The 57671-nt window shown below is 35.4% G+C and carries 41 protein-coding genes and 1 riboswitch (2 of these 42 only partly in view); of the genes, 35 read left to right on the top strand and 6 right to left on the bottom strand.

Annotated elements, in window-relative coordinates:
* The 7 genes from thrA to KHA98_RS02590 form a co-directional block, all read left to right on the top strand.
* Positions 1–1099: the final stretch of a bifunctional aspartate kinase/homoserine dehydrogenase I gene (gene thrA / locus KHA98_RS02620; protein ID WP_213254962.1), read on the top strand. It extends 1316 nt beyond the left edge of the window; the window shows 1099 of its 2415 coding nt (coding positions 1317–2415); its start codon lies beyond the left edge, outside the window; it ends in the stop codon at positions 1097–1099.
* A gap of 71 nt (positions 1100–1170) precedes the next feature.
* Entirely contained in the window at positions 1171–1728 is a 558-nt protein-coding gene (locus KHA98_RS02615) for a hypothetical protein (protein WP_213254960.1), read from the top strand.
* 16 nt (positions 1729–1744) lie between these two features.
* Positions 1745–2170 carry an OsmC family protein gene (locus tag KHA98_RS02610; RefSeq protein ID WP_213254958.1) on the top strand — a complete coding sequence of 142 codons (426 nt, stop codon included), beginning with the start codon at positions 1745–1747 and terminating at the stop codon, positions 2168–2170.
* Between the two features lie 115 nt (positions 2171–2285).
* Positions 2286–3458, top strand: coding sequence for a trans-sulfuration enzyme family protein (locus KHA98_RS02605; protein ID WP_213254956.1), 1173 nt, complete (start codon positions 2286–2288; stop codon positions 3456–3458).
* Between the two features lie 95 nt (positions 3459–3553).
* Entirely contained in the window at positions 3554–4066 is a 513-nt protein-coding gene (locus KHA98_RS02600) for an alpha/beta hydrolase family protein (RefSeq protein WP_213254954.1), read from the top strand.
* A gap of 67 nt (positions 4067–4133) precedes the next feature.
* Positions 4134–4637: an RDD family protein gene (locus KHA98_RS02595; RefSeq protein ID WP_213254952.1), complete on the top strand. Its 504-nt coding sequence runs from the start codon at positions 4134–4136 to the stop codon at positions 4635–4637.
* Positions 4638–4781: 144 nt separating this feature from the next.
* Positions 4782–5192 (top strand): RrF2 family transcriptional regulator, encoded by a 411-nt coding sequence (locus tag KHA98_RS02590; RefSeq protein ID WP_125722103.1) that lies wholly within the window; start codon positions 4782–4784, stop codon positions 5190–5192.
* 101 nt (positions 5193–5293) lie between these two features.
* Here KHA98_RS02590 and KHA98_RS02585 read toward each other — a convergent pair whose 3' ends face one another.
* Positions 5294–6076: a sulfite exporter TauE/SafE family protein gene (locus tag KHA98_RS02585; RefSeq protein WP_213254950.1), complete on the bottom strand. Its 783-nt coding sequence runs from the start codon at positions 6074–6076 to the stop codon at positions 5294–5296.
* A gap of 307 nt (positions 6077–6383) precedes the next feature.
* Here KHA98_RS02585 and KHA98_RS02580 point away from each other — a divergent pair, with 307 nt between their 5' ends.
* The 20 genes from KHA98_RS02580 to KHA98_RS02485 all read left to right on the top strand — a co-directional run bounded on the left by KHA98_RS02580 (position 6384) and on the right by KHA98_RS02485 (position 31427).
* A complete protein-coding gene (locus tag KHA98_RS02580) occupies positions 6384–7286 on the top strand; it encodes a sulfite exporter TauE/SafE family protein (RefSeq protein WP_213254948.1) in 903 nt (300 codons plus the stop codon).
* 27 nt (positions 7287–7313) lie between these two features.
* Complete coding sequence (locus KHA98_RS02575; protein WP_213254946.1) at positions 7314–8024, top strand: phosphoadenylyl-sulfate reductase; 711 nt, start codon at positions 7314–7316, stop codon at positions 8022–8024.
* A 271-nt stretch (positions 8025–8295) separates the two neighbouring features.
* Positions 8296–9195 carry a sulfate adenylyltransferase subunit CysD gene (gene cysD / locus KHA98_RS02570; RefSeq protein WP_012023580.1) on the top strand — a complete coding sequence of 300 codons (900 nt, stop codon included), beginning with the start codon at positions 8296–8298 and terminating at the stop codon, positions 9193–9195.
* Between the two features lie 142 nt (positions 9196–9337).
* On the top strand, positions 9338–10582 hold the full coding sequence (locus KHA98_RS02565; RefSeq protein WP_213255388.1) for a sulfate adenylyltransferase subunit 1: 1245 nt from the start codon (positions 9338–9340) through the stop codon (positions 10580–10582).
* A 165-nt stretch (positions 10583–10747) separates the two neighbouring features.
* Positions 10748–12838 (top strand): HEPN domain-containing protein, encoded by a 2091-nt coding sequence (locus KHA98_RS02560; protein ID WP_213254944.1) that lies wholly within the window; start codon positions 10748–10750, stop codon positions 12836–12838.
* Positions 12831–13640, top strand: a complete 810-nt coding sequence (gene cobA, locus KHA98_RS02555; RefSeq protein ID WP_213254942.1) for a uroporphyrinogen-III C-methyltransferase — start codon at positions 12831–12833, stop codon at positions 13638–13640. Before KHA98_RS02560 ends, cobA begins: the two co-directional genes overlap by 8 nt.
* A gap of 249 nt (positions 13641–13889) precedes the next feature.
* Positions 13890–14471 (top strand): precorrin-2 dehydrogenase/sirohydrochlorin ferrochelatase family protein, encoded by a 582-nt coding sequence (locus KHA98_RS02550; RefSeq protein WP_213254940.1) that lies wholly within the window; start codon positions 13890–13892, stop codon positions 14469–14471.
* A gap of 259 nt (positions 14472–14730) precedes the next feature.
* Positions 14731–15783 (top strand): NAD(P)/FAD-dependent oxidoreductase, encoded by a 1053-nt coding sequence (locus KHA98_RS02545; protein ID WP_068845756.1) that lies wholly within the window; start codon positions 14731–14733, stop codon positions 15781–15783.
* A gap of 122 nt (positions 15784–15905) precedes the next feature.
* On the top strand, positions 15906–16103 hold the full coding sequence (locus tag KHA98_RS02540) for a hypothetical protein (RefSeq protein ID WP_213254938.1): 198 nt from the start codon (positions 15906–15908) through the stop codon (positions 16101–16103).
* Between the two features lie 76 nt (positions 16104–16179).
* Positions 16180–16297, top strand: a riboswitch (SAM riboswitch).
* A 258-nt stretch (positions 16298–16555) separates the two neighbouring features.
* The gene (locus tag KHA98_RS02535) at positions 16556–17554 is read left to right on the top strand and encodes a homocysteine S-methyltransferase family protein (RefSeq protein WP_213254936.1); all 999 of its coding nucleotides are present in this window, start codon (positions 16556–16558) and stop codon (positions 17552–17554) included.
* A 6-nt stretch (positions 17555–17560) separates the two neighbouring features.
* Positions 17561–17995, top strand: coding sequence for a hypothetical protein (locus KHA98_RS02530; protein WP_213254934.1), 435 nt, complete (start codon positions 17561–17563; stop codon positions 17993–17995).
* 221 nt (positions 17996–18216) lie between these two features.
* On the top strand, positions 18217–18477 hold the full coding sequence (locus KHA98_RS02525; protein WP_213254932.1) for a hypothetical protein: 261 nt from the start codon (positions 18217–18219) through the stop codon (positions 18475–18477).
* A gap of 188 nt (positions 18478–18665) precedes the next feature.
* Positions 18666–21341: a methionine synthase gene (gene metH / locus KHA98_RS02520; RefSeq protein WP_213254930.1), complete on the top strand. Its 2676-nt coding sequence runs from the start codon at positions 18666–18668 to the stop codon at positions 21339–21341.
* A 159-nt stretch (positions 21342–21500) separates the two neighbouring features.
* The gene (gene metF / locus KHA98_RS02515; protein WP_213254928.1) at positions 21501–22457 is read left to right on the top strand and encodes a methylenetetrahydrofolate reductase [NAD(P)H]; all 957 of its coding nucleotides are present in this window, start codon (positions 21501–21503) and stop codon (positions 22455–22457) included.
* A 264-nt stretch (positions 22458–22721) separates the two neighbouring features.
* The gene (locus KHA98_RS02510) at positions 22722–23375 is read left to right on the top strand and encodes a class I SAM-dependent methyltransferase (protein ID WP_213254926.1); all 654 of its coding nucleotides are present in this window, start codon (positions 22722–22724) and stop codon (positions 23373–23375) included.
* Positions 23376–23524: 149 nt separating this feature from the next.
* Positions 23525–24748 (top strand): dicarboxylate/amino acid:cation symporter, encoded by a 1224-nt coding sequence (locus tag KHA98_RS02505; RefSeq protein WP_213254924.1) that lies wholly within the window; start codon positions 23525–23527, stop codon positions 24746–24748.
* Positions 24749–24831: 83 nt separating this feature from the next.
* On the top strand, positions 24832–26241 hold the full coding sequence (locus KHA98_RS02500; RefSeq protein WP_213254922.1) for a pyridoxal phosphate-dependent decarboxylase family protein: 1410 nt from the start codon (positions 24832–24834) through the stop codon (positions 26239–26241).
* A gap of 291 nt (positions 26242–26532) precedes the next feature.
* Positions 26533–28878, top strand: coding sequence for a TonB-dependent receptor (locus KHA98_RS02495; RefSeq protein ID WP_246522119.1), 2346 nt, complete (start codon positions 26533–26535; stop codon positions 28876–28878).
* Positions 28879–28910: 32 nt separating this feature from the next.
* A complete protein-coding gene (locus KHA98_RS02490; RefSeq protein ID WP_213254920.1) occupies positions 28911–30155 on the top strand; it encodes a DUF4374 domain-containing protein in 1245 nt (414 codons plus the stop codon).
* 105 nt (positions 30156–30260) lie between these two features.
* Positions 30261–31427, top strand: a complete 1167-nt coding sequence (locus KHA98_RS02485; protein WP_213254918.1) for a PepSY-associated TM helix domain-containing protein — start codon at positions 30261–30263, stop codon at positions 31425–31427.
* 278 nt (positions 31428–31705) lie between these two features.
* On the opposite strand, the gene KHA98_RS02480 is transcribed toward KHA98_RS02485, so the two are convergent.
* Positions 31706–33829, bottom strand: a complete 2124-nt coding sequence (locus KHA98_RS02480; protein WP_213254916.1) for a TonB-dependent receptor domain-containing protein — start codon at positions 33827–33829, stop codon at positions 31706–31708.
* 385 nt (positions 33830–34214) lie between these two features.
* Complete coding sequence (gene gldA, locus KHA98_RS02475; protein ID WP_213254914.1) at positions 34215–35111, bottom strand: gliding motility-associated ABC transporter ATP-binding subunit GldA; 897 nt, start codon at positions 35109–35111, stop codon at positions 34215–34217.
* 145 nt (positions 35112–35256) lie between these two features.
* Between gldA and KHA98_RS02470 the strand changes: the two genes are divergently transcribed.
* From KHA98_RS02470 to KHA98_RS02445, 6 genes are all read left to right on the top strand, one after another.
* A complete protein-coding gene (locus KHA98_RS02470) occupies positions 35257–35835 on the top strand; it encodes an outer membrane beta-barrel protein (protein WP_213254912.1) in 579 nt (192 codons plus the stop codon).
* Between the two features lie 179 nt (positions 35836–36014).
* A complete protein-coding gene (locus tag KHA98_RS02465; RefSeq protein WP_213254910.1) occupies positions 36015–36605 on the top strand; it encodes an outer membrane beta-barrel protein in 591 nt (196 codons plus the stop codon).
* 331 nt (positions 36606–36936) lie between these two features.
* Positions 36937–39936, top strand: a complete 3000-nt coding sequence (locus tag KHA98_RS02460; RefSeq protein ID WP_213254908.1) for a T9SS type A sorting domain-containing protein — start codon at positions 36937–36939, stop codon at positions 39934–39936.
* 63 nt (positions 39937–39999) lie between these two features.
* Positions 40000–49956 (top strand): SpvB/TcaC N-terminal domain-containing protein, encoded by a 9957-nt coding sequence (locus KHA98_RS02455; protein WP_213254906.1) that lies wholly within the window; start codon positions 40000–40002, stop codon positions 49954–49956.
* 18 nt (positions 49957–49974) lie between these two features.
* Entirely contained in the window at positions 49975–50211 is a 237-nt protein-coding gene (locus KHA98_RS02450; RefSeq protein WP_213254904.1) for a DUF7336 domain-containing protein, read from the top strand.
* Positions 50212–50391: 180 nt separating this feature from the next.
* A complete protein-coding gene (locus tag KHA98_RS02445) occupies positions 50392–51051 on the top strand; it encodes an IS1 family transposase (protein WP_213254902.1) in 660 nt (219 codons plus the stop codon).
* Positions 51052–51154: 103 nt separating this feature from the next.
* Here KHA98_RS02445 and metE read toward each other — a convergent pair whose 3' ends face one another.
* Positions 51155–53476, bottom strand: a complete 2322-nt coding sequence (metE, locus tag KHA98_RS02440) for a 5-methyltetrahydropteroyltriglutamate--homocysteine S-methyltransferase (RefSeq protein ID WP_213254901.1) — start codon at positions 53474–53476, stop codon at positions 51155–51157.
* 157 nt (positions 53477–53633) lie between these two features.
* On the opposite strand from metE, the gene KHA98_RS02435 reads away from it, so the two are divergent.
* The gene (locus KHA98_RS02435) at positions 53634–54095 is read left to right on the top strand and encodes an Lrp/AsnC family transcriptional regulator (RefSeq protein ID WP_031454329.1); all 462 of its coding nucleotides are present in this window, start codon (positions 53634–53636) and stop codon (positions 54093–54095) included.
* Positions 54096–54195: 100 nt separating this feature from the next.
* The gene (locus KHA98_RS02430; protein ID WP_213254900.1) at positions 54196–55542 is read left to right on the top strand and encodes a deoxyguanosinetriphosphate triphosphohydrolase; all 1347 of its coding nucleotides are present in this window, start codon (positions 54196–54198) and stop codon (positions 55540–55542) included.
* 13 nt (positions 55543–55555) lie between these two features.
* Here the strand turns inward: KHA98_RS02430 and KHA98_RS02425 are convergent, their stop codons facing one another.
* Together KHA98_RS02425 and KHA98_RS02420 are read right to left on the bottom strand one after the other, a co-directional pair.
* Positions 55556–56557, bottom strand: a complete 1002-nt coding sequence (locus KHA98_RS02425) for a DUF3078 domain-containing protein (protein ID WP_213254899.1) — start codon at positions 56555–56557, stop codon at positions 55556–55558.
* A 34-nt stretch (positions 56558–56591) separates the two neighbouring features.
* A protein-coding gene (locus tag KHA98_RS02420) for a 1-deoxy-D-xylulose-5-phosphate synthase (RefSeq protein WP_213254898.1) crosses the window boundary here: on the bottom strand, positions 56592–57671 show its 3' portion. It continues 708 nt past the right edge of the window; 1080 of the gene's 1788 nt are visible here — the last part of the coding sequence; its start codon lies off the right edge, out of view; the stop codon is at positions 56592–56594.

The following is a 57671-nucleotide window of genomic DNA, read 5'->3' as shown; positions in this document are numbered from 1 at the left end:
CGGAGAGATTTTTGGAGTTTCTAAAAAAATCAATATTGCTATTTTCGGTCACGGATTAGTTGGCGGAACTTTGATCAATCAGATTTTAGAATCGGCTGCAGCAATTGAAAAGCGCAAAGATGTCAAGCTGAATGTTTTTGCAATTGCGAATTCTAAAAAACTGCTTTTAAATAAAAATGGCGTAACTTCAAATTGGAAAAGTGACATCGAAACTAAAGGAGAAGCGTATACTTTAAATGATATTATCGCTTATGCAAATGAGTATCATTTAGAAAACTTAATTGCAATTGATAATACAGCAAGTGCAACTTTTGTAGAAAACTATGTTCCGCTTGTAGAAAGCAGTTTTGATTTGATTTCGTCAAACAAAGTAGCTAATACATTAAGTTATGGTTTTTATAAAGAACTAAGAAAAGCTTTGGCTGAAAACCAGAAGAATTATTTATACGAAACCAATGTTGGTGCAGGTTTACCATTAATTGATACCATAAAATTATTACATCTTTCTGGTGAAAATATCACAAAAATTAAAGGAGTTTTCTCTGGAACATTAAGTTATTTATTCAATAATTTCTCTGCAAAAGAGGCTCCGTTTAGTGAAATTCTGCAAGAAGCAATTGATAACGGATATACAGAACCAGATCCGCGTGAGGATTTATGCGGAAATGATGTGGGAAGAAAATTATTGATTTTGGCAAGAGAATTAGATTTGCAAAACGAGTTTGAAGAAATCTCAATTCAGAATTTAATTCCGGAACATTTACGTGAAGGAAATGTCGCTGATTTCTTAACCAAATTAAAAGAATTCGACCCGATTTATGAGAAAATAAAAGCAGATCAGAAGCCAAATCACGTATTAAGATACATTGGTGAATTGTCTGGAGATTTGCAAAATGATAAAGGAAATCTTGAAGTGAAATTAGTTTCTGTTCCATCAGACACAGCACTTGGTGGATTAAAAGGTTCTGATTCGTTCTTCGAAATTTACACAGAATCTTACGGAGATCGTCCAATCGTAATTCAGGGAGCCGGTGCAGGTTCTGCTGTAACAGCGAGAGGAGTTTTCGGAGATATTTTGAGATTATCAGATAAAGGATAAAAGCAATTTATCAGTAAAATGAGAAGAGAGAAAAATCTTAACTTTACATTTTTAATAATTAAATATAAAGTATGAAAAAGATTTTCATTTTGTTATTGTTTTCAAATATTTTGACTGCTCAAATTTCGAATGTTATTCGAAATAAAGACAGTTACACACAGGAAGTTTTTCCTTATAAAGGAGTTCGGGCAATTCAAATAGACGAAGTCAGTTCAGTTGGAAATGAAGACAATGTATTTATTTTTTCAAAAATTGAAAAGAATGCAATTCCTGACAAAATGTATTTTCAAAGGTTTACAAAAGTCAATGATAAATGGGTTGTAAAATCTATTTTAGAAGTAAATCATAACGGAATTATTTCGGCGTGGGGAAGCAGAAAAGCTTTTTGGGATTGGAATAAAGACAAAAGCATTGATGGCCTTTTTATTTATGGGCTTTATGACGCAGCTTTTAAACAAGAGTCGGTTCATCTGATTTTTTCTCAAAAGGATCAATTTTATACTATAGAAGCAAATGTTTCAGATGATTTTAAAACGGATAAATTCTCTGATAATTTTAAAACATTAGATGCAGAATCTAAAAAGCAGGTTTTAGAATATTGGAATAAATTAGATAAAAAAGACAAATAACTAGGAGTATAATACCATGAAAGTAACTTTAAACAGAGTAAATGACGCATTTCATTTCAAAGTAAAAAATGAACGCGGACACATAGTTGACGTTGACAGCAGAGCCGAATTTGGCGGAAGCGATTTAGGTGCAAGTCCAATGGAATTAGTTTTAATGGGCGTTGCAGGATGCAGTGCAATTGATATGATTTCGATTTTGAAAAAACAACGTCAGGAAATCACTTCTTTTAATGCTGAGGTTGAAGGAACTCGTGTTCAAATCGAGGAAGCAAAACCTTTTAAAGAAATCGATGTGGTTTTTTATTTAGAAGGAGATATCAACCCGGAAAAAGCAAAAAAAGCAGCACAACTTTCTTTCGAGAAATATTGTTCAGTTGCCAAAACAGTTGAGCCAACAGCAACAATTAAATACAAAGTTGTCCTGAACAACGAAGCTTTATAATAATTAGAAAATTAGTCAATTAGAGAATTAGATAATTTCTCTAAACCGTTTGAATTTTAAGTTCAGTAACAACCTGAAACTTTAAACTTTAAACAAAAAAACAAAAAACAACACAATGAGTACAGAAGAATTTGGTTTTGAAACACAAGCCATCAGAACACAATTAGAAAGATCTCAGTATTTAGAGCATTCGGTGCCATTATACTTATCGTCAAGCTTTGTATTTGAAGATGCTGAAGATATGAGAGCTTCTTTTACAGAAGAAAAAGAAAGAAATATTTATAGCCGTTTCAGCAATCCAAACACTACAGAATTTGTAGATAAAATTTGCAAGATGGAAGGTGCTGAATCAGGATATGCCTTTGCAACCGGAATGGCTGCGGTATATTCTACGTTTGCTGCTTTATTAAATTCTGGAGATCATATTGTTTCTGCAAGCAGTGTTTTTGGTTCTACTCATGCTTTGTTTATGACTTATTTTCCAAAATGGAATATCGAAACTTCTTATTTTGAGATTGGCAAGCCGGAAACTATTGAAAGTTTTATTAAACCAAACACCAAAATATTATACGCTGAGTCTCCAACAAATCCAGGAGTTGATGTAATCGATTTGGAATTGCTAGGCGATATCGCTAAAAAACACAATCTGATTTTAATAATCGATAACTGTTTTGCAACGCCATATTTACAGCAGCCAATTAAATTTGGAGCACATTTGGTAATACATTCTGCAACTAAATTAATCGACGGACAAGGTCGTGTTTTAGGCGGAGTAACAGTTGGAAATGCTGATTTGATCAGACAGATTTATTTATTTTCAAGAAATACAGGACCGGCTTTATCACCGTTTAATGCCTGGGTTTTATCTAAAAGTTTAGAAACATTGGCAGTTCGTGTAGACAGACACTGTGAAAATGCTTTAAAAGTGGCTGAATTTTTAGAAAGCCATCCAAATGTAAACAGCGTAAAATATCCGTTCCTGAAATCGCATCCACAATATGAGATTGCAAAAAAGCAAATGAAAGCAGGTGGAAACATCATCGCATTTGAAATAAAAGGCGGAATCGAAGCGGGAAGAAAATTCCTGAACGCGATAAAACTTTGTTCGTTATCGGCAAATATTGGTGACACAAGATCGATTGTTACACATCCGGCATCAACAACGCATAGTAAATTATCTGAAGCAGATCAATTAGCGGTAGGAATCACACAAGGTTTGGTTCGTGTTTCTGTTGGTTTAGAGACAGTAGAAGATGTAATTGCCGATTTGAAGCAAGCGCTTTCTTAAACACAAAATATAATAAATTCAAGGGCTATTTTTTAATAGCCCTTTTTTTGTATTTTTAAGTTTGCATTTTTAATACATTTTAGTTTTTATAAAATATGATAAAACCAAGATTGTTACTATTGTCAGACTTATTTGGAGGTAATCCGGAATGGATTAAATATTATAGTAGGATTCTGGACTCTAAATTTGATATTCACTATTATGATGTTTTAAAATTAGCTAAAATGGATTCTTTAAAGGATGAAGCCAATATTCATAAGCATTTTTTAAATGGAGGAATTGATCAGGCAATAGCAAGTTTATTAAATAATGAAAAAGAAGAAGTAGTCGTTTTAGGCTTTAGCATTGGAGGAACAATCGCATGGAAAGCGGCGCTAAAAGGATTAAAAGTAGCTCAGCTTGTTGCAGTTTCTTCTACAAGATTGCGTTTTGAAACCGAAACTCCTGATTGTAAAGTTGAACTTTATTTTGGAGAGAAAGATCTAAATAAGCCAAATCCGCAGTGGTTTTCAGACCAAAAAATCTCAGCTCAAATTTTTGACAATCAGGAACATCAATTATATCAGGAAAACCAAAATACATTGCTTATTTGTAGCAGTTTTTTGTAATTCTTTCATCAAAAAGTATATTTTTGTTTAGAACTAAAAAATAATACTAACCAACCAAAATTATTACATGAGTAATTCTACCTACACTTTAGATGAGAAATTATTGGTGTCCCGTGGCGCCCGCTTTTTAAACTACGTTATCGATCAGGTTTTTTTAATGATTCTTTTATTTGCCTTATTATTCATTTCCAGTTTAATTTCCGGATTGTTAGGATCTACTTCTCTAAGCATGTGGATTAACGGATTGGGAGATTTTGGCTGGAATATAATCTACATTACGGCATTAATTGTCTATTATATTACAATGGAGGGATTTTTAGGAAGAACAGTCGCAAAATATATTACAGGTTCGATAGTTGTAGATGAAAATGGTGAAATACCAAGCTTTGGAACTATTACCAAAAGAACTTTATGTCGTTGTATTCCGTTTGATGTCTTAACTTATTTAGGAGGATCAAGAGGATGGCATGATTCTATTTCTGATACTTATGTAGTAAATAAAAAAGCTTTGGATGAAGAAGTAAAAAGCTTTCATGAATTTAATTTGATAGGCGTAAAAGAGTCAAATTAATTAAACTATACTAAATTGGTAGAATATAACTTCCAATCTGTTATAATCTCATTTAAAAAGTTTATTTTTGTTGCAGAAAAATAAGAGACTGTTCTTTAAATGGGTACACCAAAGAAATTACAGTCGACAATCTAAAATATAAAAATGCTTTCAAAGAAAACAAAATACGGAATTAAAGCTCTAACTTACTTAGCCAGACGTGAAAATAACGAACCTGTACAAATAGCTGAAATTGCGAAGAGCGAACACATTTCGATTAAGTTTTTAGAAAGTATCCTGTTGCTTCTTAGAAATTCAGGTTTTTTAGGAGCTAAAAAAGGAAAAGGCGGAGGTTATTATCTGATTAAAGATCCAAAGGATATCAGTATGGCAAAAGTCTATCGTATTTTAGAAGGTCCAATTGCTTTATTGCCTTGCGCAAGCCATAATTTCTACGAAAGATGTGATGACTGCGATGATGAAACTACTTGTGCTGCACGACGTTTAATGACCGAAGTTCGTGATAATACACTTAAAATATTAGAAAGTAATTCTTTAGCAGATATAGCATTCTAAAAAAAAAATTCAACCATATAAGTCATATAAGTTTATTTTAGTCAAGCTTTATGCAAAGTCTAAAATAAACTTATATGACTTATATGGTTGAAAAATTTATATTAAAATATCAATTTATATCCCGCTAAGAAAAGCATTACTGCAATAGCGTTTCTAAGAAACTGATCTGGAATTTTACCGCTTAGCATACTTCCCATAAAAATTCCAGGAAGCGATCCCATTAATAATTGTCCTAATAGTCCTAAATCTAAATTTCCCATAGAAGCATGTCCAATTCCAGCAACTAAAGTAAGCGGAACAGCATGTGCAATTTCGGTTCCAACTAGACGCGGTGTTGGTAAAAGCGGATAAAGGAAAAACAAAGTTACCGTTCCGAGTGCTCCAGCTCCAATTGAAGTTAGTGTTACTGTTGCACCCAATAGAACTCCGATTCCAATGGTTAATATGTTTTGTGTTGTACTTTCGTTGTGAAATTTATCTCCAGCATGTTTTTGAGAAAAAACCAGAAGTTTCTGTTTGAAGATAATAGCTACTGAAGTAAATAGCAAAGCCCAGCCTAAACTGTATTTAATGACACGATTTATGGTTTCAATATCCGTTTTAATGCTGTTTAAAATCCATAAAGTCAATAAAGCTGCAGGAACACTTCCTAAAGTTAGCCAGCCTGTAATTTTCCAATTGATGTTTCCTTTTTTGTTGTGTACAAATACACCTCCGGCTTTGGTAAATGCAGCATAAAGCAGATCGGTTCCTACTGCGGTTGTTGGAGGAATTCCAAAATATAATAAAATAGGAGTCATAAGTGAGCCTCCGCCGACACCAGTTAACCCAACAATAAAACCAACTACTAAACCTGCTATTACAAGACCAATCTGAAAATCCATGAAAAAATATTTGCCGCTAAAATACAACAATTTTATAATTATCCTATAGATTTGGTAGAGATTAAATGTGTATTTTTGCAAATCACAAAATTAAATCACGCTGTTAAAATCTGATGAAGTAGTGTGTAATTTGTTAAATTAATTATTAATCGTTTATTAAAACTCTTTTGTCTTGGTTTATAGTGTAATAGCTTCTGTAAAAAACTAAATATATTGTTTTGATATTTCAAAATATATAGTACATTTGCAAAGTAATCTACTAAGCCGATAGGATAAAGGATTTTTAAGAGTAAAAAAATCTTAAAATATGGAAAATGAACTTAAATTAAACAACGCTGCGATCAAGCCTAATACTTTATCAAAGGGGAGTTTATGGGTTGTGATACCTGTTGTTTTATTAGTGGGTTTGCTAGTTACATTAATTTATAATCATCACGCAGATTTTACGTGGAACGGATTTGTAAATGGTTTCAATGAAGAGTTCTTAGTGTTTTTTGCCATTGGCGTTTTTGCTCAATTAGTTGACGGGACTTTAGGAATGGGTTACGGAGCGACTTCTACATCATTTTTATTGGCTTACGGAGTGCCACCAGTGGTAAGCAGTACGGCAGTTCACGTTTCTGAAATGTTTACGACAGGCGCATCGGCACTTTCGCATCATCGTTTTGGAAACATCAATAAAAAGTTGGTAAAACATTTATTGATTCCAGGGGTTTTAGGTTCGATTACAGGGGCTTATTTGTTGGCCGATGTTATAAATGGAGATGTTATCAAGCCATTCATTGCTATTTATATGATTATTTTGGCGGTTATCATTATCAGAAAAGCATTAAAAAAGAATATTGAAAAAAAGAAAACTAAAAAATTAGGCATCTTAGCAACATTTGGTGGTTTTATGGATTCTGTTGGAGGTGGAGGCTGGGGCCCGATTGTAACTTCGACTTTATTAGGAAGAGGAAGAAATCCAAAGTATACAATTGGTTCAGTAAATGCAGCCGAGTTTGCAATTTCATTTGCAAGTGGTATAACGTTCATGCTTTTTGGAGGAATCCACGGATGGCAGGTAATCATTGGGTTGATTTTAGGAGGAGTTATTTCAGCGCCGTTGGCAGCTTATTTAGTAAATAAAATCAAAAGAAAACCAATGATGGTGGCAGTTGGAATTCTAATTATATTGTTGAGTTTAAAAACATTATCTAAATTATTGTAAAGATAGTTTTAGAAAGGAAAATAGATTATGAGTGCGATTATTGTACAAGAATTATTAGACAAAACAAAAGATTTTTCGCTTGACGAAACCTTAGTTTTTTTAGCAAATGAATTTCCGGGAAAAGTAATTTTTTCAACTTCATTCGGTCAGGAAGATCAGGTAATTACTGATTTTATTGCAAAAAGTAACACCGATATTAAAGTGTTTACTTTAGACACAGGAAGATTATTTCAGGAAACTTACGATGTTTTTCATAAAACATTAAAAAAATACAAAAGACCAATTGAAGTTTTTTTTCCGGAAGCGACAGCAGTGGAAAATTTACTTAAAACAAAAGGACCGAACAGCTTTTACGATTCGGTTGAAAACAGAAAAGAATGTTGTTTTATCCGAAAAGTAGTTCCGTTAAGAAAAGCTTTGGCAGGAAATTCAGTCTGGATTACGGGTTTAAGAGCAGAACAATCGGAAAATAGAAATGATCTTCAGCTTTTTGAATATGACGGAGGTTTCGAAATCATCAAATTCAATCCATTACTAAAATGGACTTTAGAAGAAGTTGAAACGTATCTTTCTGAAAACAATGTTCCTCAAAATGCTTTACACAAACAAGGTTTCGTAAGTATAGGATGTGCGCCTTGTACAAGAGCAATTTTCCCAGGTGAAGATATCAGAGCCGGAAGATGGTGGTGGGAATCAAGCCATAAAGAGTGCGGACTTCATAGCGCTAAGAAAGAGTAGAGTTTTTTAGAAGAAAGAAGCAAGAGGCAAGACTTCTGTAGAGAATAGAGAATAGAAAAAAGAATATAGCATATAGATTTTTAGTTCCGGAGGAACAATCCATATTGTAGCGTCGGGTTTCAACCCGATGGAGAAGCAGAATTGATACAGATTAACCGTCGGGTTTTAACCCGATGAAGAAGAATAAAATTAAGAGAATAACAAAGTTGAAGATTTAGGTTAACTCACAATCAAAAAACCTGAAACTTAAAACTTGAAACAAAAAAACACAATGAGTTCAGTATTAAAAACAAACGCTTTAGAGAGTGAAGCGATATACATTTTCAGAGAAGTAATTTCACAGTTTGACAAACCGGTTTTACTTTTCTCAGGAGGAAAAGATTCTATTACATTGGTGCGTTTAGCGCAAAAAGCATTTTTCCCTGCTAAAATTCCGTTTCCTCTATTGCACGTAGATACGGGACACAATTTCCCTGAAACAATTGCTTTCAGAGATAAATTGGTAGAAGAATTAGGTTTAGAGTTGATCGTTCGTAATGTTCAGGATGCTATTGATGAAGGAAAAGTGGTTGAAGAAACTGGAAAATATTCAAGTAGAAACAGTTTGCAAACAACAACACTTTTGGATGCAATTGAAGAATTCAAGTTTGATGCTTGTATTGGTGGCGCGCGTCGTGATGAAGAAAAAGCAAGAGCTAAAGAACGTATTTTCTCTGTGCGTGATGATTTCGGACAATGGGACGAAAAAAATCAGAGACCAGAGTTGTTTGATATTTTGAATGGAAAAATCGAAAACGGACAAAACGTTCGTGTTTTCCCAATTTCAAACTGGACAGAATTAGATGTTTGGAGTTATATCGAAAAAGAAAATATCGAAATTCCATCAATCTATTTTTCACATAAAAGAAAAGTTTTTTTGAGAGACGGTTTAATCTGGTCACATTCTCCTTTTGTGTATCAGGAAGAAGACGAACAAATCGAAGAAAGAATTGTTCGCTTCAGAACCGTTGGAGATATGAGTTGTACAGCCGCTGTTGAATCTTACGCAGCAACAATCGAAGAAGTAGTTGGCGAAATCAGATCATCAACGATTTCTGAAAGAGGAGCCAGAATCGATGACAAACGTTCTGAAGCTGCAATGGAGAAAAGAAAACAACAAGGATATTTTTAATTGGATAATTAATAATTGACAATTGATAATTAAAAAGTAGAATCAAAAAAACATACAGATTTAAATTTTAGTGAAAGCGTTTCAACAACTTGAAACATTAAACTTGAAACAAAAAATTAAACCTGAAACAAAATATTACAGAATGGACGTTTTAAAAATAGCAACAGCAGGAAGTGTAGATGACGGAAAAAGTACTTTGATCGGAAGGTTATTGTACGATACAAAATCATTGACTACAGATAAAATTGAAGCAATCGAGAAAAGCAGTAAACAAAAAGGATATGATTATTTAGATTTCTCTTTGGCGACTGACGGATTAGTAGCAGAAAGAGAGCAAGGAATCACGATTGACGTTGCGCATATTTATTTTTCGACTGCAAAGAAAAGTTACATTATTGCCGATACGCCAGGTCACGTAGAATATACCAGAAACATGGTTACAGGAGCTTCAACTTCTCAGGTTTCTATCATTTTGATTGATGCTAGAAAAGGCGTTATTGAGCAAACGTATCGTCACTTTTTCATCAATAATTTATTGAGAGTAAAAGAAGTAATCGTTGCGATTAATAAAATGGATTTAGTTGATTACTCAGAAGAAGTTTTCAATAAAATCAAAGCCGATTTTCAGGCATTAAATGCAAAAAGTACTTTCAAAGAACAAAACGTAAGTTATATTCCGTTAAGTGCAATCAACGGTGGAAACGTGGTTGATAAATCAGAGAATATGCTTTGGTATGACGGACAAACGGTTTTAGAACATTTAGAAGGATTACATTCTCATGATGTTTACGAAGCAGGAAAAGCACGTTTTCCAGTTCAGACGGTTATTCGTCCAAAAACTGAAGAATACCACGATTTCAGAGGTTACGCAGGGAAATTATACGGAAACTCTATTAAAGTTGGAGATGCTGTAACAGTGCTTCCATCTTTAACAGAATCTAAAATTTCAAAAATTCACTTTTTCGATAAAACATTTGATGAAGCTACAGCAGGTTCTTCAATTACAATCGAATTAGAAAATGATATCAATGTAACGAGAGGGGATATGATTGTAAAATCAGACGAACTTCCAAGAATTGAAAAAGATATTACCACAACGGTTTGCTGGATGGACAGCAAAAAATTGGTTCCAGGAACTAAATATTTAGTACAGCACAATACGAACAGGGTTTTAGCAAAAGTAGAAAGCATTAAAAACACGATTGCAACTGATTATTCAGGAACAACAGAAGCTTCACAATTAGTGATAAACGAAATCGGAGAAGTAAGCATAAAATTAAGCAAGCCTTTATATTTTGACGCTTACAACGACAACAAATCAAACGGAGCTTTTATCTTAATTGATACAGCAACGAACACAACAGCAGGAGTAGGATTTATAAGGTAAAACCTGCTGTAAGCTTTAAGCAATAGGCTTTAAGCTTTTTGCAAAATGTATAAACAAGCTACGCAAGAAAGCCTAAAGCCTATTGCTTATAGCCTAAAGCATTAAAAAAAAACACAAAGTTAAAAAGCTTAAAGCGTACAGCCTAAAGCCTAAAGCGTAAAAGAAATGGAAAGTTTTAGAACAGAAATAGAAAATCCGGTAGTTCAGAAGGAGATTATCGAATTAGAAAAAAAGATTCACTTATTCCGTGGAGGAAAAATTGATGATGAGCGTTTTCGTAGCCTTCGTTTAGCGCGTGGAATCTACGGTCAGCGTCAGGAAGGCGTTCAGATGATCCGTATCAAATTGCCATATGGTAAAGTAACCAGCGAGCAATTGAGAAGAATTACGGAAGTTTCAGATAAATATTCTACTGGACGTTTGCATATTACAACACGTCAGGATATTCAGATTCACTATGTGAGTTTAGACAGAACACCAGAACTTTGGTCAGAATTGGCTAAAGACGATATTACTCTGCGTGAAGCTTGTGGAAACACGGTTAGAAATATTACAGGAAGTGAATTAGCTGGAGTTGACGTAAACGAACCATTTGATGTTTCGTCTTACGCGCACGGTTTGTTTCAATATTTGTTAAGAAACCCAATCTGTCAGGAAATGGGACGTAAATTTAAAATTTCGTTCTCTTCTTCAGATGAAGATACAGCGTTGAGTTATTTACACGATTTAGGATTTATTCCGAAAATTAAAGACGGACAAAAAGGATTTAAAGTCGTTTTTGGAGGAGGTTTAGGATCTCAGCCAGCACACGCCGAATTACTTTCTGAGTTTATTCCGGTGAACGAAATCATTCCAACCGCAGAAGGAATTATCAGAATTTTTGACCGTTACGGTGAACGTGCAAAAAGAATGAAAGCGCGTATGAAATTCTTAATCAAAGAAATGGGAAGAGATGTTTTTCTTGATTTAGTTGAAAAAGAGAAAAAAGCAATTGCTTTTGAAACCTACGAAATTGATACAACTGCTTTTGATGGTCCAATTCCAGAACCAGTTTTAGAAGTGCCACAAGTTACAATCGAAGATACAAAAGCTTTTGAAGCTTGGAAAAAATCAAACGTAATTGCACAAAAACAAGCAGGATATTATGCTATTGGAATCAAAGTTTTATTAGGAGATTTTTATACAGATAAAGCAAGATTATTAGCCGATTTAATTAAAAATTACGCAGCAAACGAATTACGTTTTTCATTGCGTCAAAATATTGTAATACGTCACGTAAAAGAGGAAAATCTTCCTTTCTTTTATCAGGAATTAACCAAATTGGACTTTGTTCATTTAGGATATAATTCTACCGTAGATATTACGGCATGTCCAGGAACCGATACTTGCAACTTGGGGATTGCAAGCAGTACTGGTATTGCCGAAGAATTAGAAAGAGTTATAAGTGCAGAATATCCTCAATATTTAAACAACCGCGAAATTGAGATTAAAATTTCAGGATGTATGAATGCGTGCGGACAACATAATATGTCTGCAATCGGATTCCAGGGAATGTCTATCAACTCAGGAAAATTAGTAGCTCCGGCATTACAAGTTTTATTGGGTGGAGGAAGATTAGGAAACGGAGAAGGACGTTTTGCTGATAAAGTAATCAAAATTCCAAGCCGTAGAGGCCCAGAAGCTTTGCGCACCATCTTAAATGATTTTGACGCTAATGCGAATGGAGAAAAATTCCTAAACTATTATGATTTAAAAGGAGAAAAATACTTCTACGAAATCTTAAAACCATTATCTGATGTAACCAATTTAACAGAAGCAGATTTTGTAGATTGGGGTAACGCAGATAACTATGTAAAAGCAGTTGGAGTTGGAGAATGTGCCGGAGTTGTGATCGATTTAGTTGCTACTTTATTATTAGAAGCAAAAGACAAATTGACTTTCGCACAAGAATCTTTCGACGAAGGAAAAGTAGCAGATGCAATTTACCACGCTTACGCTGGATTTGTAAATGGAGCAAAAGCCTTGTTATTGGCAGAAAACCAAAAAACAAACCACCACGCAGGAATCGTTGATTTGTTTGACACTGTTTTTATCGATACAAATAAAATCGAATTGAATTCAACTTTTAAAGACTTGGTTTACCAAATCAATAAAAATGAACCATCTGAAGCTTTCGCTAAAGATTACATTGCACAAGCCATTGTTTTCTTTGATAAAATCGAAACATTTAGAGCACAAGAATTAGCTAATGCTTAATATAAAACCAAAAATAACTTTAGTCGGTGCAGGTCCGGGCGATCCAGATTTACTTACGCTAAAAGCTGTAAAAGCACTGGCTGAAGCAAATGTGGTTTTATACGACGCCTTAGCCAATGAAGAAATTCTGGATCACGCATCAAAAAATGCTATTAAGATTTTTGTTGGAAAAAGAATCGGAAACCATGCTTACACACAAGATCAAATCAATCAATTGATTGTAGATAATGCGTTGACGTATGGAAATGTAGTTCGATTAAAAGGCGGAGACCCATTTATTTTTGGAAGAGGAAGTGAAGAAATAGAATTTGCAGAAAGTTTCGGAATCGAAACGATTGTTATTCCAGGAATTTCATCTGTAGTTGCCGTTCCCGCAAGTCAGGGAATTTCGATTACAAAAAGAGGTGTTTCAGAAAGCTTTTGGGCTATTACAGGCACAACATCAGATAGAAAATTATCTTCAGATGTGGCTTTGGCAGCGCAATCTTCTGCAACAGTTGTAATCTTGATGGGAATGCACAAACTGCCTCAGATCATCGATTTGTTTCAAAAAGAAAACAAAGGAAATCTGCCCGTTGCCATCATTCAAAACGGAACAACAGTAGAAGAAAAAACAGGCGTAGGAACAGTCGATTCGATTTTAGAAATCGTAAAACAAAAAGAATTAGGTTCTCCAGCCATTATCGTTTTAGGCGAAGTGGTTCGCGAAAGCCATAAATTAAAAGGATTTTACGAAGAATTTTGTCAAAAAAAGGAGTTGGATAAAATGTTTCGACAAAACCAATTCGTTGCTAAAAAATAATCGATTTGATGATAAAGTTCCGAAGGAACGATTCATATTGTAGCGTCGGGTTTCAACCCAATGTACGCATAGAATTGAATAACGTAGGGTTTTCAACCTAATGTAAGCATAGAATTTAATAACATCTGGTTTCAACCCGATGTTGTCAAAGAATTCGCAAAATAAATTTCGTCATAAATGAAACATAGCCCAAGGTTTCAACCTAGGGAAACGTGAGATTCATTAATTTTGATGAAACAAAAGATTAAAATGGAACAAAACGAATTATATCCCATATTTCTAAAGCTTCACAATTTAAACGTATTAATTGTAGGTGGTGGAAATGTAGGTCTGGAAAAGCTTTCTTTCTTGTTTAAGTCAAGTCCGAATGCAAATGTTGAGGTTGTGGCACCGAATTTTCATTTAGAAATTCAGGTTTTAGCAGAGAATCACCCTTCGATTACATTAACAAAATCGAAGTTCAAAAAGAAAATGCTCAAAAAGCGCCACATGGTTATTGCGTGTACCGATAATCTTGAAGTCAATAAAAGAGTATACGATTTAGCCAGAAAGCGTTATTTGATTTGCAACATCGCCGATACGCCCGATTTATGTGATTATTATTTGGGCGGAATCGTAACAAAAGGGAATGTAAAAATTGCCATTTCAACCAACGGAAAATCACCGACGACGGCAAAAAGGCTTCGCGAGTTTTTCGAAGAAGTTATTCCGGAAGATATCAATCAAATGGTTGAAAATCTAAATGAATATCGAAAAAGTTTAAAAGGTAATTTCGAAGAAAAAGTGAAAAGGATGAATGAGATTACCTCTTCATTAAAAAATAAAGAATAAAAGTTCCGAAGGAACGATTCATATTGTAGCGTCGGGTTTCAACCCGATGACGACAAAGACAAACGTTTCGAAGATCAAGTTCCGAAGGAACGACCTGTTTGTAGCCTCGGGTTTCAACCCGATGATTCGGAAAGGTAAATTGCATTAAAAAATAAAGAGTAAAAAAGTTTCGGAAAGAAATAAATGATAAAAATCATTGATAGTACAAGGATTTATTCGTTTCTTTGCGTTATTAAGAATGATTATAAACAACAACATAATGATTAAAACAGATATACTTATAATTGGAGCAGGGCCAACAGGTTTATTTGCCGTATTCGAGGCAGGATTGTTAAAATTAAAATGCCACATTTTAGATGCCTTACCACAAGCAGGAGGGCAGCTTTCAGAGTTATATCCAAAGAAACCAATTTATGATATTCCTGGATTTCCAGAAGTATTAGCTGGAGATTTGATTGATGGTTTACAAGAGCAAATCAAACAATTTGAGCCAGGTTTTACTTTAGGCGAACGTGCAGAAACAATTGAAAAACAAGAAGACGGAAGTTTTATTGTAACTTCAAATAAAGGAACTAAATTCCACGCGCCAGTTATCGCAATCGCTGGAGGTTTAGGAAGTTTTGAGCCTCGTAAACCACTTATCGAAGATATCGAGTTTTATGAAGATAAAGGAGTAAAATACTTTATCAAGAATCCAGAAAAATTCAGAGATAAAAGAGTTGTAATTGCAGGAGGAGGAGATTCAGCTTTAGACTGGTCAATTTTCTTAGCAAATGTAGCTTCAGAAGTAACTTTGATTCACCGTAGAAACGAATTTAGAGGCGCTCTTGATTCTGTAGAAAAAGTACAAGAATTAAAAACAGCTGGAAAAATCAAATTAATTACTCCGGCAGAAGTAATCGGAATCAACGGTGCTGAACATGTTGAGTCATTAGATATCGAAGAAAACGGAGCACACCGTAAAATCGAGTGTGACTATTTCATTCCACTTTTCGGATTAACACCAAAATTAGGTCCAATTGGAGACTGGGGATTAGAAATAGAGAAAAACGCCATTAAAGTAAACAATGCATTAGATTATCAGACTAACATTCCTGGAATCTTCGCAATTGGAGACGTAAATACATACCCTGGAAAATTAAAGTTAATCCTTTGTGGTTTCCACGAAGCAACTTTAATGTGTCAGGCTGCATACCAAATCATCAATCCAGGTAAAAAATACGTATTGAAATATACAACAGTTTCTGGAGTAGACGGTTTCGACGGAACTCGTAAAGAAGCGCCTAAGGCGGTTGTTAAAGCGATTGTTTAATCTGAGGTGCTGAGGTTCTAAGGGACTAAGGCGCTGAGGTTTTTAAATATTGTAAAGCTCAAACTTTTATAGTTTGAGCTTTTTTATTTTGTATATTTAAGAGAATTATAATTTGATTATTTATGGATTTAGAAAAAGATAATGGTTTTAATTTAAATCAAAAAGATTGGTTTGAAAATTTATCAAAAGAAGAAAGGGAAGAAATCGAAACTGGACTTCAACAGACAGAGGAAAATGAATTTGTAGAACATGAAGAAGTGATGAAAAGATTCTCAAAATATAAAACCCAAAAAGAAAAACTTAGTCCCTCAGAACCTTAGCCTCTCAGAACCTCAAAAAAACATTTGCAAATCGTATTGTCATTTCATACCTTTGCACTGTTCTTAAAATTATTGTTCGTTATCACGAAAGGCGGAGGGATAGACCCGATGAAACCTTAGCAACCCTTTATCATAAAGAAGGTGCTAAATTCTACTTTTTACCATAAACACAAGGTATTAAAGATAGATAACACAAATACATTCTCGTATTTCTCAAAACTTTTCAAAACAACTTACAAATAATTTACTGAAACAGATTCTGTATCAGGAGCGAATCATTGGCGCATTTTTGCAGTCAATAGTTCCCGCTGTACACAAATATCTTTTATCCGCCGTGGCGGATAAAAGGATATTTGCTTCCATCGGGGCTAATTAGCCAGCAATAGTGAACTTTTGGAATTAATAATAAATAAAAAAGCTTTGTGCCTTAGCGCCTTAGCGGCAAAAGAGAAATGTCTATACAAGAAGCAATAAAGAAAAATATCCTAATCCTTGACGGAGCTATGGGAACCATGTTACAACGCTACAACTTCTCAGAAGAAGATTTCCGTGGCGAACGTTTCAAAGATTTTCCGCATCCGTTAAAAGGAAACAACGATTTATTATCCCTGACACAGCCACAAGCAATTCGCGACGTTCATGCTGCGTATTACGAAGCTGGCGCAGATATCGTAGAAACAAACACATTCTCCGGAACAACAATCGGTATGGCCGATTATTTCATGGAAGATTTGGTTTACGAACTAAACTACGAATCGGCTAAAATCGCGAGACAAGTTGCAGATGAATTCACAGCAAAAAATCCGGAAAAACCACGTTTTGTAGCCGGTTCAATCGGGCCGACAAACCGTACGGCAAGTATGTCACCAGACGTAAACGATCCGGGTTACAGAGCCGTAACTTTTGATGATTTACGAATTGCCTACAAACAACAAGTTGAAGCACTATTAGACGGAGGCTGCGACCTACTTTTAGTAGAAACGATTTTCGACACACTAAACGCAAAAGCAGCACTTTTTGCAATTGAAGAAGTAAAAGACGAACGTAATATTGGTGTGCCAATTATGGTTTCTGGAACTATTACCGATGCTTCAGGAAGAACACTTTCTGGACAAACGGTTGAAGCATTTCTGATTTCTGTTTCACATATTCCGTTATTGAGTGTTGGTTTCAATTGCGCTTTAGGAGCTGATTTATTGAAACCCTATTTAAAAACATTGTCACAACATACACAATTTAACGTTTCGGCGCATCCAAATGCTGGATTGCCAAACGCTTTCGGACAATACGATGAAACGCCAGAACAAACTCAGGCTTTCATTAAAGAATATTTGGAAGATAATTTAATCAATATCATTGGCGGTTGTTGCGGAACAACTCCAGATCATATTCGATTAATGGCAGAAGTTGCGAAGGATTATAAGCCGAGAGTGGCGCCTGTTTTGGGATAAAAAATTATGGGCAAGAACGATGTGAAATCAAATTATTTGGCAACAGCTGGTTTAGTAGCAATTGTAATGCTAATGATTTTTTTTAGTCGTAAGGATCCTAACAAAACTGAAGAGGATAGAAAATCATTCAAGGGCGAAGCTGTAGGGCTTACAACTAGATTTAAGTATGGGCGTAAGGTCATTTATTTACAATATTACTTTTATTTGGATAAAAAAATCATATCAAAGATTTCAGTTGATAAATATGATTCGACACTTTTAAACAAGTTTTACAAAGTGAAATATGATTTAAATAAGCCGGAGGAAAGTGATCTTGTTTTAGAAGAAGAATTACAACCAGATTCTTTAACTCTTGTAAAAGCAGGTTTTAGAAAAACTAAATATTATTTCTATGATGCGGGAGTTACATGCAAATATATAGAGAAAGAAAAATGGAAATAATTTCGGAAACATAAAAATATCTTATGAAACCGAGTTTGCGTGAGGGATAGAAGCGGTTAGCCCACAGCCTGACGAAGGAAGAGCGAGGACTAAGAGCGTATAGCCCGGTTCGCCGCGGCGAATCACGCCCAAAATAATAAGCATAAATACCTACAAGGTTTTAAAAACCATGCAGGATTTTAGATAATATGGATTTGAATTAATAGCAACAAAATTTAAAAATGGATGCCAAACATTTTGTTTATTCAGAAGATGGAGAGGTTTTTAAAGCTTTTTTAGATTCAAATTGGTATGATACCGTAAGTCCTTATTTGTATTGCGTTTCTGAATTAAAAAGTATAAAAAGTAAGATTGAGAATAATGAAAAATTCAAAATAGAAAGTAATGGGAAAATATACCTTATTACAACAAATGGAGAATTTAAAACATGGATTGAAAAGGTGTTTCATGGAGGTTTCGAAGAACATGTTTTTGATGATTAAAATCAATAATTAACTTATGGCTACAAAGAAACATTAACGATGTAGATGAGAGTGACGGGTGTGCAAGTCGAAAGACACGCCCAAAATAATAAACATAAATAGCTACAAGGTTTTAAAAACCTTGCAGGAAAGAAATAAGAATAAAAACTTAGAACCTAAGAACCTTAGGACCTTAGTACCTTAAAAAAATGACAGAAAAAAGAAGAGACCTTGTATTAGCAGGATTAGAACCTTTGATTATTACGCCAGAAAGTGTTTTTGTAAACGTTGGTGAGCGTACGAATGTAACGGGTTCGCGAAAATTCCTTCGTTTAATCAAGGAAGAGAAGTATGACGAGGCACTTGATATTGCAAGACAGCAGGTAGAAGGAGGAGCACAAATCATCGATATTAATATGGATGAGGGAATGTTGGATGGTGTAACTGCCATGACCAAATTCCTAAACTTAATTGCTGCAGAACCAGATATCTCGAGAGTGCCGATTATGATCGACAGTTCGAAATGGGAAATTATCGAAGCTGGTCTGAAAGTAGTACAAGGAAAAAGTGTTGTCAACTCGATTTCGTTAAAAGAAGGAGAAGAAGCCTTTATTCACCACGCAAAATTAATCAAACGTTATGGTGCGGCGGCTATTGTGATGGCTTTTGACGAAGTAGGTCAGGCAGATAATTACGATCGTCGTGTGGAGATTTGTGCGCGTTCGTACGATATTTTGGTAAACAAAGTTGGTTTCCATCCACAGGATATTATTTTCGATTTGAACATTTTCCCAGTTGCAACAGGAATGGAAGAACACCGCCTGAATGCACTGGACTTTTTTAGAGGAACAAAATGGGTTCGTGAGAACTTGCCACACGCACATATTAGCGGTGGTGTGAGTAACGTTTCGTTCTCGTTTAGAGGAAACGATCACGTTCGTGAAGCGATGCACTCCGTTTTCTTATATCATGCAATCAAAAACGGGATGACGATGGGAATCGTAAATCCAGAGATGTTGACGATTTACGATGATATCGAAAAAGACTTATTAGAACACGTTGAAGACGTAATTTTAAATAGACGTGACGACGCAACAGAACGACTTTTAGATTTTGCAGAAAATGTAAAAGGCGAAGTAAAAAGCGATGAAAAAGCCGTTCAGGAATGGCGTTTTGGAACCGTCCAGGAACGTATAACACATTCATTAGTAAAAGGAATTGATGCTTTTATTGAAGAAGATGTAGAAGAAGCGCGTTTGGCTGCTACAAAACCAATTGAAGTTATCGAAATCAATTTGATGACGGGAATGAATGTGGTTGGAGATTTATTCGGAAGTGGAAAAATGTTCCTGCCTCAGGTTGTAAAATCGGCTCGTGTAATGAAAAAAGCCGTGGCGTATCTATTGCCTTATATCGAAGCAAGCAAACAAGCGGGAGACAAATCCGGAAACGGAAAAATCCTGATGGCGACTGTAAAAGGTGACGTTCACGATATTGGAAAAAACATCGTTTCGGTAGTTTTGGCTTGTAACAATTACGAGATTGTAGATTTAGGTGTAATGGTTCCCCCGGAGAAAATTATTGCAGCAGCAATCGAGCATGAAGTAGATATTATTGGATTAAGCGGACTAATCACGCCTTCGCTTGACGAAATGGTATATTTAGCCAAAGAATTGGACAAACAAGGAATTAAAATCCCGATTATGATTGGTGGGGCAACAACTTCGCGCGCGCATACCGCCGTGAAAATTGCGCCTCAATACAGAGAAACTGTAATTCACGTAAACGATGCTTCGAGAGCCGTTACCGTTGCAGGGAATCTGTTGGATCATAACCGTAAAATATATGCAAGCGATATTCGTGCAGAATATGATGCTTTTAGAGAAACATTTTTAAATCGTTCGAGAGATAAAAACTTCCTGACGATTGAAGAGGCTCGTAAAAATAAATTACAATTGGATTGGAGCGAATATACTCCAGTTAAACCTAAAAAGATAGGAGCACAAATCGTTGAAGTAGAACTGGACGTTTTGGTTCCATATATTGACTGGACACCATTTTTTCAAACTTGGGAATTGTACGGAAAATATCCGGCAATTTTAACGGATGAGGTTGTGGGTGAACAAGCGACTTCGGTTTTTGCAGATGCGCAGGCAATGCTGAAAGTGATTTTGGAAGAGAAAAAACTAAAAGCAAAAGGCATTTTCGGAATTTTCCCTTGTAATCAGGTTGATGATGACGATATCGAATTGCGTGATGAAAACGGAAAAGTTTTAGAGAAGTTTTTGACTTTACGTGTGCAGGGACAAAAGACAAAAGGTGCTCCAAACATAGCTTTAGCCGATTTTATTCTTCCAAAAGAAAGCGGAATCGATGATTATATGGGAGCTTTCTGTGTAACAACTGGTTTTGGTGTTGATGAATGGGCTGCTGAATATGAAAAGAATCTTGACGATTATAATTCGATTATGGTGAAAGCACTTGCAGATCGTTTTGCTGAGGCTTTCGCCGAATATCTTCACGAAAAAGTGCGTAAAGATTTCTGGGGTTATGATTCAGACGAAGCTTTGACAAATGAAGAATTGATTAAAGAAAGTTATAAAGGAATCCGTCCTGCGCCAGGATATCCGGCATGTCCGGATCACTTGGAGAAACCAACAATCTGGAAGCTTCTAAATGTAGCGGAAGAAATTGGAGTGACGCTGACAGAAAGTATGGCAATGTGGCCGGCTTCTTCAGTTTCCGGATATTATTTCGGAAATCCGAAAAGTAAATACTTCGGACTCGGAAAAATAAAAGAAGATCAGGTTACAGATTACGCCAAACGCCGAAATGTACCGCTTGATTACGCAATGAAATGGTTAAACCCTAATATAGCAGATTAAAATATAGTCATAAAGTCAAAAGTCATAAAGTCTCAAAGTATGGGCTTTCGACTTTCGACTTTCAGACTTTAAACTAAAAGATTGATTTACGTTTTTTGATTCAGATTTTTTACACCTATTTAAACTCAAAATTCATAACTCATAACTCATAATTTTAAAATGAAAGTAACAGAACATATAGAAAACGCCAAAGGAAAAACATTATTTTCATTTGAAATTATTCCGCCTCAAAAGGGGAAAAGTATTCAGGAATTGTACGATAATATCGATCCGTTGATGGAGTTTAATCCGCCGTTTATTGATGTAACAACTTCTCGCGAGGAGTATATTTATATTGATAAAGGAAACGGACTTTTGGATAAAAAACTGACTCGTATGCGTCCGGGAACACTTGGAATTTGTGCTTCTATAAAACATAAATACAATGTAGATACTGTGCCTCACTTACTTTGCGGCGGATTTACACAGGAAGAAACAGAATATATGTTGGTTGATTGTCAGTATTTAGGAATCAACAATGTAATGGCACTTCGCGGTGATGCTATGAAGGATGAGCAATCTTTTACACCAAAAGCCGGAGGAAATCATTTTGCAATTGATTTGGTTCGACAAATAAACGATCTGAATTGCGGAAAATATCTGCATGAAGTGATGGATATCGACAACAAAGCAAATTTTTGTATTGGTGTTGCGGGTTATCCGGAGAAACATTTAGAATCTCCATCTTTACAATCGGACTTAAAAAGATTAAAAGAAAAAGTAGATGCGGGAGCTGATTATGTGGTAACGCAAATGTTTTTTGACAATGCTAAATATTTCAACTTTGTAGAAAAAGCGAGAGAAATGGGAATTACAATTCCAATTATTCCCGGAATTAAACCAATCGCTGTTCAAAGACACTTACAAATTTTGCCACAGATTTTCAGAATCGATTTACCGGAAGATTTAATTGATGCAGTCGATAAATGCAAAAATAATGCTGAAATCAAACAAGTCGGAATCGAATGGGCAGTTCAGCAGTCATTAGAATTAAAAGCAGCCGGAGTTCCGTTTTTACATTATTACTCAATGGGTAAATCGGAGAATATTCGTCAGATTGCTAGTCAGGTTTTTTAATTGTTGCGTACACATAGAACTTTGTCAAAGTTTTAAGCTTTGACAAAGTTATTCAAGTCTAATTTATCCGCATTTTTGTCATTCTGAGGAACGAAGAATCTTCGTTGCTAAATCCACAAAGATTGATAAACCTTACGGAGCTACTTGTGAAGATTTTTCATTCCTCAGAACGACAAAATACTGAAAAATAGGAATTTGGATTTTCAAATTTTGGAATTTAGATTGAAAGTTATTGTTTAATTTAGAAGTTTAAAATTTTGCATTATGAAAAATGAAGAATTACAAGCCATAGCCTCTCAATTAAAACATCCATCGGGAGAAAAAGGAATTGAAATGGCCAATATGATGAACGAAACGAACATCAATATGACCCAACATTCCATCCGCAATCTAAAGATATCCAATGGAAATAAAATACTGGAATTAGGTCACGGAAACGCTGGTCATGTTGAATTTCTTTTCGAACAGGCAGAAAACCTAAAATATTACGGACTTGAAATGTCGGAACTGATGTTTCAGGAAGCACGCCAGATCAACCGAAATTTTGTTTCTCAAAAACAAGCCTTCTTTTCGATTTATGACGGAAACACAGTTCCGTTTGAAGATGAATCTTTTGATAAAATTTTCACCGTAAATACTCTTTACTTTTGGCAGAAGCCCGAAGAATTACTTTTAGAAATTTACAGAGTTTTATTACAAAAAGGTAATTTTTGTCTTACATTTGCCGAAGAAGATTTTATGAAAACTCTTCCGTTTACACAATTTGAATTTGAGCTTTACAGCACTGAAAAAGCGCAAAAACTGATTGAGAAAACAGCTTTTAAGATTGTTTACACCGAAAGTCAGACAGAAAAAGTAAAAAGTAAAACAGGTGAATTGGTTGACAGAGTTTTTACTACAATAGTGCTAGAGAAATAGCAATTAATTAAATTTTAGCCACAGATTAAGAGGATTAACACAGATTAAAAAATCATTTGAAATCATTTAATCAGTGGCAAAAAAACTAGCAGTCTTCTTTTTGAAATACTTTTACTTTTTGTTTTTATTTCTGAATTACTTAAAAATTTATGGAAACTAAAAAAATCAATTTTCTACAAAGTTACAGCAGTATCCTTTTACTTCTTGGAGGCATTATAGTCGGAAGTATTTTTGGTTTAGTTTTCGGAGAAAAAGTTCTGGTCATAAAACCAATTGGAGATATTTTCCTGAATTTACTTTTCACTGCGATTATTCCGTTGATTTTCTTTACGATTGGTTCTTCCATTGCCAACCTGGAACGGACAGAAAAACTAGGAAAACTATTTGTAGTTATGATCTTGGTTTTTCTTTCCACAATTCTGATTTCGGCCATTGTAATGATTTTTGCAGTCTATCTTTTCCCGATTCATCAGGATATGATTGTTTCAAAAATCCTGGTTGAAAATATTAAGTCAGGTTCTGTTGGAGACCAAATTGCACAGTTGGTAACAACAAACGATTTCTTCGAACTATTGTCCAGAAAAAGCATGCTGGCACTGATTATATTTTCATTTTTAATTGGTTTTGCCACTTTACAATCTGGAGAAAAAGGAAATGCTTTCAAGAGTTTTCTGGATTCGGGAAATGAAGTCATGAAGCAATTGCTGAATATCATCATGAAATTTGCGCCAATTGGTTTAGGTGCTTATTTTGCTTATCAGGTTGGTATTTTCGGGCCTCAGTTGTTTGGAATTTATGCAAAACCTATGGCAGTTTATTATGCAGCCTGTGTATTTTATTTCTTTACTTTTTTCAGTTTATATGCACTCATTGCAGGTGGAAAAAGAGCTTTTAAAGTTTTTTGGAGCAATAATATTACACCTTCATTAACAGCGGTTGGAACTTGCAGCAGTATCGCAACAATTCCGGCAAATCTTGATGCGGCACAAAAAATGGGAATTCCGACACATGTCCGAAATCTGGTTATTCCGCTTGGAGCACCATTGCATAAAGACGGTTCGAGTATGTCATCAATCTTAAAAATCACCTTTCTTTTTGCCATGTTTGGGAAAGATTTTACAGAACCTTCAACCATACTTTTGGCATTAGGAATTACTGTAATTGTTTCTATTGTAGAAGGCGGAATCCCAAACGGAGGATATATTGGCGAAGTTTTGGCGATTACCGTTTATGGTTTCCCGATGGAGCAGGCTTTACCAGTTGCGATGATTTTAGGAACGCTGGTTGATCCAATTGCTACATTATTAAATGCCAATGGAGATGTGATTTCATCCATGCTTGTTTCAAGATTCTCAGAAAAAACCAAGTGGTAGTTTTCTTTAACTAAAAATATAATGTTTTATAAATCTGCTTTTATCAGCGCAATCTGCGTGAACATAACTAATACAATAAACTTATGAATTCAATATTACAACAGGATCTTAATGATTTCGAGAATATTTTAGAAAAAGCAAAACAACAGGGAATTGAATTTTTAAATAATCTGGATACAATTTCCACTTCAAATAAAGCAACAACTGACCCGAACCAAATGCTGAATGAATTCGGTTTAGGATCATTAGAAACGCTGAAAGAATTTAATGAAAGATTAGCGCCTTTAATGGTTTCGTCTCCCGGTCCCCGATATTTAGGATTTGTTACCGGTGGTTCTACACCCGCATCTATTGCTGGCGATTGGTTAGCTTCAATATACGATCAAAACACGCAGGCAATAAAAGCGCAAGGCGGAGCTTCGGCACTTATAGAATTTGAAACGATTAACTTATTACTGCAGTTGTTAGCATTGCCGGATACTTTTTTAGGCGGATTTGTTACCGGAGCAACAATGTCAAACTTCACTTGTTTGGGCGTTGCCAGACAATGGTTTGGAAAACAATCAGGAAAGGATTTTGCAAAAGAGGGAATTTCAGAAACGATTCATATTTTAACGGCGACACCACATTCTTCTTCTGTAAAATGTTTATCGATGTTAGGAATTGGGAGCCAGAATTATACTGTTGTAAAAACGATAGAAGGAAATCGTGAAGCAATTGATGTAATAGATTTAGAAGAAAAAATCAAACAGCTAAACGGCAAACCTTTTATTTTGATTTCGAGTGCGGGAACTGTAAATACAGCAGACTTTGATGATTTTACAGCAATTGGTAAGTTGAGAGAAAAATACAATTTCTGGTGGCATATTGATGCTGCATTTGGCGGTTTTGCGGCCGTTTCAGATAAATTTAAACATTTGGTTGAAGGTTGGGAAGGAGCGGACAGTATTACAATTGATTGTCATAAATGGCTGAATGTACCTTATGAAAGTGCTTTTTATCTCATTAAGAAAGAACATGTAAGTTTGCAAATTGAAACTTTTCAGAATTCTAATGCACCCTATTTAGGCAATCCGTTAGAGAATTTTAATTACTTAAATGTATTACCAGAAAATTCCAGACGATTAAGAGCACTTCCGGCATGGTTTTCTCTAAAAGCGTATGGAAAAGAGGGATATAAAGATATTATTGAAAACAGTACAGCATTGGCGCTTCATTTTGGAAACGCATTGATTGAAGCAGAAGGTTTTGAATTAATGGCACCAATACGTCTCAATAATGTTTGTTTTACATTAAAAGGAAATCACAATCAGGAAAATGTAAGTGAGTTTTTGGCACGCTTAAATGATAAAGGAAAAGTATTTATGACACCAACAGTTTATCAAAATCGTAAAGGAATCAGAGCGTCTTTTGTAAATTGGCGTACCACCGAGCATGATATTAAAATTATTATCGAAGAGATGAAAGAAACACTTTTGGATCTGGATATCTAATAAAATATAGCATTTTTAAAAGCCCATTTATTTTGTAAATGGGCTTTTTTTATGCCATTTTTCAAATTTTGGAGTTAAATGCAGCTTAAAAAATTAACTTTTCTATTTAACTATCTTAAGCAAATCTTAAGATAAGGTTTTTTTTTAGTTAAGAATGTTGGTATTTTTTATTGATTTCTAATTTAAAAAGTTAATTACTATTCTTATTTAGAATAATTAAAAATAATTAGGAAAAACTATTCGGAGGGCTTAATTTTGTTGAAATTTAATTTTCAAACCAAAATTTATCTGATGCAAATAAGTAGATTATTGCTCTTGATTACAATTCTATTCACTTCACTTCAAGGGTATTCACAAAAAAGCAAAGCAAGTTTAAACGGAGTCATTTTTACCAGTCAGGGAAAACCTGCCGAAGGAGTTTCGGTAGTTTTAAAAGGAACGGTTTATACCACATTAACCAATATCAAAGGAGAATACAGAATAAGTGCCGAAGCAGGTAATTACACATTAATCGTTACGCATGTTGGTTATAAAACCACGGAAGCTGCCATTTTTTTAAAGCAGGGCATTCAGTCGAAACAGGATATTACGATGGAGGAAGATATGGCAGCTTTAAATGAAGTTGCTGTAACAGGAAAATCTAAAGTGCAAAGAGTGCGTGAACAGGCTTATAATATTACAGCGGTAGATCTTAAAAAAACATACAATACCTCTGCAGATTTAAATCAGGTTCTGAATAAAACAACCGGAGTGCGTATACGTGAATACGGAGGTTTAGGATCGGCTTTCAATTTTTCGTTGAATGGATTTTCAGGAAATCAGGTTAAGTTTTTTCTGGACGGAGTTCCCATGGATAGTTATGGTTCTGCACTTACATTAAATAATATTCCGGTTAATATGGCCGAACGAATTGATGTTTACAAAGGTGTTGTTCCAATAGAATTGGGCGCAGACGCATTGGGCGGAGCGATTAATATTGTAACCAACAAAAATGTGAATCGCTATATTGATGCTTCTTACAGTTACGGTTCATTTAACACACACAGAGCAGCAGTTAATACGAGATTTTCGGGCAGAGATGGCTTTATTGCCAATATTAATGCTTTTGCCAATTATTCTGATAACGATTACAAAGTAGATGTAAGTGTTGTAGATAAAAATACTTCAAAGTTTTTGCCGGAGCAGAAATACAAGCACTTTCATGATGCTTATAAGTCTGGAACTATAATGACCGAAGCAGGATTTAAAAACAAAAGTTTTGCAGATTATTTACTTGTTGGTTTTGCTGTTGCCGGAAATAAAAAAGAAATTCAGCAGGGAAGAACCATGCAGAAAGTCGTTGGTCAGGCATTTACAGACAGTGAAAGTTTTATTACTTCTTTAAAATATAAAAAAGACAATCTTTTTACTAAAGGTTTATCGCTGAATGTTAATACCACGTATGCTTTAGTAAACAATCGTTCTGTAGATACTTCTTCGAGAGTGTACGACTGGACCGGAAATTATGTGTACAGACAATTTGCAGGAGCCAATGATAAAGGAGAGTTGGGTAACAAGACGATCTATGTGTATGATGAATTCAATTCACAAGTAACATCAAACTTAAAATACGAATTAAATAAGCAACATTCTGTAGCTTTTAATTATACTTATTTAGGATATACTCGTAAAGAAACCGATGAATATTTAAAGGTTGTTGAGCTTGGGAAACCAAGTATTGATAAAAATATTTTAGGTTTTGGTTACAATTTCAGCGGATTGGATAACCGATTGGCCATTTCAGCTTTTGGTAAAATGTATGATTTGTCTACTAAAATGATCTCCAATTCAATTACCCAGTCTGCCGCGTCAACAAATTATGGATATGGAGCGACTTCAGCCTATCATTTATCAGATAAATTTCAAATAAAAGGATCTTACGAACACGCCTATCGACTGCCATCAGCGACCGAAATGCTGGGTGATGGTTTAACTGTAAACAGCAATATTGGTCTGAAACCGGAAAGCAGCGACAATGCCAATTTAGGACTGGCATTTCTAACACAGCAAAACAAAAATCATTTCAATGTTGAAACCAGTTTAATCTACAGAGAAGCAAAAGATTTTATCAGAGAAAAACAAGAAGGAGATAAAACAGTTTTCGAAAACCTTCAAAACGTACAAATTACAGGAGTTGACGGTGTTATTAGATATGGATATAAAGAGCTGCTTACTTTCGAAATAAACGGAACTTATCAAAAAAGCCTGAACAAGAATAAATTCAAAACGGGAACAACCAGTCCGGATGCTTTGTATGATGCACAATTGCCAAACGTTCCCATCTTCTTTGGGAATGCAGATCTGACTTTTAATTTCAGAAACATCAAATATCACGATGACCGACTTTCTGTGAATGTAAGTGCAAATTACATCGACGCTTTTTATCTGACCTGGCCGGTTTTAGGAAATCTGGAAACTAAAAAAGCAATTCCGGAGCAATTTACTCAGAATGCAATGATTGCTTATTCGTTCTTAAACGGAAAATACAACCTGGCTTTTGAGTGCCGAAATATCACAGATGTAAAGGTCTACGACTACTTTAAAGTTCAAAAACCAGGAAGAGCTTTTTCAGTTAAGTTCAGATATTTTCTTCAATAATTAAATAATAATAACCCTTAATAAATTTAATCATGTTTGTAAACAAATTCGCAAAATGCTTTGCATTAGCTAGTCTGTCGCTATCTATTTTTTCATGTAGTAGTGATAGTGATTCCCCTTCGACTGAACCAACTGTAAATGGTACTAAATATGTTGCCTCATATTGGTTGGACGATTACACACAGTATATTCTTGATTTTACTTCTACAGATCAGTTAATGACTGGTGAGATTAGTGCAAAAGGAGTGGGAATAGAGCAGGGTGGAAGCTGTTTTCCTATCGATAATACATTTTTTGCATTGAGCACAGATGACGAAGGAGCTGCTTCGTTTAGCCTTAACAGTGCAGGGAAATTGGTACAAGGAGGAAAACTTGCTTTTGAATCTTCGTACGCTGTTGGATATACAGATGATAAAAAATTAATCAACATTGGAGCAACCTGGGACGGAAGTTCTTCTGATTATGAATTGATGATTTACAATCCGGCAACTGTTTCTATACAAGCACGTAAGTTTAATGATTTTGCTGTAAGCGCAGACAATAAGAAGGTTTTATACTGGCCAACAGGAGCTGCAGTATCGGGAGATAAACTTTTTGTACCAGTATATACTAAAGATGTAACCGACGGAACAAATAAAGTATTATCGTCTGATGCTACTGTGAGAGTTTATAAATACCCATCTTTAGAATATGTAACGACAATAAAAGACACCAGAACAACTGCAATTGGAATTTATTACACCAATACTGGAATTGTTCAGACAGAGTCGGGAGATATTTACACATTTTCTTCAAATGCCCGTGCCGGAGGTTATCCTGTTACAGCGGCTACTTCTGGAGTTTTACGTATCAAAAAAGGAGATGCTAAGTTCGATCCGGGATACTTCTTTGATATTGAAGCAAGTACTTTAAAAGGAAAAGTTTTGGCAGCCTATCCGTTAGGTGGAGAAAAAGTTTTCATCTCTTATATTCAGAATGATGTTGATGCTGCAAATTCAGTTTACAGTTTCCTTAATACAAAAACAATTTTCAAATCGGCTATTTTAGATTTATCAGTCAAAACTATTCTTGCTGTAACAGGTTTACCGGATCACGGCGGAGATGAATTTTTTGGAGTTGGAAGTTTGTTTGTAGAAAACGGAAAAGCATATAAAAGTTTTGTTACCGGAAATGAAGCACGTGTGTATCAAATTGATATTGCTACCGGTGTTGCAAAAGCTGGAGCCCTTATTAAAGAAGGTCTTTATTTGCCAACAATTGGTAAACTTACTTACTAAATAAATAGTTTTAAAATGGCCTGAGGTATTATGAAAGTAATGCTTAGGCCATTTTATGTTTTAGATTTTTGTCTGTTATAATTTTCTTCTCAAATTAAATTTTCAATGAATATTTTTAAAAGCCGTTCTAATAAACCTCCAAATAAAGGAAAATCACGTTTTAGTAAAATCAATGCCTGGTTGCATTTATGGCTCGGACTCGCATCGGGAATAATTGTTTTTATAATGGCCATTACAGGTTGCATTCTTGTTTTTGAACAGGAAATAAAAGCATTAACTTCTCCCTGGTTAAATGTTGAAGCCCAAAGTGCGGAGAAATTATTACCACCATCTCAGATTTATGCCGCTGTACAGAAAGCATTGCCCAATAAAGAAATTCATGGCGTTTGGTATAATGGTTTAGATAAATCAATAAAAGTAGATATCGAATCAGACTCTTTGATTTATGTAAATCCGTATAACGGTCAGATTACCGGAATGGTAGATCATGAAGATTTTTTTCATATTGTCGATGAAGGACACCGCAATCTTTGGCTGGACCGTGATATTGGATCGCAAATAACAGCCTGGGCAACCTTTATTTTCTTCTTTTTACTGATAAGCGGACTGATTCTCTGGTTTCCAAAAAAATGGAATAAAACGACCATTAAAAACAGTTTTAAAATAAAATGGGACGCAAAATTCAAACGTCTCAATTATGACTTGCATAATGTAATGGGATTCTATGCACTTATTTTGGCAGTGCTGATTTCTTTTACCGGATTATTAATGAGTTTTCACTGGCTTCGTGAAAGTACTTACTGGATAAGTGGCGGCTGGGTTACTGAAAAAGAAAAAACAGAAAAGACGATTCCTCTTAAAATAGATCATTTATCCGCAGAACAATTAGATAAGCTCGCAGCGGCCGATTTTATATGGAAAAAAGTTCGAACGGAGATTGCCAAAGAAAATAAAGAAGCAGTTATTATACATTTTCCCGATGATCCAAAAGATGATTTTTATGCCTGTACAGATATGTATAAAGGTATTTGGAGAGATTTATATTTTGATGCTAAAACACTTCAATTACTGCCCAAATCAGAAAAGTATATCGGTAACGAACGATTTTCAGATTGGTTAATGAGATCCAATTATAGTCTTCATATTGGCGCTATTGGCGGATTATCTACTAAGATTATATATTTCACTGCCAGTTTAATATGCGCCAGTTTGCCCGTAACAGGTTTTTACATTTGGTGGGGAAGAAAGAAAAAACAGAAATCGAAGTTGTAACTATAAATTTTTGTTTGGTTTTTTTTGTTAGTTAGTTGTTAGAGCCTTTTGCCTGGAATAGTATTCTGCAAAAGGCTTTTTCACGTCTAATAATAAAGAGAAAACAAAATAAAGCCTTCCATTTATATTGATGTTGCCGAATTTAATCATAGCCAGTGATTTCAACTATGGGAAACGTAACGTTATAAAAGTGCAAAAATAGAAAGAGCCCGCTTATTAGGCAGGCTCAGTTCCATCAAAAAAAAAAACAAAAACAAGGAAACTAAAGATTCAAAATATTAGATTCTATAGGTAAAAGATAGTGTTGCAACGCGATTATCAAGATCATATTTCTTGTTGAGACTCGTTTGCGCTATGACTGAATTAATGTGAAAATTATTAGTGTTGAAAATATCGGTAATATTAAACTTGATATTGCCTTTGTTAGAAAGGATTTGTTTTGAAAGGCCGATGCTAAAATCAAAGAAAGAATCCCTTTCGTAAATGCCTAAATTAGATTTTGACTGATATTGAGCATTCATCTCTGCTTTTAAACTTTCAGATAAAGTAAAAGAGTTCTGTACATTTAAATTTAAAGTCACAATTGGGTCAATAGTAGTAGAATTTAAAACATTTCCCATAAATCGGTTTTCAAAAACATTAAATAACGTATTTACCGACCAGAATTTATAAAGTTCAGCCGAATGCGTGATGTTTACACCATAATTGTACGATTTTGAAATGTTTATTTGTGACGTTACAGTGGTGTTAGTTTCAGGATTATAATTATAAACTTCTGTAAAAACATCTTTAGTCGTATTAAAATATACCGAAGCCATAAAAGCACTCTTCCACGCATATCCCGCTTCAATGGCATGTGTGATTTCAGGAACCAAATTTGGATTGCCCTGAGAATAGTTGAACGAATCATCATAAAAACGAAACGGATTCAGATCAAACTGACTTGGGCGATTGATTCTTTTGCTGTAAGATGTATGTAAAGAATGATCGGTGCTTAATTCATATTTCATTGAAACACTCGGGAACCATTTCAAATAATCAGCTGCATGTTCTTCATTTAAGGTTTTTTGAAGAATGTTGATAGCAGTATATTCAGATCTCAAACCACCCTGAATATTAAAATCTCCAATTTGATATTTGTAATTGGCATAAGCCGCATAAATCTGTTCTTTATATTCAAAATGATTGGTCGAATTGGGATCAATAACCCATTGATTATTGTCGTAATATTCATAAACAGACGGATTATCATTGTTTTTTAAGCCAGCTTTAAATCCCCATTCAATAGATTGTTTCTCTTTTAATGGATTGGTGAAATCAACTTTTCCTGTAAAAACCCTTAATTGCGACGGAATATAGCCTCTTCTGTCCGCAATATTATTTGCATTTGAAGGATTAATATTTTTTGCACTCTGAAACTGATTCGATCTGAATTTTGACGTTTCATATTCAAAATCAAAAGACATGTTTTTTCCTTCCGAATTAAATTTATGAACTCCAGAAAAGGCATACGTGTAATCGTTCCATTTTTCTTTACTGTCATTATAAGTCGATGCATCAAATTGTGTTTGGTCTAATGCATTTAATAGCGTATTTCTACCGTTTGCACTATTTTCATAACGACCCAGTTTGGCATCAACATAAACTTCTAAATTGGTTTTAGGCGAAACTTCGTAAGTAGTTCCAATCTTAAAATTATTTGAAGTCAACGGTTCATCCGTAATCGAAGATTGATGATTCTTTGAAGAAATTTGCTGGCGTGTAACATCTGTATACTGAATCTGATCAAACTCTTTGCGCTCTTCTTCACCTCTAAACGTGTAGCTGTAATTTCCGTAAACCCCAAATTTATCTTTGTTGTAACTTAAATTAACACCAGAATTAGTTCTGTTTTTTCGGCCTCTGCCATAACTCGCAAATGCAGTTCCTTTTAATCCGCCTGTACCTGGTTTCTTTAAAATAATATTAATAATTCCGGCTTTTCCGGTTGCATCATATTTAGAAGAAGGATTCGTGATCACTTCAATTTGCTTGATATTTGATGAGGTAGTTGACTTTAAATAATTGGCAAGTTCTTTCTGCGAAAGCTGCGTTAATTTACCATTTATCATCACCGCAACACCTTGTTGCCCACGAATAGACAAATCGCCATCCTGAGAAACGATAACACCTGGCGCTCGTGATAGAACATCCAGAGCGGTTCCGCCTTCAGAAACTATACTGTTTTCCACATTAAAAACTAGTCTGTCTGATTTTTGAGTATATAAAACTTTCTTTTTGGTAATAACAATCTCATCTAAAACATTTATAGAGGTTTCAACAATGCTATCTGTTTCTTTCTCAGTTTGCGAATAAGAATAAACAGAAAAGGCAAGCATCATCGAGGTAATGATATTTTTCATGTAGTATTTGGCTTTTATTTTTGCGACAGGCTTTTTGTTACTGTAAAATGATTTGTTCCATTTTATCTGAAATTTTCCTTATACTATTTTCAATTGAGCTTAAAATGGAATTCAGAAAATTGATTTTAGAATAAACTACTGACTGCATTTGCTTGTAAATATTGGGTTTCAGAAAGCAAATATAACACTATTTATATCAAGTCTAAATAAAAATAAATAAAAATTTCCAATGAAATGCCAATCGTTTGATAACGAGTTGTTAATAATTAGGAAGAAATGATCTTTTGTTTAGAGAAGAAATAAACTAAAGGACTAAAAAAAGAAAAACCTGTTTATTCTGATAAAGAATAAACAGGTTTTAATATATTTTGAATAAACCTGAAACCTATTTCGTAATTTCTCTAAACACAGCTTCAAGATTTTTATTCTTCTGATTCAATTGCAAAGTCTTTAATCCATTTTCGTTGGCAAAATCAAAAATTGCCGGGCGCATGTCTTTTTCGGTAACAAAAGTAAGTTCCCAGGTCATGTCATGAGTATTTACGTACGAAGAAATATTTTCAAGTTTAGCTAAAAGCTGTTCTTCTACTTTGTAATCAAACTCAACTTCAATAACTTGCTCTTTATTTGTAGCAACTAAATGGTCTAATTTGTTGTCGGCCACGATTTGTCCTTTGTCAATAATTATGACACGATCGCAAATTGCTTCGACTTCCTGCATGATATGTGTTGACAGAAAAACGGTTTTATTTTTCCCAACATTTTTGATCACATTTCTAATTTCCATTAACTGATTAGGATCCAGACCTGTAGTTGGTTCATCAAGAATTAAAACATCAGGATTATGCAATAAAGCATTCGCAAGCCCAACACGCTGGCGGTATCCTTTTGAGAGCTGCCCAATCTTTTTATGGCTTTCCGGTGTCAGTCCTGTCAGTTGAATTACTTCTTCAATTCTTGATTTTGCTACTTTATAAACATCGGCATTAAAAGCCAAATACTCACGAACATACAAATCCAGATACAGCGGATTATGCTCTGGTAAATACCCTATAGATTGTTGCACCGCTTTTGCGTTTGTCATGACATCGTGACCATTTACAAGGGCTGAGCCACTATCGGCTAATAAATAAGTCGTCAAAATTTTCATTAAAGTAGATTTTCCTGCTCCATTTGGCCCCAGAAATCCGACAATTTCTCCCTTCTGAATCGAAAATGAAATTTCGTTTAACGCTTTTTGAGTTCCGTAACTTTTTGATATGTTGTTTACTTCTATCGACATGACTTTTTATTTGCCACAAAAATAAACAGAAATAGTTTTGATTACTACATTTTATCTTTTAAAGTAGTACTAAAAAAAAAATAACACCCCCGTAATTCGTGGCATTGTTGTTGTCAAAGGAATGTTAAATTTAAAAAAATCCCAAATGAAAAAAATTTTAGTGATGGCTGCTTTAGCTATCTGCAGTTTTGCAAACGCTCAAAAAGGAACAATCTTAGTAGGTGGAAGTATTGGTTATACTTCAAACACTAGAACAATTGGAAACAATGAAGTTAAAAACAATGATTTTAGCTTTTCTCCAAAAGTAGGTTACCAATTTCACGAAAACTGGACTGTAGGAGGTGAAGCTTCTTTTGGTTCTGAAAAAACAAAACAAGGAACAAACGAAAATAGATTTAACACTACTAAATTAGGAGCTTTTTTACGTTACACAATGCCATTGAATCAAACTTTTGCTTTCTTTGCTGAGTTAGGAACTGGTTTCCAAAGTGAAAAAGACAAAACTTATGCAGGTCCGCTTACTACAACTGCAAAAGGTGATGGTATGTATATTGGTGTAACTCCAGCTCTTTTCATTGACATGAAAAAAGGTTTTGGTTTAAACTTCAACATTGGTGGTTTAGGTTACAACACTATCAGCTACGATAACAACGGACCAGAATACAAAAATTTCGATTTTAATTTTGGTAAAGCATTTAACATTGGAGTTTCTAAAAACTTCTAATCTTAAGTTAAATATTCAATTTCAGAAAGCACTCCAAATTGGGGTGCTTTTTTTTTGGGATTGTTAAAAATAACTTATATTGTTGTATAAACTTGTCTTTTATGTTAATAAAATGCCAAAGCTTATTTCATGGCATCTTTCTTGTTAAATTAATTAATCAAATTTAACAAATATCACATATGAAAAAAATTCTAGTTATTGTTGCACTGGCGATGTTCAGTTTTGCAAATGCTCAAAAAGGCTCAGTTTTAGTTATGGGTAGTGTCATGTATAATTCGCAAAAAGATTCAAATTCGAATTATGAAAGCACGCAAAATTATTTTGGTTTTCAGCCGAAGGTTGGTTATCAGTTTCATGAAAATTGGACAGCTGGTATTGAAGGTAATATTTCAAATGCCAAAAATGATTTAAGTGACGGAAGTCTTTATAAAGACCATGTTTATAATCTTGGAGGATTTTTGCGTTACTCTAAACCATTGGGAGGTATTTTTTCAGCATATGCAGATTTAGGTCTCGGTTATAAAAATAGAAAAGAAACCTTTAAAAATACGACTGGGCAAACTTACAATGATAGCGACGGATTTTATGCAAGTTTAACGCCGGCGATTTATATCGATATTAAAAAAGGTTTTGGATTAAACTTTAATATCGGAGGGCTGAATTATTCAGCTTTAAATGTTGATTATGCTGCCGGCATGTCGGGTGAAGCGAAGACATTTCAATTTAATTTCGGACAGTCATTTTCTATTGGTGTTTCTAAAAATTTCTAATTTTAGATTTTCAATAAATATATAAGCACTTCAAACTCGAAGTGCTTTTTTTGTTTTAATTGAATTATTTATCTCGATATTTAAAAATAAACTTATTATATATTTATAAAGGCGATGACGATCAGTTAATTAAAATTTAAATACAATCAATATAAAAAAGCTTCTAAGATAGAAATATTTTAGAAGCTTTTTTTATGCTTTTTAAAAATTAAGTAAGATAAAGTTTACATATTTGTTTTTTATTTCAAAATAAAAACTTAAAATTGTAGGAAAATTTTGTTAAAATTTATCTTGGCTACAATGCCATGTATAACAGATTCAGTTCAATTATATGAAAAAAATAAGCAGCATTTTCGTTTTGATATTGGTTTTAGGTATCAATTTGACTGCATTTTCTCAGCAAGAGATACTTGGAGGCGTCAAAGGAACACAGGAATGGTATTACATGGCACCTGGTGGTGTCGATGGAGCACAAGCTTGGTTTAAAACCAACAGGGTAAGTAATACAGTATTTAACTGGAAAGATTATAGTTTTAATGAGGCCAAGTTAAACCTATGGAATACTACAAATGAGTATTCTTCTGGTATTGTCCGCAGTTTTAATTTTAACCCAGGGCTATATTTAGATGGTAAAAGCATTCAGTTTTTTTTAAAACAAACCACCTTATCACAAGGTACCGTAATTGGACTTTTTGGACATATGAACACACTATATGATTCACAAAATCTTTTATTTGGAATTACGGGACGTCCAGACGAAGGAACTGTGATTACCAATGACAAAATTGTAAATAGTGCAGAACGTGGTGGTGATATTCTTGATTACGGAAGTACAGAAGGAGAAGATTTATATCGCAAAGCCGATAACAGTGAAGGAACTACTGCAAAATATAGAGAACGTGCTTTAAAAATAGTTTCATACTATCAGTACCAGCAGCCCAATATTTCGGTTTGGGGAGATGATCAAACTTCAAATTTGACTTTCGGATCTGCTTATTTCAACAGAGCAAACGGACTTTCTACTTATTCTCTTACTAATTTTGATAATAATTTTCGCGGCTATATACCTGAATTATTAGTGTATAGCCGCATCTTAACACCGCTCGAGCGCCGAAAAGCAGAGACCTATTTGGCTATAAAATACGGTATAAGTCTTAATAACTCTTATATCTCTAGCGACGATGAGTTGCTCTGGGACTGGAGTGCCAATTCAAAATTTAATAATCGTATTACGGGTATATTAAGAGATGATCACAGCGGTTTAAATCAAACCTTTTCTACCACAAGTTATGAAGAGGATCCTTATTTTTCAGATACATACGATTCATTTGAAGAAACGAACTACCGTGACAGATCTTCATCGTATAAGTTGTTAGCCATGGGGCAATTTACAGCTAATATTCTCAACAATCAGAATGCTTATTTGTGGGGAGATGATAATGGTGTTCTAAGTACAACAAATAGCGGAGGAGTTGCAGGAATTAAACGAATGGGAAGAACTTGGAAACTTGTTACCAATACGTTGCCGCCTACAGATGAAGAAAAGATATTACGATTTAATAATTCAGGGCTTGAAACAATATCAGAACTAGGACAGACCACTTTTACAAATAAAATAGCCTCAACAACAGGTACAAGTGTAACCAAAACGCCTTTGCAGGGAAAAAACGGATACTTAGAGTTTAAACTTTCGGCTTCAGGAAGCACTGTGTTTGTAAAATTTGGCGCAAATACAGGAGTGGCGGGGCCATTAGATTACGGAGTAAGAGTGGATCCAAGTGGAGCAATGTATTTAATAGAAAACACAAAACAACCTGTTTATGTAGCCTCAGTCTATACCTCTTATAAAGTTACTATCGAAAAAAGAGAAAATGAAGTTTATGTAAATATTTTTAATTCTTCTAGTGAAAGAATTTACGGAAGAAAGCTCTCCATTTTGCCCGCCGATGTCGATAAACAATTTTTTGGTATCGTATCACTAGAGAAAAAAGCAGTTGATTACTCGCTTAAAGTAATTCATGGAGGTTTTGCTGCTACCGGCTCAAAAGTAGAACTTTCTTATTACGGCTCTAGAGCTGCAGAATTTTCGACTAATAAAGACAGAAGTTATCTGATTATTGATCGATCAGGAACAGGTAATTTTTTGATAGATGACGTAGAATATTATCCGGTAAGCGAAATTGATTCCAATCGATCAAAAATAATATTCAACAATGTATTTTGGGATGCAGATGGCAATGGTAAAGACGTTTTTACTTTTGGCTACAAGGATGCCTCGACCCGCCTCATTGCATTAGTAGAAGGCGATGATCCAACTTGTTTAAATGATGTTTTACAGCAGAATGGAAAAATTAAAATAGAAATAAAAGAAGGGCTTCCCGGATATAAATATACCGTTTCTAAAACAGGAACAACTCAGGTCGAACAGACAGGGACATTTTATGAACCCAAAAAGAACCTTGAAAATTTACCAGCTGGTAACTACGACCTGACACTAGAAATGGTCGGAACCAATTTTCTAAAAACTACTAATAATTCTAGCCTTAGTCCTGTTACAGCAAGTCCTGCTTTACAAGCTGGAAATAACGGAAGCATTGAGTGGACTTTAATCGATTTTACAGGAGACAAATATATTGGGTTTACCATTCAGAAAGTCACTCCAACAACAGCACAAGTTTATGGAGTAGTAGTTAAAGAAAACCAGCTGTATTTCTGGAATAGAGGAGTAATCGGTGCCCAAGTTCTAGCTACTTTAAGCAAGCCAAGTCGTATAAAGCTAGAGATGCAGAATGGTATTATTCGTTGTACAGTTAATGATGTTGTAGTAGGAAGTCAAAACATTGCCCCGGCAGATGTAAATCTTTCTTATTATGCCTACCTGTCTATAGAGTCCATTGACAATTCAATTTACAATTTTACGCATACTGGTTTTGTAACCAGTCCAACCAAATTGTATTGGGGCTCATATACCAATTATACCTTAACAGAAGGCGATGCCACAACAAGCAAAGTAGTGCAAAAAGTAACCCTTACTGCGCCAGAATGTAAAGAAATTCTACCGCCTGTAATACCACCTGTTACAGACAATCTTACTGTATTTCCTGTCCCTTCAAAAGTAGGAGCAAGTTTTACTATTAATGTAAAATTAAATGATCCCTCAGAAGCAATGGTATTAATTTTTAATAGCGCAGGAACCTTGATAACGCAATTGCGAAATCCAGAATTGAAAAAAGAATTCTCGTTTACTACAAGTATCCCAACGGCAGGAATCTATATCATAAAAGTACTCACTACCGAAGGAGAATTTTCGAAATCAATCATCATCAATTAAGGCAATTATCCTTAAAGAAAAATTTGAAAGCAATACAGCAATCCATACCAATTTTAGGAAACCATGGAAAAAAATAAAAATTTGAAATCAACAATACAAAAAAGTACTGCCAGTATATTGGCAGTATTATTATTTGGACAAAGTGCATTTGCCTATACTTTTAGGTACGAAAGAAAAGCCGTTTATAATTCGGTTTCAGGATCTGGTTTAAATCACGAAAAGCAATTGAATAATGCAAGAGTGATAAACGATTCCAAACCAAATCATAAAGAAAAAACCGTTGCCATTTTTGCAAATAAATCCAACCAAATAGTAGTTCCCGCAGTAGAAAGTGGAGGAGTTATCGGGCGTTACGCCGGAAAAGCACTAGATAATCCAGCAGATAATTTATTCCATTTTAATATTCAAGAAAAGCTTACAGCCCAAGATCGTGTAAAATTAGTATACGAATTGCAAGGAGTTGCAATAAGCGTCAATGACGAATTTGCGAATGGAGGTACTTGGGTACAGCAAAGCGACCAATGGAGTAAACAGGAACAATATCTAAATGCTAGCAGTTTAAGCATAGGTGAGAACACACTTCAGTTTTCATTACCCGAAAATGCAGAATACGGTTATCAAGTTCGTAAGCTGGCTTTAGTAATTGAGAAAGGTGAAGCAACGGCGCTTAGATTAGACAATTTAAAAGGATTAAGTTATAAAGGAGAAGGTTATGTAAGTGGTTTTATTCAAGGATTAACAGCCGAAAATCAAGTTACAGTAAACGGAAAAAATGTACCACATTACAATGGCTTTTTCGAAACTATTTTACCATCAGGAAGCGATTTAAAAGCAGTGGTGAGAATTAATTCTAACGGTCAGATTTTAGAACAGCAAGTATTATTAGAACCAGCAGGAACGGTATATCAAGAGCCATTGACAGCCGTATTTGCTGGACAAACAAAAATATTTGTGAAAGGGCAGAAAATGGCGTTAAGTGCAGGGGCAGCTACTTTAGAAGTAAACGAATCTGCCTTATTAGAAAATAAAAACCTGAGTATTACACCTTTGCGTGCTATAGATTTACCAGCTTTAGATCCAACCATGACCAACCTCACCTCAGGATTTGGATATCGTTTTTTACCTCATGGCGAACATTTTACGGATGGCGCATTGGTAAAATTGGGTTATAACAAAGAATTACTGCCGCCAGGATATACAGAAGATGATATTCGCACTTTTTATTACGATAAAAACACAGGACATTGGGAAGCCTTAGAGCGCGATAGTCTCGATGTAGCACATCAGATTATTATCTCAAAAACAACTCACTTTACCGATATGATCAACGGTGTTATAAAAACACCAGAGTCGCCAGATACACAAGGATTTGCAGCTACAATGATGAGCGATATTAAAGCCGCAGACCCAACAGCAGCAGTACAAAACATACAACCGCCCACAGCAAACCCGCAAGGTTCGGCCAATTTGAGTTATGCAATAGAAGTGCCGCCTGCGCGCAACGGCATGCAGCCCAATATAAATGTAAGCTACAATAGTGATGGTGGCAGCGGCTGGCTTGGAGAAGGCTGGGACATGCATGTACCAACCATTAGCATAGATACCCGTTGGGGAGTACCGCGTTATAGTACCACACTAGAAACAGAAACCTATAGTATGGGCGGAGCCATGCTGGCGGTAATGGACAATCAAAACCCTTCAGTAGCGCATCGAGGTGAAAAAATAGCCCGTAAATCTGGCGACGTGCAATTTTATTCCAGAACAGAAAGCGGTTTCAGCAAAATAATTAGAAAAGGCAATAGCCCTAAAGATTATACTTGGGAAGTAACCGACAGAAATGGTACCGTATATAAATATGCCGATTGTCTTAAAGGCGATAATGGCAACGTAGGGCAATGGTATTTGACCAGTGTAACCGAACTGCATGGCGATTATATCAAATATACGTATACAGCAGTAAACGAAACCATAGGAGGTAGTGTAACGGCAAAAGCCATGTATTTGTCTCAAATAGAATACGGCAATAAAGGCGATAATGCGCACAGTACAATTGTCTTTACCAGTGCAGCAAACAAAACAGTCAAAACCAGCAGCGGTCGTTACGGATTTCTAACATCTGAACATAAATTGCTAACCAAAGTAACCGTCAAACATTTAGGAAACACATTGCGCAGTTACGATTTTGTTTACAAACAAGGAGACGGAGCGTTTAAGAAAACACTTTTAGAAAAAGTAATGCAAAATGATGCCAGTGGTGCTAAATTCAACGAGCATGTTTTTGACTATTATGATGATGTAAAAGCAGCCGAAGGTTATGTGCCCTTTAATAGTAGCGAAGAGTGGGATACAGGAACAGATAATGTAACTGGAAACGGAATTGTTACTAAGGTAGATAAAATAGCAGGAGATGTTCTTTTTAATGACAAAATCTCAGCCCTAGGAGGAGGAGTCTCTATCTCAGGAGGATTTTCTCTTTATGTAGGAGTTGGTCCTATCGACGCACAGCCTACAACCGGAAATACTGCTGGAGCAAGTTTTTCTTACTCACCATCAGAATCAGACGGACTTTTGGCTCTTGTAGATATCAACGGAGACGGTCTTCCAGACAAAGTTTTTAAATCAGCAGGTCGTATCTATTATCGTCCAAACCTAGGGAACGGTACTTTTGGAGGCCGTTTGGATGTAAACGGAATTTCTAGAATTTCGTTTACCAAATCGTCAGCTTCTAGCTATGGTATAAGTGGTCGCGCGGGTGTAGGAAAAGCAATTGTTACAATTGGAGACAGTTATCAAACTAGTAAAACTGCAAATTATACCTATTTTCAGGATGTCAACAATGATGGTCTGGTCGATTTAGTACGTGATGGTGTAGTGTACTTTAACCATATTGTTAATTTGAACGGTCAGGCAATACCCACTTTTACCGCTTCAAGTTCTGATACTGCCAGTCCAATGTTTGTAAGCGGTAATATAGATACCAGCGTGACTGCGGTAGACCCTGCCGAACAAGAAGAAGTTATTGCCAATTCACCACTAGAAGATGTGGTGCGTGTTTGGGAAGCTCCATTTGCAGGAACTATAAAAATAGAAAGTACAGCCACGCTTATTCCACCATCAGGAACGCATGATGAAGCAGAGTATGCATTGGCAGACGGAGTATTTGTAAGCATTCAGAAAGGCAATAGTTGGATAGTAGGACAAAAGGCGCTGACTAAAACTGAACCGTCAGCAAGTATGGCAGCAACGCAGCAAACAGTAGCTCAAGGTGAAAAAGTATACTTTAGAGTACAGTCAGGGCAAAATAAATTGGCCAACGGAGCTTTTGATCAAGTAGATTGGAACCCTATTATTACTTATACAGATGCCAGCCGAATTAACCTGCCAACAAATCCAGAAGGACAACAGCGCTATAGCTACAAAGCAAGTGAAGGCTTTGTGGTAGAAAATAGCACGTCTAATATTATTATTCAAAATGTAAACGAAGCGGGAGCCATACAAATAACAGGAACATTTGTAAAACCTGCTACCAGCGATGCTGTTCTGGTAAGCATTTTAGGAAAAAACAATACAGGAACTTTTGAAACCCTTTGGTGTAGAAACTTTACCGCAACTGAAACATTTAATGGCACATTAACAGCCAAGGCACTGCTATCTGGCATAAGTGCCGATTATCAGGAAGTAAAAATTACCCTGACAAGTGATACCAATGTAGCTTGGGATAAAATAAAATGGGATGCTAAACTGACTCATTACCCATCAGGAGCTTTTAGTGGATCAGGAGTTGCAGATTTAAACTGTACAGGAGCAAACAAAGCAAATATTACCGGAACATCAGATTATGAAACCATACCTTTTATGGATTACGGCATTTTTGCCAGTCATTTAATAGAAGGAAACTTATATACAGCAACAACAACTGGAGGGCTAAGTTTAGTTCCAGCGCTAACATCTGCAAATACAGACAATAAAAACTACAAAGTAACACTGTCTGCCAAAACAAACACAGGTGTTTTGCTTAATAAAGGCAATTATACAATGCTTAATGGCAAGTTAACCACAGCAACGCCATTGGCGATAACGACAACGGCAGGCGATAAAATCTGGATAGAATATACCATTTCTGATCGTATGGCATTGGTGGGTGGTACCTTGACAGCACCAGTAACCACAGTAAATATAAACGGAATACCACTAACTGCGGCGGTATTTGCACCAGCTTTGGCCGATGCAGAAAAATTTGGTTCTATGCAGCGCCATTGGGGGCAGTTTATTTACAATGGTATGAACGGACGTTCTACTCAGCCTATAGATCAGAGTAAATTAATATTGCCAGATTCAGACAAAGCAGAGACAGACCCTCGAAAAATGATTTTTATGGCAATGACACCAGATGTAACTGCTAAAAAGTTCTGGTCGGGAGCCAATAACCTGCTTTATGTAAACAATACAGTAATGTCAAGTTCACGTCTGGGCGATACTAATGTTGTATTGACCAACCCATTAGCGGGATTAAACGGAGGAACGGCAAATACTAACAATACTTACTGTACAGAAGCCTCAGGAGCATTTGCTGTAACAAAAAGAACCAAAGCAACCAGTACGGCAAAACAGGCTGGAGTAAGCCCTTTCACCGTTAGTACAGCCAACGGTACATCAGAAGTAGTTAGCGATTTTCAAGACATGAACGGCGACGGTTTCCCAGACATTATCACCAAAGGCAATATTCAGATGACCAATAGCCGAGGTGGTTTTGATGGAGAAAATATTGCCTTTGCAGGACCACACAGCAGTACGTCGACATCTTATGGCGTGTCTGCAGGATCTGCAGCAAAACATGCCAATGCAATTAATACTGCGCAAGCAGATTATAATAAGGCCGAAGCAACTAGAGCAGCGGCTGATTGTGAAACAGAATCGGTTGCTACAACCGAAGCTAATAGTGCAAAATCAGCTTTAGAAGCGGCACAAAGTAAAACTGATTTTACGCCATCTGGGGGAGTAGATTATAATAAAGAAACTTCTGTACAGACTTGGACAGATATAAATGGAGATGGCTTGCCAGATAAAATTTTGGCAGACAAAAAAGTACAGCTTAATTTAGGATATGGTTTTACACCGCCAATAGATTTTGGATTAGAAAATATTACCAAAGCAGAATCAATCTCTCCTAATTTCGGATTAGGAATAGATTTTGGTTCCTCGTCAATCAGCGCGGGATACGGTATTGTAAAAAATATTACATGGAACGATTTTAGCCTTCAGGATGTAAATGGTGACGGATTGGTCGATCAGGTTTTCAAAAATGATTTAGTACGTCTTAATTTAGGAGATCGTTTCAGCGCTCAAATGTCTTGGAATGGCTTAGGGGTTTTGGGTCAAGGATCATCAACCGCAGAATCATTAAATGCAGCGTTTACAATTCCAATACCAGCCGTATTTGTTAAAGTAGCTATTAACCCAGGTGTCAATGTAGGACTTTCTAGTAACCGTACAGAAAGTCAGTTACAGGATATAGATGGCGACGGATTTCCAGATTATCTTAGCTCAACCGTAGATAACAGTATAGAAGTAAAACGCTCCACCATAGCCCGTACCAATAAACTAAAATCGGTACAAACCCCACTTGGAGCAGAGTATATGGTAGACTACAGCCGCAGTAAACCAACCTATAATCATCCTGGAGGAAAATGGGTGATGCAGAGCGTTATGGTAAAAGACGGAATTGTCAGCGATGGGCCAGACATGAAAACAAAGTTTATCTATTCAGATGGAAAATACGAACGCCACGAAAGAACATTTCTTGGTTTTGGTCTAATAAGAACTCAAAATCTTGATACAGAAAATAATGATAGACCCTATAGAACATTAACACAAGTTTATAATACAGAAGATTATTACAATAGCGGGCAGTTGTTGAGTTCAAAAATAGAAAGTTATGATGGCTCAGAAAACGATATACCGTATGGAGAAAAATTTACAGAAAGTATAAACGAATATTATACCTATGCTTTGGAGGCAACAGGAGATGTTTATCAATTTAAGCCAAAAACAAAAATATGCTCAGACAGAGGCGTGAGTTATACCCCGCTTAAAAAAGCAGAATCGTCTATTTATTGTAAGAAATTACCCCTCAAATTAAATGAAATAGACTATCAGTACTATGTAAATCAGGGAGACTTTGGCGACTTAAAAAGTTATAGTTATAAAGATAACACTACAGGAAATTACAAAACAGAAATTTCGTATGCCGCAAATTTAGGTAAACATATTCTGGGGTTGCCAGTAAATAGTACGGTAACTACAGGTGGTAAAACAGTTCGTGATTTTAGAGCAGCCTATGCCGATCCTAATTTTGCCAGCCATATCACGCAGGTAAAACAAAAATTAAACGATACAGATTGGGCAGTAACCGATTTAAAATACGATGCTTACGGAAACATAACCCAGAAAACTCTGCCAGAGAACTACAAAAAGGAACGTCCGGTCATAAAATACCGTTACGACGACGAATTTAGAATGTATCCCGAAGAAGTTTCAGACCAGTTTGGTTATCGCAGTTACAATCGTAATTACGACAGCCGTTACGGAATTGCTCTCGAAACAGAAGACATTAACGGTTATGTAATTAAAAAAGAAATTGACGAATTTGGACGTTTGACCAAAGTGCAAGCGCCAAAAGAAGCCGCTGCAGGCAAGCCCTATACGATTATGATGGACTATTTCCCGAAGGTAGAAATGGCTAACGGAAATATTACGAGAACGGCTTATGCCAGAACCAAACATTTTGATGCACAGCACCCCGAAGACCCTATCGAAACGGTAACATTTGTAGACGGAATAGGAAGAGCCATTCAGGTAAAAAAAGATGCAGCCATTACCAGCAATAAAACGCCCGACCAGCAGAGCAATCTAATGATTGTTTCTGGCCGTGCCAAGTTTGATGCTTTCGGTCGAGTTGTAAAAACCTATTACCCACAGACAGCACCGTTGGGCGACTGGAATAAATTGATGGATAGTTTTGACTCGGTAGAACCAACCAAAACAAGCTATGATGTTTTAGACAGACCGCTTACAACAAAATTACCAGATGGTATATTTACCGAGATTCAATACAGCATAGAAAACGATCTATTAAAAACACAAATTATAGATCCTTTAAACAATACAAGTACAAGTTTTGTAAATGGCTCAGGCTTAACAATGAAAACCGTAGACGCCAAAAATGTAGCAACACAATTTGAGTATGACGGTATAAACAGGCCAACTGTAGTGACTGATGTTCGCGGACAGCAAACAATAAGCACTTACGATATGGCAGACAGACGTATACAATTTGTACATCCAGATGCTGGCAAAAATACCTTTAAATACGATGCGTTAGGCAATCTAATGGAGAGACAAACTGCCAATTTACTGGAGAAAAATAAAAAAATAACCTACGAGTACGATTACAACAGGTTAACCAATATACATTATCCCGAACATCCAGAAAATGATGTGCGTTATGTTTTCGGTTCTAAAAATGAGAGCCAGAACCGTAAAGGAAGACTTATTTTGGTCGAAGATGCCACAGGAGCACAAGAATTCTCCTATGGTACAATGGGCGAAATCGAAAGCATACGCCGTACCGTAATAGTGCCAAACTCTGCCGTGGCAACCTACGTGACAAGTTGGAAATACGACTCTTGGAACCGTTTGCAGGAAATGATTTATCCTGATCAAGAAAAAATAAGCTACACCTACAACTCAGGCGGATTGTTGCAGACCGTAGAAGGCAAAAAAGCCTATACCTATAATTATGTAAACAAAATAGGTTACGACAAATTTGAGCAGCGAAGCTACCTCAAATTCTGTAACGGAACCGAAACCAAATACGATTACGAACCATTACGAAGAAGACTCCAGAACATGACGGCTCAATCTGGTGCAGGATATCAAGGCATTAATACACCAAGAATGTTCATGGATAATACCTACGAATATGACCAAGTAAGTAATGTATTAAGTGTTAGTAACCGCGCAGCAGGAATTACAGGAAAAATGGGAGGAACCATGACTCATACATACAGCTATGATAATTTATATCAATTAGAGTCTGCAAAAGGAGTATTTAAAGGTGCTGATAAAAAATACGCTAGTTACAATCTACAACTGCAATATGATGATTTACATAATCTTACCAATAAATCGCAAGATGTATATCAGGAAGATATAGTACAACCAGGGGCTGTAACAGTTAATAGTTATATATTTCGTAAAGAAAAAGATTCCAACCCCAACCAGTTAGGCATTGTTGGTGAAACCGAATATCGTTCAAAAAATACGGATCCTGCTACAGAGAAATATAAGTATAACCATTATAGTTATGATAAGAATGGAAACATGATTTATACCAATAATGTTGATTATTTGTTGCAAGCTGAAAAAGCGCAGGAAAAAAAATACCTTTGGGACGAAGAAAACCGTCTTGGCGCTGTAAGTATAAACGGTTATGTAAGCAATTACACTTACGATGCAGGTGGTGAGCGTGTTACAAAACTATCTGGTGGCGGGCAGGGTATTTTTGTAAACTCTGTATTCTCAGGCGGAAAAACGGCAACAGACAATTTTACATTGTATGTAAATCCTTATTTAGTGGCACAAAATGGAGGACGTTATACCAAACACATCTACATTGGGTCACAGCGAATTGTTTCTAAAATTGGTGATTTCGAAAGCTACGGTGCAGACCCGAGACGAGTAGAAAAAGCAGGAGAATCTTTTTCAGGCGTAAAAGTAAATTACGATGCGAAATACAAAAAAGCATTAGCCGTTGTAAAAGCAAACTACGATACATTTGAAGTGCCTTATTATGGAGTTGATAACAATGATTATGTAAATGGTGTCGGGTTCTGTTGTAATCCTACTGGAGGCACTGCATCTGGCGGTTCTCCAACAGGAAAAATGGCTGCTAAAAATGATAATGCAGAGTTACAGCAATATTATTACCATCCAGATCATTTGGGCAGTTCGTCTTATTTGACTAATTTAGATGGCGAAGTAGTGCAGCATATCGAGTACGTGCCTTTCGGGGAAGTTTTCTTGGAAGAGAAGAATGCCAAGTGGAATACACCGTATCTGTTCACTTCGAAAGAACTGGATAAAGAAACTGGCCTGTACTATTTTGGAGCTAGATACCAAGACCCGAAAATGGGATTGTTTATATCCGTTGATCCGCTTGCAGTTTATAATCCAGTAATGGAAAGTCAGTTTTATGGTGATGGAGATCATAATGGAGGGTTTTACAATAGTAAAAACTTAAATTCATATGGCTATTGCTATAATAATCCAGTAATATATCAAGATCCGAACGGAAAGCAGAATTATTCGGTAATTTTAGGAGGTTTAGATAGACTTACCACAAATACGGCCGCTGCAGCTTTAGGTTCTGCACATGCTACAGCATCAGCTTATTCTGTAGGATTAGGGGATTTATTCAGACTTACAGAACCGCCTAATACGTTCACAAGAAGCCAATTAATCTCTTACTATGCTGGTAGAGCAATTGCTGATATCGCAATGATAGTAGAAGGAGGAAATATTGCAGGAACAGGAGGAACAATGGCTGCAACAACTGGTGCTCAGACAATGGGAGCTGGTGCAGCAGTAGGGGTCGGTGTTGCCGTTTATGGTGGAGGAGTTGCAGTAACAGGAACGGTAGATTTAGCACAGTCACTTGCTACATTGATGAGTATGGGGGTAGACCCTGAAAATACATCTAGTTCTTCATCATCTAGTTCTTCTAGTTCTTCTACTACAAAGGCACCTGAATATAAAACTGCAAAAGCTGGGGTTTCTGGAAAAGAAGGTGCAAAAAATGCTCCTGATTGGGCAAAAGGGAATAAGCCTTTCAAAGGAGAAAATGGTAAACAGTTTGCCAAAAGATTGTTGGATGCAAAATATGGGGAAGGAAATTACAAAACTGGTCCAACAACAGAATATAATCAAATACAAAAATGGGGGGACAGATCATTTGAATAATTTAAATTAAATAATATTATGGAAGAAGTATATTTATTACAACATAGTTATGATATTGGAGAGTTTGAAGAAGTTAAAACTATTGGTATTTATTCGACTTTTGTAGAGGCAGAAGAAGCGATAAATAGATTTAAAAACAAGAAGGGATTTAAAGATTATCCTATAGATTGTTTTTCAATAGATAAGTATAAGCTTGATGAGGACAATTGGAGTGAAGGTTTTATTACTTGGGAAGAAGCTAATGAGGACGTTTAAAAACCGGGTCATGTATCAAAATAGGGCATTGCATCTAAAGACCAATAAATAGGAATATATTAGGGTGAAAAAATAAAATTTTGCCAAAATCAAAGACAACCTTCGGGTTGTCTTTTTCGTTTTAGTGTAGTTATGGTATTAAAAGTAAATGAATATTAATAAGATGTATCAAATTAGGGCATGGAAATAAAATGTAGATTTTGTGGAGAAAATTGTAGTAAGAACGGATATCAGGCAAACGGCGTTCAGCGTTATAAATGTAAAATATGCAAAAGGAAACAGCAATCTAGTTATAGTAATAAAGCCTGTTATAATTCTTTAGATCAACAAATAATTATTTTTACAAAAGAAGGTTTAGGCATTAGAAGTACGGCTCGAATTCTAAAGATTTCGACAACAACATTGCTTAAACGAATTTTGTTAATTGCAGAAAATATTCAGAGACCAATTATTGCAATGGGAAAAATTTATGAAGTAGATGAAATGGCTACTTTTATAAAAACAAAAAAAAGATTAATATGGATCGTTTATGCTTTAGAAAGAGAATCTGGAAGAGTAGTTAGTTTTAATGTTGGAAGCCGAACGAACAAGACATTAAAGATAGTTTTAGATACGCTAAAATTATCTAAACCAAAATCAATTTATACAGATAAACTAAAGCATTATAAATATCTAATTGATCCTCTCATTCATAAAACGAAGCGGTTTGGGACAAATAATATAGAACGAAAGAATCTTTCATTAAGAATTCATTTAAAAAGACTTAATAGAAGAACCATTTGTTTTAGTAAAAGTAAAATAGTTTTAGTGGCAATCTTGAAGATTTATTTTTGGCTTTAAATAAAAAAACAATGCCAACATAATGAAGCCGAAATGAATCATAACTAAAATTCGGCTTTATTTGTTGGCATAAAAAACAAAAATAGATTTAAAATATAAAGTGTTAACTCACCGGGTTTTCTACGGCAGCTCTCATTTCCTGTGCGGCTGCAACCATTTCGATTAGTGCTTTTTTAGTTTCATCCCAATGACGCGTTTTTAAACCACAATCAGGATTTACCCATAATTGATCTACCGGAATAACCGCAGCAGCTTTTTCAAGTAAACGAACCATTTCATCGCTTGACGGAACGCGCGGCGAGTGAATATCGTAAACTCCCGGGCCAATTTCGTTTGGATATTTAAAGTTAGCAAATGCATCTAAAAGTTCCATTTGCGAACGCGAACATTCAATTGTGATTACATCGGCATCCATGTCGGCAATGTTTTGGATGATGTCGTTAAACTCGCTGTAACACATATGTGTGTGAATTTGTGTATCATCATTTACACCACTTGCAGAAATTCTAAAGGCTTTTACTGCCCAGTCTAAATAGTTTGCCCATTCCTCTTTTCTTAACGGAAGACCTTCACGAATGGCAGGTTCATCAATTTGAATGATTTTGATTCCCGCTTGTTCTAAATCGACAACTTCGTCGCGAATGGCTAAAGCGATTTGTGTACAAGTTTCAGAACGTGGCTGATCGTTTCGTACAAACGACCATTGTAAAATGGTTACTGGCCCCGTCAACATTCCTTTTACCCATTTTGGAGTTAGAGATTGTGCATATTCAGACCATTTTACCGTCATAGGTTTTGGTCGTGAAACGTCTCCATAAATAACCGGAGGTTTCACGCAACGGCTTCCGTAACTCTGAACCCAGCCATTTTTGGTAAACGTAAATCCTGCTAATTGCTCTCCGAAATATTCCACCATGTCGTTACGTTCAAACTCACCATGAACTAAAACGTCAATTCCGGTTTCTTCCTGAAAACGAATCGTAGCTTCGGTTTCTTTTTCGATTAAGTCGTTGTATTGTTCAGTAGTTAATTCGCCTTTTTTGAATTTTGCTCTCCAGCTTCTCACTTCTGCTGTCTGAGGAAAAGATCCAATTGTTGTAGTTGGGAATAACGGCAGATTTAAAGCTTCAATCTGGCTTTTTCTTCTTGTTGCAAATGCACTTTTACGTTTGTCATCAGAAGCTGTAATTCCGGTAACTCGGGATTTAACTTCATTATTATGAATTAATTTTGAAGTTTTACGATTGTCGTTTGCAATGACATTTCTTTCGTAATCAACAGAATTTTTAACGTCAACTTCGTTTGAAGCGAATTGTTTTAAAAGTACAACTTCATTGATTTTTTGTTTAGCAAAAGCCAGCCATTGTTTAATTTCCGGAGTAAGTGTCTGATCGTTTGTTTCTAAATCTAAGTCGCACGGATTATGAATTAAAGAACAAGATGGAGCCACTAAAATTCGGTTTTCGCCTAAAGCATCAACCGCTTTTTTGATTAATTCTAAAGAAGATTTAAAATTATTTTTCCAGATATTTCTTCCATCAACAACTCCCAAAGAAAGATTTACGTTTGATGCCAGTTTTCCTGATTGTAAAATATCATCTAATTGAAGTGGACAACGAACTAGATCTAAGTGAAAAGTATCAACCGGAAGCGCCAGCGCCGTTTCTAAATTTTCTCCAAAACAATCAAAATAGTTGGCTAAAACAATTTTAAGTTTAGGGAAACGAATGTTGATTTCGTTGTACACTTCTGTAAACGTTTTTCTTTCTTTATCCGTTAAATTTAGAGCTAAAAACGGTTCGTCTAATTGAATGTAATCAGCATTTTCAGCCTGAAGTTTTTCGAAAATTTCAAAATATACAGGAAGCAGCGCATCAATAAGATCAATTCGGTGAAAACCTTCTTCTTTTTCTTTTCCTAATAATAAATAAGAAACAGGCCCAATTAAAACGGGTTTTGTTTTAATTCCTAATTCATTTGCCTCTTTAAATTCATTGATTATTTTTTCGGAAAACAATTCAAACTTTTGGTTCTTAGTAAACTCAGGAACAATATAATGATAGTTGGTGTCAAACCACTTTGTCATTTCCATGGCAACAACATCCTGACCATTTTTTTGAGATCCTCTTGCCATAGCAAAATACAAGTCAAGAGATGAATTGTTTTTTGCAAGTTCGTGATAACGTGCCGGAATTGCACCAACAGTTAAAGTTAAATCAAGAACCTGATCGTAAAAAGAAAAATCATTAGACGGAATTAAATCTACTCCCGCTGCCGATTGTAAATGCCAGTTTTTGCTGCGAATTTCTTTTCCGGCTGCGATAAGTTCATCTGCCGAAATTTGTCCTGCCCAGTACAATTCACTGGCTTTTTTTAGTTCTCTGTTGCTGCCTATTCTTGGATAGCCTAAGTTGTTTGTTTTCATTTTTGATTCAGTATTTTTTACTGAACAAATTTACTTTCTTGGTTTTTATAACTTATATTTGAGTTTTATTTCAGTAAAATATGTTTTAAAATGTATTTTTTAAAGATTTTATTACTGTAAAAATCTTTTTAATGAAACTTTAGCCGTAAAAAAAACTATGGAAAACTTAGATAAAACAGATTTATTGATCCTGAAACACCTTCAGGAAAACTCAAATATCAACACAAAAGACCTCGCAAGTAAATTATTTCTGACGGTTACTCCGGTTTATGAACGAATTAAAAGACTCGAAAGAGATGGTTACATTACAAAATATGTAGCGCTTTTAGACAAGAAAAAAATGAATCGTGGCATGACCGTTTTCTGTAATGTACGTTTAAAAGAACATGCAAAGAATGTGGGAAGTAATTTTGTAAAAGATATTGTGGCGCTTCCTGAAATTATAGAATGCTACAACATTGCAGGTGACTATGATTTTATGCTGAAGATTTTGGTAAAGGATATGGCTAGCTATCAGGATTTTGTCATGAATAAACTATCAACTATTGAAAATATTGGAAATACCAACAGTATTTTTGTAATGGGAGAAATCAAACACAGCACGGCATTAGAGTTTTAAAGAAGTAGAAAATCCTAAAATAAAACGTATTTTTGACGTTTAGATCATCAATCTAAAATCTAAAATCACAAATCTAAAATCACAAATCTAAAATCATAAAATGAACTGGGAACAACTTTTATCATTAAAACGTCAGGGAGATACAAGCAAAAGATTACGTGTAGAACAAGATGATACCCGTTTAGGTTTTGAAGTCGATTATGACCGAATTATATTTTCTGCTGCTTTTAGAAGTTTACAAGATAAAACACAAGTTATTCCGCTTTCTAAAACCGATTTTGTGCACACCCGTTTAACGCACAGTCTGGAAGTTTCGGTTGTAGGGCGTTCGCTTGGACGTTTGGTTGGGAAAAAGATTATCGAAAAATATCCTTATCTGAAAGAAGTTCACGGTTACCATATGAATGATTTTGGAGCTATTGTGGCTGCGGCTTCATTGGCACACGATATTGGGAATCCACCTTTTGGACATTCTGGTGAAAAAGCGATTGGAGAATATTTTTCTATCGGAAACGGAGCGAAATTTAAAGATAAGCTTACGGCTAAAGAATGGCAGGATTTAATTGATTTTGAAGGAAATGCCAACGGATTTTCTGTATTAACGGCAAGTCGCCCGGGAATTGAAGGCGGACTTAGAATTTCGTATGCTACTTTGGGAGCTTTTATGAAATACCCAAAAGAAAGTCTTCCTAAAAAGCCAACAAATAATATTGCCGATAAAAAATACGGTTTCTTCCAGACTGATAAATCTTTTTTTGAAGAAGTTGCCCATGATATGGGAATGATTGCCAATAAATCGGGCGATGATATTGGTTTTGAAAGACATCCTTTGGCTTATTTAGTCGAAGCGGCAGATGATATTTGTTACACCATTATAGATTTTGAAGACGGAATTAATTTAGGACTAGTTTCTGAAGATTACGCTCTAGAATACCTGATCAAGTTGGTAAAAGACAATATTGGCGTAGTAAAATATAAAACACTTGAAACAAAAGAAGACCGAATAAGCTATTTGCGTGCACTTGCCATTGGTTCTTTAATTAATGATGCTGTTGATGTTTTTATCGAAAATGAAGAAGCAATTATGGCAGGGAAATTCCCTTTTGCTTTAACAGATAAAAGTAAATACAAAGCGCAGATGAATGATATTATCAACCTGAGTGTTGAGAAAATCTATCAAAGCCGTGAAGTAATCGAGAAAGAAATTGTAGGTTATCAAATCATCCAGACTTTACTGGATAAATTTATTACAGCTTTCAATAACAAATATGAAGGAACAGCCTCAAATTATGATAAATTACTTTTGAAAATGCTGCCTGAAAAACATCATTTAGAAAAAACGAATTTATATGAGCGTTTGCTTCATATTTGTCATTATGTTTCGCTGCTAACAGACGGAAACGCCTTAGAATTGTTTGATACCATTAATGGCAGAAAAACCAATTAATTCAGGAAATTTATTATTGAAAAGCATAAACCAGACCTACACCCAGAACTTGTCTTAACTGCATTCTTGGTCCGTCATTAACCTGACTGGTTGCTCCAGATACAGGATCAACCACGTCTTTTTTGGTTTTAATATCGTCGTCATATACTAAATGTACACCAATATTTGCTTTTACATAAGCATTAACAACAAGGTCTAAACGGGTGTCATAATCAATATCGACATTTCCGAATTTGTTCAAATAATCAGTATATAAACTTAGTCGGTTTTCGTAGAAAACGTTTTTATAAATTTCACTTTTTGTGTAAGCGGTAAAAAGAATACCAAATTCGGCTTTTACTTTTTGACCTTCCTGAACCAAAATCGTATTTGCAGGATCTAAAGGGTCAGTTGCATAAACCGCTTTTCGAACCCCAAATGCGCCCTGATTTGCCAAAGTATCATCTAAAACCAAAGTGGTTTTTAACGTAATTGGAGAGAAATAAAAGACTCTGTTTTTTTGTTTATTTGAGTTTTCAGCTCCTGCTCCAAGGAAAATATAAGCTGGGGCAAATGGTTTAGAAATAGCAACATCCCTGTTAGGATAATTATAACCGTCTGAAAATTGTGTGTTGAAGTTAAATTTTGCAGAATAGTACCAGTTTGTTACAGTATCTTTTCTAAAACCGTAAGTTGAATTAAATTGAAGTGCATCATCTGTTTTTCTTAATTCAATTCCGTCCTGTTTATTTAAACCATATTTTACGATAAGTTCGTTTACCCATTTATGGTTGTTCTTTTGATAAGTTCTGTTGAATTCACCCTTAAATAATCCCGAAACAGAACTTGTTCCCCCCGCGCTCCAATTGACGAAAGCAATCTCTGAAATATCAAAACCTAACTGATTTTTTTTGGCCCAGTTAGAGGGTAATGCAGGTAATTGATTTGGGTCTAATGTAGTTTGTATTATTTGTGCAAAGTTATTTGAAGTACACATTAGTAATAACAGCAAAAGGGCAGAACGCAATAATTTCATTAGGCTTATTTTAGTTTTTGGAGCTGCAAAATAATTATTTTACAGCATTTGAAAAAAGATTTATTAAACTTTTAACGTCAATCTTACACAATTGTTGTAACTGAGACACGGTTCCATGCTCAATAAAGTCATCCGGAATACCCAAAATTTTGATGTCATTTTTAAAATTATGGGCCGCTGCAAATTCTAAAATAGCACTTCCAAAACCTCCATTTACAGTTCCGTCCTCGATCGTAATTATAGTCTTGAAACGTGTGAAAATATCGTGTAATAGATTGTTATCTAATGGTTTAATAAAAGGGAAGTCATAATGCGCAATTGTATCTGAATTAGAACATTGGTTTAGTGCTTCAGTAACATTATTTCCGATTGTTCCGGTTGATAAAACAGCGGTCAGATTTCCGTTTTTCAGGCAGTGAGCTTCGCCGATTTTAATTTTGTCGTAATGTCCGAAATTTTCTACTTCCCAATTTGGCAATACACCACGACCACGCGGATATCGAATTGCGATAGGATGATTTAAACCTAACTGCGCCGTATATAAAATGTTTTGAAGTGCGATTTCGTTGATTGGCGCATAAATAATGAGATTTGGAATTGCTCTTAAATAGGCAATATCAAAAACACCATGATGCGTTGCGCCGTCTTCTCCAACCAAACCGGCTCTGTCAAGACAAAATATTACAGGCAAATTCTGTAAAGCCACATCGTGTATGACCTGATCGTAGGCGCGCTGCAAAAATGTCGAATAAATATTGCAATATACGATCATGCCCTGAGTCGCCATTCCTGCAGAAAGAGTTACAGCATGTTGTTCTGCAATTCCAACATCAAAAGCACGATCCGGTAATTCATCCATCATAAATTTTAAAGAACTTCCGGATGGCATTGCCGGCGTGATTCCGATAATTTTTTCGTTCTTTTTGGCTAAATCTAATATAGTTAAGCCAAAAACATCCTGATATTTTGGAGGAAGATTTTCTTCAGATTTAAGTTGAAGTTCGCCTGTTAAAGCATCAAATTTACCGGGCGCATGATATTTTACCTGATTTTCTTCAGCCTGTTGCAAACCTTTTCCTTTTGTGGTAACAATATGAAGGAATTTTGGACCTTT

The sequence above is a fragment of the Flavobacterium branchiicola genome (assembly GCF_018383905.1).
In the GTDB taxonomy this organism is placed as follows: Bacteria; Bacteroidota; Bacteroidia; order Flavobacteriales; family Flavobacteriaceae; genus Flavobacterium; species Flavobacterium branchiicola.
The sequence above is the reverse complement of the archived record's forward strand: the minus strand, read 5'-3'. Positions and strand labels throughout refer to the sequence as shown.

Coding starts and splice junctions, on each gene's coding strand:
- KHA98_RS02525 (WP_213254932.1), top strand. CDS start 18,217: ATGGATGCCAAACATTTTGTTTATTCAGAAGATGGAGAGGTTTTTAAA.
- KHA98_RS02435 (WP_031454329.1), top strand. CDS start 53,634: ATGGAAAACTTAGATAAAACAGATTTATTGATCCTGAAACACCTTCAG.
- KHA98_RS02540 (WP_213254938.1), top strand. CDS start 15,906: ATGGATTTAGAAAAAGATAATGGTTTTAATTTAAATCAAAAAGATTGG.
- KHA98_RS02595 (WP_213254952.1), top strand. CDS start 4,134: ATGAGTAATTCTACCTACACTTTAGATGAGAAATTATTGGTGTCCCGT.
- KHA98_RS02610 (WP_213254958.1), top strand. CDS start 1,745: ATGAAAGTAACTTTAAACAGAGTAAATGACGCATTTCATTTCAAAGTA.
- cysD (WP_012023580.1), top strand. CDS start 8,296: ATGAGTTCAGTATTAAAAACAAACGCTTTAGAGAGTGAAGCGATATAC.
- KHA98_RS02565 (WP_213255388.1), top strand. CDS start 9,338: ATGGACGTTTTAAAAATAGCAACAGCAGGAAGTGTAGATGACGGAAAA.
- KHA98_RS02535 (WP_213254936.1), top strand. CDS start 16,556: ATGTCTATACAAGAAGCAATAAAGAAAAATATCCTAATCCTTGACGGA.
- KHA98_RS02470 (WP_213254912.1), top strand. CDS start 35,257: ATGAAAAAAATTTTAGTGATGGCTGCTTTAGCTATCTGCAGTTTTGCA.
- KHA98_RS02605 (WP_213254956.1), top strand. CDS start 2,286: ATGAGTACAGAAGAATTTGGTTTTGAAACACAAGCCATCAGAACACAA.
- KHA98_RS02495 (WP_246522119.1), top strand. CDS start 26,533: ATGCAAATAAGTAGATTATTGCTCTTGATTACAATTCTATTCACTTCA.
- gldA (WP_213254914.1), bottom strand. CDS start 35,111: ATGTCGATAGAAGTAAACAACATATCAAAAAGTTACGGAACTCAAAAA.
- KHA98_RS02585 (WP_213254950.1), bottom strand. CDS start 6,076: ATGGATTTTCAGATTGGTCTTGTAATAGCAGGTTTAGTAGTTGGTTTT.
- metF (WP_213254928.1), top strand. CDS start 21,501: ATGAAAGTAACAGAACATATAGAAAACGCCAAAGGAAAAACATTATTT.
- KHA98_RS02480 (WP_213254916.1), bottom strand. CDS start 33,829: ATGAAAAATATCATTACCTCGATGATGCTTGCCTTTTCTGTTTATTCT.
- KHA98_RS02450 (WP_213254904.1), top strand. CDS start 49,975: ATGGAAGAAGTATATTTATTACAACATAGTTATGATATTGGAGAGTTT.
- KHA98_RS02600 (WP_213254954.1), top strand. CDS start 3,554: ATGATAAAACCAAGATTGTTACTATTGTCAGACTTATTTGGAGGTAAT.
- KHA98_RS02460 (WP_213254908.1), top strand. CDS start 36,937: ATGAAAAAAATAAGCAGCATTTTCGTTTTGATATTGGTTTTAGGTATC.
- KHA98_RS02580 (WP_213254948.1), top strand. CDS start 6,384: ATGGAAAATGAACTTAAATTAAACAACGCTGCGATCAAGCCTAATACT.
- KHA98_RS02455 (WP_213254906.1), top strand. CDS start 40,000: ATGGAAAAAAATAAAAATTTGAAATCAACAATACAAAAAAGTACTGCC.
- cobA (WP_213254942.1), top strand. CDS start 12,831: ATGCTTAATATAAAACCAAAAATAACTTTAGTCGGTGCAGGTCCGGGC.
- KHA98_RS02425 (WP_213254899.1), bottom strand. CDS start 56,557: ATGAAATTATTGCGTTCTGCCCTTTTGCTGTTATTACTAATGTGTACT.
- KHA98_RS02500 (WP_213254922.1), top strand. CDS start 24,832: ATGAATTCAATATTACAACAGGATCTTAATGATTTCGAGAATATTTTA.
- KHA98_RS02510 (WP_213254926.1), top strand. CDS start 22,722: ATGAAAAATGAAGAATTACAAGCCATAGCCTCTCAATTAAAACATCCA.
- KHA98_RS02550 (WP_213254940.1), top strand. CDS start 13,890: ATGGAACAAAACGAATTATATCCCATATTTCTAAAGCTTCACAATTTA.
- KHA98_RS02505 (WP_213254924.1), top strand. CDS start 23,525: ATGGAAACTAAAAAAATCAATTTTCTACAAAGTTACAGCAGTATCCTT.
- metH (WP_213254930.1), top strand. CDS start 18,666: ATGACAGAAAAAAGAAGAGACCTTGTATTAGCAGGATTAGAACCTTTG.
- KHA98_RS02490 (WP_213254920.1), top strand. CDS start 28,911: ATGTTTGTAAACAAATTCGCAAAATGCTTTGCATTAGCTAGTCTGTCG.
- KHA98_RS02485 (WP_213254918.1), top strand. CDS start 30,261: ATGAATATTTTTAAAAGCCGTTCTAATAAACCTCCAAATAAAGGAAAA.
- KHA98_RS02615 (WP_213254960.1), top strand. CDS start 1,171: ATGAAAAAGATTTTCATTTTGTTATTGTTTTCAAATATTTTGACTGCT.
- KHA98_RS02445 (WP_213254902.1), top strand. CDS start 50,392: ATGGAAATAAAATGTAGATTTTGTGGAGAAAATTGTAGTAAGAACGGA.
- KHA98_RS02530 (WP_213254934.1), top strand. CDS start 17,561: ATGGGCAAGAACGATGTGAAATCAAATTATTTGGCAACAGCTGGTTTA.
- KHA98_RS02560 (WP_213254944.1), top strand. CDS start 10,748: ATGGAAAGTTTTAGAACAGAAATAGAAAATCCGGTAGTTCAGAAGGAG.
- metE (WP_213254901.1), bottom strand. CDS start 53,476: ATGAAAACAAACAACTTAGGCTATCCAAGAATAGGCAGCAACAGAGAA.
- KHA98_RS02590 (WP_125722103.1), top strand. CDS start 4,782: ATGCTTTCAAAGAAAACAAAATACGGAATTAAAGCTCTAACTTACTTA.
- KHA98_RS02430 (WP_213254900.1), top strand. CDS start 54,196: ATGAACTGGGAACAACTTTTATCATTAAAACGTCAGGGAGATACAAGC.
- KHA98_RS02465 (WP_213254910.1), top strand. CDS start 36,015: ATGAAAAAAATTCTAGTTATTGTTGCACTGGCGATGTTCAGTTTTGCA.
- KHA98_RS02575 (WP_213254946.1), top strand. CDS start 7,314: ATGAGTGCGATTATTGTACAAGAATTATTAGACAAAACAAAAGATTTT.
- KHA98_RS02545 (WP_068845756.1), top strand. CDS start 14,731: ATGATTAAAACAGATATACTTATAATTGGAGCAGGGCCAACAGGTTTA.